At 36.6% G+C, this 57,671-nt stretch carries 58 protein-coding genes, 2 pseudogenes, 1 riboswitch and 1 other annotated feature (1 of these 62 running past the window's edge); of the genes and pseudogenes, 12 read left to right on the top strand and 48 right to left on the bottom strand.

Going from position 1 to position 57,671, the window contains the following annotated elements:
* Nucleotides 1-590 carry the 3' portion of a LysR family transcriptional regulator gene (locus AC3WSK_RS13515; protein ID WP_492413929.1) on the top strand. 286 nt of this gene lie to the left of the window's left edge, so 590 of the gene's 876 nt are visible here — the last part of the coding sequence; its start codon lies beyond the left edge, outside the window; the stop codon is at nt 588-590.
* 121 nt (nt 591-711) lie between these two features.
* Here AC3WSK_RS13515 and AC3WSK_RS13510 read toward each other — a convergent pair.
* The 25 genes and pseudogenes from AC3WSK_RS13510 to AC3WSK_RS13390 form a co-directional block, all read right to left on the bottom strand.
* Nucleotides 712-871, bottom strand: a pseudogene (locus AC3WSK_RS13510) (helix-turn-helix domain-containing protein).
* A gap of 10 nt (nt 872-881) precedes the next feature.
* Complete coding sequence (locus AC3WSK_RS13505; protein WP_492413931.1) at nt 882-1,367, bottom strand: DUF2975 domain-containing protein; 486 nt, start codon at nt 1,365-1,367, stop codon at nt 882-884.
* Nucleotides 1,368-1,665: 298 nt separating this feature from the next.
* Nucleotides 1,666-2,661 (bottom strand): sensor histidine kinase, encoded by a 996-nt coding sequence (locus AC3WSK_RS13500; RefSeq protein ID WP_492413933.1) that lies wholly within the window; start codon nt 2,659-2,661, stop codon nt 1,666-1,668.
* Nucleotides 2,658-3,329 carry a response regulator transcription factor gene (locus tag AC3WSK_RS13495; protein WP_079560922.1) on the bottom strand — a complete coding sequence of 224 codons (672 nt, stop codon included), beginning with the start codon at nt 3,327-3,329 and terminating at the stop codon, nt 2,658-2,660. Before AC3WSK_RS13495 ends, AC3WSK_RS13500 begins: the two co-directional genes overlap by 4 nt.
* The gene (locus tag AC3WSK_RS13490) at nt 3,326-4,318 is read right to left on the bottom strand and encodes an alpha/beta hydrolase (RefSeq protein WP_492413935.1); all 993 of its coding nucleotides are present in this window, start codon (nt 4,316-4,318) and stop codon (nt 3,326-3,328) included. The genes AC3WSK_RS13495 and AC3WSK_RS13490 overlap by 4 nt, the downstream gene beginning before the upstream one ends.
* A gap of 435 nt (nt 4,319-4,753) precedes the next feature.
* The gene (locus AC3WSK_RS13485; RefSeq protein WP_492413937.1) at nt 4,754-5,176 is read right to left on the bottom strand and encodes a DUF1801 domain-containing protein; all 423 of its coding nucleotides are present in this window, start codon (nt 5,174-5,176) and stop codon (nt 4,754-4,756) included.
* 123 nt (nt 5,177-5,299) lie between these two features.
* On the bottom strand, nt 5,300-7,111 hold the full coding sequence (locus tag AC3WSK_RS13480; RefSeq protein WP_492413939.1) for an ABC transporter ATP-binding protein: 1,812 nt from the start codon (nt 7,109-7,111) through the stop codon (nt 5,300-5,302).
* Nucleotides 7,108-8,841 carry an ABC transporter ATP-binding protein gene (locus AC3WSK_RS13475; protein ID WP_492413941.1) on the bottom strand — a complete coding sequence of 578 codons (1,734 nt, stop codon included), beginning with the start codon at nt 8,839-8,841 and terminating at the stop codon, nt 7,108-7,110. The genes AC3WSK_RS13480 and AC3WSK_RS13475 overlap by 4 nt, the downstream gene beginning before the upstream one ends.
* 257 nt (nt 8,842-9,098) lie before the next feature.
* Nucleotides 9,099-10,139, bottom strand: a complete 1,041-nt coding sequence (locus tag AC3WSK_RS13470) for a ribonucleotide-diphosphate reductase subunit beta (protein WP_079560916.1) — start codon at nt 10,137-10,139, stop codon at nt 9,099-9,101.
* A gap of 12 nt (nt 10,140-10,151) precedes the next feature.
* Nucleotides 10,152-12,365 carry a ribonucleoside-diphosphate reductase subunit alpha gene (locus AC3WSK_RS13465; RefSeq protein ID WP_492413944.1) on the bottom strand — a complete coding sequence of 738 codons (2,214 nt, stop codon included), beginning with the start codon at nt 12,363-12,365 and terminating at the stop codon, nt 10,152-10,154.
* A 162-nt stretch (nt 12,366-12,527) separates the two neighbouring features.
* Nucleotides 12,528-12,715, bottom strand: a riboswitch (cobalamin riboswitch).
* Between the two features lie 110 nt (nt 12,716-12,825).
* Nucleotides 12,826-13,509 (bottom strand): hypothetical protein, encoded by a 684-nt coding sequence (locus AC3WSK_RS13460; protein WP_492413946.1) that lies wholly within the window; start codon nt 13,507-13,509, stop codon nt 12,826-12,828.
* Nucleotides 13,506-14,000 (bottom strand): ECF transporter S component, encoded by a 495-nt coding sequence (locus AC3WSK_RS13455; RefSeq protein ID WP_492413948.1) that lies wholly within the window; start codon nt 13,998-14,000, stop codon nt 13,506-13,508. The genes AC3WSK_RS13460 and AC3WSK_RS13455 overlap by 4 nt, the downstream gene beginning before the upstream one ends.
* 333 nt (nt 14,001-14,333) lie before the next feature.
* The gene (locus AC3WSK_RS13450; protein WP_079560912.1) at nt 14,334-14,726 is read right to left on the bottom strand and encodes a bifunctional adenosylcobinamide kinase/adenosylcobinamide-phosphate guanylyltransferase; all 393 of its coding nucleotides are present in this window, start codon (nt 14,724-14,726) and stop codon (nt 14,334-14,336) included.
* Nucleotides 14,675-15,274: a histidine phosphatase family protein gene (locus AC3WSK_RS13445; RefSeq protein WP_492413949.1), complete on the bottom strand. Its 600-nt coding sequence runs from the start codon at nt 15,272-15,274 to the stop codon at nt 14,675-14,677. The genes AC3WSK_RS13450 and AC3WSK_RS13445 overlap by 52 nt, the downstream gene beginning before the upstream one ends.
* On the bottom strand, nt 15,247-16,023 hold the full coding sequence (gene cobS, locus AC3WSK_RS13440; RefSeq protein WP_079560910.1) for an adenosylcobinamide-GDP ribazoletransferase: 777 nt from the start codon (nt 16,021-16,023) through the stop codon (nt 15,247-15,249). Before cobS ends, AC3WSK_RS13445 begins: the two co-directional genes overlap by 28 nt.
* Before the next feature lie 40 nt (nt 16,024-16,063).
* A complete protein-coding gene (locus AC3WSK_RS13435; protein ID WP_079560909.1) occupies nt 16,064-16,639 on the bottom strand; it encodes a bifunctional adenosylcobinamide kinase/adenosylcobinamide-phosphate guanylyltransferase in 576 nt (191 codons plus the stop codon).
* 12 nt (nt 16,640-16,651) lie between these two features.
* On the bottom strand, nt 16,652-17,266 hold the full coding sequence (locus tag AC3WSK_RS13430) for a histidine phosphatase family protein (RefSeq protein ID WP_240518242.1): 615 nt from the start codon (nt 17,264-17,266) through the stop codon (nt 16,652-16,654).
* Nucleotides 17,267-17,489: 223 nt separating this feature from the next.
* A complete protein-coding gene (locus AC3WSK_RS13425; RefSeq protein WP_079560908.1) occupies nt 17,490-18,638 on the bottom strand; it encodes a pyridoxal phosphate-dependent aminotransferase in 1,149 nt (382 codons plus the stop codon).
* Nucleotides 18,625-19,581, bottom strand: a complete 957-nt coding sequence (gene cbiB / locus AC3WSK_RS13420; RefSeq protein WP_492413952.1) for an adenosylcobinamide-phosphate synthase CbiB — start codon at nt 19,579-19,581, stop codon at nt 18,625-18,627. Before cbiB ends, AC3WSK_RS13425 begins: the two co-directional genes overlap by 14 nt.
* A complete protein-coding gene (locus AC3WSK_RS13415; protein ID WP_079560906.1) occupies nt 19,578-20,261 on the bottom strand; it encodes an adenosylcobinamide amidohydrolase in 684 nt (227 codons plus the stop codon). The genes cbiB and AC3WSK_RS13415 overlap by 4 nt, the downstream gene beginning before the upstream one ends.
* A 226-nt stretch (nt 20,262-20,487) precedes the next feature.
* The gene (locus AC3WSK_RS13410) at nt 20,488-20,670 is read right to left on the bottom strand and encodes a hypothetical protein (RefSeq protein WP_079560905.1); all 183 of its coding nucleotides are present in this window, start codon (nt 20,668-20,670) and stop codon (nt 20,488-20,490) included.
* Nucleotides 20,671-20,893: 223 nt separating this feature from the next.
* Nucleotides 20,894-22,252 carry an aspartate kinase gene (locus AC3WSK_RS13405; RefSeq protein ID WP_079561153.1) on the bottom strand — a complete coding sequence of 453 codons (1,359 nt, stop codon included), beginning with the start codon at nt 22,250-22,252 and terminating at the stop codon, nt 20,894-20,896.
* Nucleotides 22,253-23,080: 828 nt separating this feature from the next.
* Nucleotides 23,081-24,418: a sodium-dependent transporter gene (locus AC3WSK_RS13400; RefSeq protein ID WP_079560904.1), complete on the bottom strand. Its 1,338-nt coding sequence runs from the start codon at nt 24,416-24,418 to the stop codon at nt 23,081-23,083.
* 432 nt (nt 24,419-24,850) lie between these two features.
* Nucleotides 24,851-25,072, bottom strand: a binding site (T-box leader).
* 359 nt (nt 25,073-25,431) lie between these two features.
* Nucleotides 25,432-25,833, bottom strand: coding sequence for a GNAT family N-acetyltransferase (locus tag AC3WSK_RS13395; RefSeq protein ID WP_492413956.1), 402 nt, complete (start codon nt 25,831-25,833; stop codon nt 25,432-25,434).
* Nucleotides 25,827-26,111 carry a hypothetical protein gene (locus tag AC3WSK_RS13390; protein ID WP_492413958.1) on the bottom strand — a complete coding sequence of 95 codons (285 nt, stop codon included), beginning with the start codon at nt 26,109-26,111 and terminating at the stop codon, nt 25,827-25,829. Before AC3WSK_RS13390 ends, AC3WSK_RS13395 begins: the two co-directional genes overlap by 7 nt.
* A gap of 353 nt (nt 26,112-26,464) precedes the next feature.
* On the opposite strand from AC3WSK_RS13390, the pseudogene AC3WSK_RS13385 reads away from it, so the two are divergent.
* Nucleotides 26,465-26,830, top strand: a pseudogene (locus tag AC3WSK_RS13385) (DUF2750 domain-containing protein); the annotation flags it as partial.
* A gap of 12 nt (nt 26,831-26,842) precedes the next feature.
* Nucleotides 26,843-27,409 (top strand): DUF4256 domain-containing protein, encoded by a 567-nt coding sequence (locus AC3WSK_RS13380; RefSeq protein WP_492413960.1) that lies wholly within the window; start codon nt 26,843-26,845, stop codon nt 27,407-27,409.
* A gap of 256 nt (nt 27,410-27,665) precedes the next feature.
* Here the strand turns inward: AC3WSK_RS13380 and AC3WSK_RS13375 are convergent, their stop codons facing one another.
* From AC3WSK_RS13375 to AC3WSK_RS13365, 3 genes are all read right to left on the bottom strand, one after another.
* On the bottom strand, nt 27,666-27,881 hold the full coding sequence (locus AC3WSK_RS13375; protein WP_492413962.1) for a helix-turn-helix domain-containing protein: 216 nt from the start codon (nt 27,879-27,881) through the stop codon (nt 27,666-27,668).
* Between the two features lie 10 nt (nt 27,882-27,891).
* A complete protein-coding gene (locus AC3WSK_RS13370; protein WP_492413964.1) occupies nt 27,892-28,368 on the bottom strand; it encodes a DUF2975 domain-containing protein in 477 nt (158 codons plus the stop codon).
* A 263-nt stretch (nt 28,369-28,631) separates the two neighbouring features.
* On the bottom strand, nt 28,632-29,456 hold the full coding sequence (locus tag AC3WSK_RS13365; RefSeq protein WP_492413966.1) for a DNA alkylation repair protein: 825 nt from the start codon (nt 29,454-29,456) through the stop codon (nt 28,632-28,634).
* A 256-nt stretch (nt 29,457-29,712) separates the two neighbouring features.
* Here AC3WSK_RS13365 and AC3WSK_RS13360 point away from each other — a divergent pair, with 256 nt between their 5' ends.
* Nucleotides 29,713-30,666 carry a TRM11 family SAM-dependent methyltransferase gene (locus AC3WSK_RS13360; protein WP_427484319.1) on the top strand — a complete coding sequence of 318 codons (954 nt, stop codon included), beginning with the start codon at nt 29,713-29,715 and terminating at the stop codon, nt 30,664-30,666.
* Nucleotides 30,667-31,276: 610 nt separating this feature from the next.
* Here AC3WSK_RS13360 and AC3WSK_RS13355 read toward each other — a convergent pair.
* Entirely contained in the window at nt 31,277-32,437 is a 1,161-nt protein-coding gene (locus tag AC3WSK_RS13355) for a cytochrome P450 (RefSeq protein WP_492413968.1), read from the bottom strand.
* Between the two features lie 1,247 nt (nt 32,438-33,684).
* Between AC3WSK_RS13355 and AC3WSK_RS13350 the strand changes: the two genes are divergently transcribed.
* Nucleotides 33,685-33,921, top strand: coding sequence for a hypothetical protein (locus tag AC3WSK_RS13350; RefSeq protein ID WP_492413970.1), 237 nt, complete (start codon nt 33,685-33,687; stop codon nt 33,919-33,921).
* Between the two features lie 38 nt (nt 33,922-33,959).
* On the opposite strand, the gene AC3WSK_RS13345 is transcribed toward AC3WSK_RS13350, so the two are convergent.
* The 11 genes from AC3WSK_RS13345 to AC3WSK_RS13295 form a co-directional block, all read right to left on the bottom strand.
* Nucleotides 33,960-34,076: a hypothetical protein gene (locus AC3WSK_RS13345; RefSeq protein ID WP_139376953.1), complete on the bottom strand. Its 117-nt coding sequence runs from the start codon at nt 34,074-34,076 to the stop codon at nt 33,960-33,962.
* A 294-nt stretch (nt 34,077-34,370) separates the two neighbouring features.
* A complete protein-coding gene (locus tag AC3WSK_RS13340; RefSeq protein ID WP_079560895.1) occupies nt 34,371-34,757 on the bottom strand; it encodes an SET domain-containing protein in 387 nt (128 codons plus the stop codon).
* Between the two features lie 82 nt (nt 34,758-34,839).
* Nucleotides 34,840-35,049, bottom strand: a complete 210-nt coding sequence (locus AC3WSK_RS13335) for a hypothetical protein (protein ID WP_197143105.1) — start codon at nt 35,047-35,049, stop codon at nt 34,840-34,842.
* A gap of 607 nt (nt 35,050-35,656) precedes the next feature.
* Nucleotides 35,657-35,974 carry a thioredoxin family protein gene (locus tag AC3WSK_RS13330; protein WP_079560893.1) on the bottom strand — a complete coding sequence of 106 codons (318 nt, stop codon included), beginning with the start codon at nt 35,972-35,974 and terminating at the stop codon, nt 35,657-35,659.
* 289 nt (nt 35,975-36,263) lie between these two features.
* Complete coding sequence (locus tag AC3WSK_RS13325) at nt 36,264-37,280, bottom strand: aminoglycoside phosphotransferase family protein (protein ID WP_492413974.1); 1,017 nt, start codon at nt 37,278-37,280, stop codon at nt 36,264-36,266.
* Nucleotides 37,277-38,344, bottom strand: a complete 1,068-nt coding sequence (gene rsgA, locus AC3WSK_RS13320) for a ribosome small subunit-dependent GTPase A (RefSeq protein ID WP_492413976.1) — start codon at nt 38,342-38,344, stop codon at nt 37,277-37,279. Before rsgA ends, AC3WSK_RS13325 begins: the two co-directional genes overlap by 4 nt.
* Nucleotides 38,345-38,877: 533 nt before the next feature.
* Complete coding sequence (locus AC3WSK_RS13315; protein WP_492413978.1) at nt 38,878-39,717, bottom strand: CPBP family intramembrane glutamic endopeptidase; 840 nt, start codon at nt 39,715-39,717, stop codon at nt 38,878-38,880.
* Nucleotides 39,718-39,853: 136 nt separating this feature from the next.
* Nucleotides 39,854-40,453 (bottom strand): NDxxF motif lipoprotein, encoded by a 600-nt coding sequence (locus tag AC3WSK_RS13310; RefSeq protein ID WP_427484325.1) that lies wholly within the window; start codon nt 40,451-40,453, stop codon nt 39,854-39,856.
* Between the two features lie 279 nt (nt 40,454-40,732).
* Nucleotides 40,733-41,527 (bottom strand): MerR family transcriptional regulator, encoded by a 795-nt coding sequence (locus tag AC3WSK_RS13305; RefSeq protein WP_492414012.1) that lies wholly within the window; start codon nt 41,525-41,527, stop codon nt 40,733-40,735.
* A 150-nt stretch (nt 41,528-41,677) separates the two neighbouring features.
* The gene (locus AC3WSK_RS13300) at nt 41,678-42,421 is read right to left on the bottom strand and encodes a GNAT family N-acetyltransferase (protein ID WP_427484326.1); all 744 of its coding nucleotides are present in this window, start codon (nt 42,419-42,421) and stop codon (nt 41,678-41,680) included.
* A gap of 235 nt (nt 42,422-42,656) precedes the next feature.
* Nucleotides 42,657-43,562: a LysR family transcriptional regulator gene (locus AC3WSK_RS13295; RefSeq protein WP_492413981.1), complete on the bottom strand. Its 906-nt coding sequence runs from the start codon at nt 43,560-43,562 to the stop codon at nt 42,657-42,659.
* 133 nt (nt 43,563-43,695) lie between these two features.
* On the opposite strand from AC3WSK_RS13295, the gene AC3WSK_RS13290 reads away from it, so the two are divergent.
* Both AC3WSK_RS13290 and AC3WSK_RS13285 read left to right on the top strand, forming a co-directional pair.
* On the top strand, nt 43,696-44,709 hold the full coding sequence (locus AC3WSK_RS13290) for an alpha/beta fold hydrolase (RefSeq protein WP_492413983.1): 1,014 nt from the start codon (nt 43,696-43,698) through the stop codon (nt 44,707-44,709).
* Nucleotides 44,710-45,101: 392 nt separating this feature from the next.
* On the top strand, nt 45,102-46,304 hold the full coding sequence (locus AC3WSK_RS13285) for a macrolide family glycosyltransferase (RefSeq protein WP_492413985.1): 1,203 nt from the start codon (nt 45,102-45,104) through the stop codon (nt 46,302-46,304).
* 160 nt (nt 46,305-46,464) lie between these two features.
* Here AC3WSK_RS13285 and AC3WSK_RS13280 read toward each other — a convergent pair whose 3' ends face one another.
* Nucleotides 46,465-46,914, bottom strand: a complete 450-nt coding sequence (locus AC3WSK_RS13280) for a VOC family protein (protein ID WP_492413987.1) — start codon at nt 46,912-46,914, stop codon at nt 46,465-46,467.
* Between the two features lie 115 nt (nt 46,915-47,029).
* Here AC3WSK_RS13280 and AC3WSK_RS13275 point away from each other — a divergent pair, with 115 nt between their 5' ends.
* Nucleotides 47,030-47,965, top strand: a complete 936-nt coding sequence (locus AC3WSK_RS13275) for a helix-turn-helix transcriptional regulator (protein ID WP_079560884.1) — start codon at nt 47,030-47,032, stop codon at nt 47,963-47,965.
* Between the two features lie 156 nt (nt 47,966-48,121).
* On the opposite strand, the gene AC3WSK_RS13270 is transcribed toward AC3WSK_RS13275, so the two are convergent.
* Nucleotides 48,122-49,783 (bottom strand): M28 family peptidase, encoded by a 1,662-nt coding sequence (locus tag AC3WSK_RS13270; RefSeq protein ID WP_492413989.1) that lies wholly within the window; start codon nt 49,781-49,783, stop codon nt 48,122-48,124.
* Between the two features lie 684 nt (nt 49,784-50,467).
* Between AC3WSK_RS13270 and AC3WSK_RS13265 the strand changes: the two genes are divergently transcribed.
* Together AC3WSK_RS13265 and AC3WSK_RS13260 are read left to right on the top strand one after the other, a co-directional pair.
* Nucleotides 50,468-51,556, top strand: a complete 1,089-nt coding sequence (locus AC3WSK_RS13265; protein WP_427484332.1) for a helix-turn-helix transcriptional regulator — start codon at nt 50,468-50,470, stop codon at nt 51,554-51,556.
* A 69-nt stretch (nt 51,557-51,625) separates the two neighbouring features.
* Entirely contained in the window at nt 51,626-51,742 is a 117-nt protein-coding gene (locus tag AC3WSK_RS13260; protein ID WP_481817176.1) for a CatA-like O-acetyltransferase, read from the top strand.
* A gap of 87 nt (nt 51,743-51,829) precedes the next feature.
* On the opposite strand, the gene AC3WSK_RS13255 is transcribed toward AC3WSK_RS13260, so the two are convergent.
* Nucleotides 51,830-52,924 (bottom strand): DUF418 domain-containing protein, encoded by a 1,095-nt coding sequence (locus AC3WSK_RS13255; RefSeq protein ID WP_492413991.1) that lies wholly within the window; start codon nt 52,922-52,924, stop codon nt 51,830-51,832.
* A 239-nt stretch (nt 52,925-53,163) separates the two neighbouring features.
* On the opposite strand from AC3WSK_RS13255, the gene AC3WSK_RS13250 reads away from it, so the two are divergent.
* Nucleotides 53,164-53,892: a helix-turn-helix domain-containing protein gene (locus AC3WSK_RS13250; RefSeq protein WP_427484335.1), complete on the top strand. Its 729-nt coding sequence runs from the start codon at nt 53,164-53,166 to the stop codon at nt 53,890-53,892.
* 196 nt (nt 53,893-54,088) lie between these two features.
* Here AC3WSK_RS13250 and AC3WSK_RS13245 read toward each other — a convergent pair whose 3' ends face one another.
* The 5 genes from AC3WSK_RS13245 to AC3WSK_RS13225 all read right to left on the bottom strand — a co-directional run bounded on the left by AC3WSK_RS13245 (nt 54,089) and on the right by AC3WSK_RS13225 (nt 57,092).
* Entirely contained in the window at nt 54,089-54,811 is a 723-nt protein-coding gene (locus AC3WSK_RS13245; RefSeq protein WP_079560879.1) for an SDR family NAD(P)-dependent oxidoreductase, read from the bottom strand.
* A gap of 38 nt (nt 54,812-54,849) precedes the next feature.
* Entirely contained in the window at nt 54,850-55,005 is a 156-nt protein-coding gene (locus tag AC3WSK_RS13240) for a DUF2087 domain-containing protein (protein WP_492414014.1), read from the bottom strand.
* A gap of 75 nt (nt 55,006-55,080) precedes the next feature.
* On the bottom strand, nt 55,081-55,947 hold the full coding sequence (locus AC3WSK_RS13235; protein WP_492413994.1) for a phosphotransferase: 867 nt from the start codon (nt 55,945-55,947) through the stop codon (nt 55,081-55,083).
* Nucleotides 55,948-56,094: 147 nt separating this feature from the next.
* Entirely contained in the window at nt 56,095-56,598 is a 504-nt protein-coding gene (locus tag AC3WSK_RS13230; RefSeq protein WP_492413996.1) for a CDI toxin immunity protein, read from the bottom strand.
* Nucleotides 56,599-56,717: 119 nt separating this feature from the next.
* Nucleotides 56,718-57,092: a DUF3888 domain-containing protein gene (locus AC3WSK_RS13225; protein WP_079560876.1), complete on the bottom strand. Its 375-nt coding sequence runs from the start codon at nt 57,090-57,092 to the stop codon at nt 56,718-56,720.
* 327 nt (nt 57,093-57,419) lie between these two features.
* Between AC3WSK_RS13225 and AC3WSK_RS13220 the strand changes: the two genes are divergently transcribed.
* On the top strand, nt 57,420-57,671 hold a 252-nt coding region (locus AC3WSK_RS13220; protein ID WP_492535043.1), incomplete at its 3' end, for an IS110 family transposase.

The raw sequence follows: 57,671 nt of genomic DNA, 5'->3' as shown, positions 1-57,671 counted from the left end.
CTCATACAACGATTAAAATTTATGGCGCATCCATTATGAATGCTTTACAGATCAATAATATTGCGTTAGATGTCGATTTCACTGTGGAATCAAGCACTTCCTTAAATGAAAAAATACATAATGCTGAAGTGGATTGTGCACTGACGAGTAATCCTATTAAACACTACCCTGATTTAAATTATGACAGGATTGCATCAGAAACATTCGAAGTCATTTCGAACAACTCACATATTATTAGTTTTGAGGAAGGTTCACCTATTACATTACTTGTGTTGAGCAGAGGCTGTATGTATACTCGTACAATGGTGGAATGGTTAAATAAGAATCAAGTGCCATTTACAATGAAAGAAATAAGATCGGTAAGTAGTATCCTTGATTTCCTACAAATAGACAATACGATTGCTGTGCTAAATACAAAACTGATTGACCTTTATAACTACTCCAACATTCACTATTATGATTTACCACAGCTAAACAAAATCATCGAAACTGTCTTTATTTACAAAAAGAACGAAAGTCAACAATCTTCTATTTTTCAATTAAAACATGTTATTGAATCCTTGCTAGAAGACCCTATCGAACGAAGCTAGTTCGTTTGATAGGGTCTAAAACAATTTATCGGAATCATTTCGAGATTTATCGGAATAACTTCAAGATTTACTTTTTTATTTTAAAAAGGCAAAAATCTTTTCTTTTTATATCACCTGGCTGTCAATCCGAAGTCTTACATATCGCTTCTAATGTTGAAAAACGAACCGCTTTCGCTTTCCCATTTTTCAAAATAGAAAGATTCCCCATAGTAATTCCAACCCTTTTCAAAAGCTCCGTTACGTTTTGCTAACATCACATCAATAGTAACATTAATTGCCATATCATCCATCTCAAACCGTCAAATCATTTTCTGATTTTATATTAATCGCTTCTTGTAGAAGCCGTTGGAGGATAGCAGCAAAAACAGCGATAATCAACGAAGCAAAAATGATGATGAATCCCAATATTCCAATAGGAGGGTCAATTTTCCTTGCTAACAAATGGAAGATTGGCATACCTAATACATATAAACCACTGATTATGATTGCACAGCACTTTATGTTCTTTAACGCCTTTACAGATAATTCCTTGAACACTGTCTTCTCGTCAATGTACTGTAAAAGATTAAAAGCCTGATAGAGTGCAAAGTAAAAAGACACAGCCGATCCATACATCACCATGAAAATGAGATATTTCATCGGGGAAATATTTGGATACAATTTTGATGCGAAATTCGCTATATGGGGTACTAAAAATATACATAAAGCAAGAACTGCCATTCCAGCCAGAAAAATAATACCCTTTAAGAAAGTTGTTGAACTTCGTTTAACCTTCATATTATGCACCTCACTTATTTAATAACATTATAAATTTAACATATAGTTTATCGTTTTGCGATAAATATCTATTGTTTTTAATTATATTATCATTGTTATTTATATATCCTTTTAATTTTAATATTCATTAGAATAAAAAAACTCGACCCATAACTAATGGATCGAGTTATAAATTTATTTCTATTTATTCGACTTTCATTTATATAGTTGAAAAGCAAAAATCTATTAGAAAATAGCCTTATTTATTGATCACCTAACTATTAAGATTTATCGCCAACCGCTCAATAAAATCAAAGAATCAAGAGATTTTTTGAGTCAAACAAAATTCGGTCCCTTCTTCGTTCGAGCAAAGTGAATAGTTGACTTGTAGAATTCTAGCGATGTCATCAATGATCTTCAATCCCAGGCCTTCGCTTATACGGCTTTGGTCAAAGCCAGTACCATTGTCTGTCATGAAAACCTTTTGATCTTTAATGGTGATCTCTAGCTTTGTAGCTTTTGAATGTTTCAATGTGTTCTGGAACACATTATCAAACATTCGTTGCAGCCATAGTGCATTACTCGTCCATGTTGCATCGCTATCCACTAGATGGTAGATTAATTCGATGTTTTGCATTCGATATAAATAGCTCCACTTTTTGATCATCGTTTCAAACAATAGCGTGAGTTGCACTTCTTCCTGGACGATATAAGAATTCTCCATTGTATCTAATGACTGCCAATTCAATTCATTTGTTAAGCTAGCGATATATTGAATTTGCTCATTCAAAGATTCCACTAATTTCGGTTGTTCCTTATAGGTATCCTCTAAATAAAATAATTGTAAACGCATCGCTGTTAATGGTGTATTAATGTCGTGTCTTAGCTTTTGTAGTAGCTCTTTTTGCAGCTCCTGCTGTTGTTGAAGCTCTAATTCCCGGTAAGTAGTTCGCTCAATTAGTATATTAACGGACTGAATTAGCTGTCCGATTTCATCCCCACTGCCAACAGCTAATGTACTCGGTGTTCGTTCATTGCTCGCTAAGTCACGAATCGTTTTGTTGAGCATATTAATTTTCGTTAGTAATGAATTGATCGATTTCGAAAATAAAAATGCTAGTAAACATAATGATAGGAAGAACACAATCAGCATCGTTGGATAGGCGAAAGATTCGTGGAACGGCGTGCCTTTATTTCTAGTTTTAAACGCGAAGTTATACATAATAGACATCGACACACTAATCCCTAACAAGACAATTGGAACACTAACGATGGCGGTGAATAATAAAAATCGATATTTTGTTTTTAATGTCATTTCTTTATGTAGGTATTTAATCGATACCCTTCTCCGTAAATATTTTGTAGGATGGTACCCGACGTATCATTCATTTTCGTTCTAATCTTTTTAATATGGACATTGATAATATTTTGATTGCGATCTTCAAGCGGCCATAAATAGTCAAAAAAATGATCCTTCGTTAACACCCTATCCTTGTTTTCATATAAATAAAAGAAGATTTTACGTTCAATCGCAGTTAATGCTATTTCATCATGTATATTATTTTTAAATAACTTACGATGCTCGCTATCAATTAATAGATGTTGGATCTGTGTAAATGTACCATACTGCTGCTCTAGCATTTTCTGCATTCTTAAAAGAAGCTCTCTCGGATCAAATGGCTTTGTCATATAATCTTCCCCAACGGTTAAGCCTTGCAGCTTGCTCTCAATATCATTGCGAGCAGATAAAAAAATAATGGGGATATTCAAGCCTAGGCTTTTAATGTTCTTTGTCAGCTGATAGCCATCTTCCCCTGGGAGCATAATGTCCATTATGACTAAATCGATTTGATGAACCATGTTCATCATTTCTCGACCATCTGTTTTCCATACAACGTCATAGCCTTCACGTTGTAGTATTTTTTGCATCAAATCGCCAATCATTGGGTCGTCTTCTACTATTAAAATCGTAAATCCTTTCATTCCCTCGACCTTTCTTTATTGTCAACTTTAGTCTTCATAAATTGTAAAGCAAGCTTATAAATCTCATCCGGTTTATATAAATAGATACTATGAGTGCCACTTAGTACTTTCACATCCGCTTTGTTAATTTGCTCGGCAAATTCCGCATATTTCTGGCTATGGTACTTCGTATATTGCGAACCTTTATTTTGTTCAGCAATCGCATCTATTAATAATATCGGTGTGTCTTTTGGTTTCGGAAGCTCTTCTGATTTCAAACTATTTTCGTACACTTGTAGTAACTCATTTTTCATATCATCATTAAAAGTTTTTTTATAGGATAGAGCTTTATAAATTTCTTTTTCTTTCTCAGTTAAAAACGATTGCTTCATTACTTCTGGATTATACACTTTCGAAGGGGTTAATCGATGTATGCCCAATTTCGTTAGCAAATTCATTCCTTTAACAGTCCAGTAGTCGACTGCCCCCATTTCATGCTCCACATATTGATTTGGCAAACCAATATCAAGCGCAATGATTCCTTTAATTTCTTCAGGATATTTTTGTGCCCAATAAATAGCTTCAATCCCCGAAATAGAATGCGGTACTAATATATAAGGAGGCTTATTTCCACTTTTCAAGAGCGCTTCTCTCGTTTGCGCTAAAATTGTATCAATATCTCGTTCGTCCTTCGAGACATCGCTATACCCATACCCCGCTCTTTCTATAACAGCAATCTTATGTTGTTGTGAAAATTTACTGTACAGCCCTTTCATTTCATAAATTGGGGCCGCAACCCCTGAACCTGCCATAAATACGTAAGTGTCTTGTCCATCACCCTCCGTGTAAACATTGATTTTTTGATGATCGACTTCAATAAGTGTTCCTTTATTGCCTAGAAGTTTGGATTCTTTACTTAACTGATATCGATGATAGCTGAATATCCCCACTAGTCCAATAAGGATGACTGCTATAAAGTAGATAACTATTTTCTTTAAAAGTTTTTTCATAAAAATTCTCCTTTCAGTTGATAATGAAAGGATAAACAATAAAAATAAATTTCTAATTAATTTTTTTCTTTTTCCATAACGTTGGGTTGATTTTCGTTCCGACTGGGCGCTTAGTTGTTGCTGTCGCATAGATTAAACATTTGCTGCCGCTACGTTAGCACTACGCTTTCGCACAGAGCAAAGCTTTCTGGGGGCGTCCGATGAGCCGCTTCACTCGCGGGGCTCGCCCCAGGGTCTCGGGCCAACACGAGGTTGGTCACGAAGGCGTTATCACAGGATGTGATGTTCTTAGCCTTCGTTCCTCTATTGCTAATCCCCAAGGAGTCGCCCAGTCTCCACTCCAATTAACAATTATATAAACTTTAACAAAAGTCATCCCCATTAAGCTAAAAAAAGCTGTCTATAAGTGTTCTACTCCACTTAGACAGCGCTTAATTATTGATTGGGATAAGTCTCTTGTAAAAAGGATACAGATCGTTGGATGAGCGACTTTAATATTTCCACATCAATATCCGCTAGTTTATTTATATAAACACAAGCTTTTCCTGTTGTATGTTTACCAAAAACCTTTAATAAATTGTCTCGCTCACTGTCACCTGGTGCAAAATATAAACTGATTTTAGCTTTTCGAGGTGAGAATCCAACTAAAGGTGCATCGCCTTCATGTCCAGATTTATATTTATAATGATATTTGCCAAATCCTATAATACTTGGCCCCCACATTTTCGCATCATACCCTGTAACTTCAGCAAATATATCCAATAGTCGGTAAGCATCTTCACGCTTTTTTGGATGATCCACGTTTTCAATAAATTCAATGACACTCTCATCCGTTTCTTTTGTTTTTAATTCGTACATTTTTAAGCCTCACCTTCTAAAGTTGAATTTTGATGCATCATAACATTTCCAAATGCTTTCCACAATAGTAAAACAAAGCTGTCTCATAAGTTTTTTCATACTTACGAGACAGCCCTCTTTCATTTATTCCACTTGCTCCAGTAAAAGTTTTTGCTGGAGATCACTATAAATGCCTTGTTTTTGCATAAGCTGCTGGTGATTGCCCTGCTCTACAATTTCACCTTGTTGAATAACAAGGATCTGATCGGCATTTTCAATTGTTTTTAAACGGTGCGCAATGACAAAGCTTGTGCGCCCCTGCATTAAATGCTGGAGACCTTTTTGAATATCCACCTCTGTTTGCGTATCCACACTGGATGTAGCTTCATCCAAAATTAAAATATCTGAATTTTCAAGAATTTCCCGGGCAATAGCTAGTAATTGACGTTGACCTTGACTTAAGTTTGCCCCGCCTGCCTGTACAGGTGTATCATATTGTGCTGGTAAATGTTTAATAAAATTATGGGCATTCGCGATTTTTGCCGCTTCTTCAACCTCTGCATCTGTAGCATCAAGTTTACCGAAACGAATATTTTCACGAATCGTTCCTGAAAATAAATACGTATCCTGTAAGACGACACCCACTCTTTGACGGATTGTTGCCATTTTATAATCTTCAATATTCTGACCATCAATCAAAATTTCACCTGCATCCACATCATAAAAACGAGTTAACAAATTGATAATCGTTGTTTTTCCTGATCCTGTTGGACCGACAAGAGCAATCGTTTCACCCTTCTTCGCTTGGAAGCTAATATTTTTCAGTACTGGCTTCTCTGGCAAATAGCTGAAGGAAACATTGCGAAATGCCACATCTCCTTTTAGGCTTTGGCATTCAATAGCATCCTTTTTATCTACTACTTCCGAAGATTCATCTAAAATTTCGAAAACTCGTTCTGCCCCTGCAATCGCCGACTGGAAAGTATTCAAAAGATTAGATAACTGATTCAACGGACGGAAAAATTGACGTGTATACGTGACAAATGCGGCAATAACTCCAACTGAAACGATCCCTTTTACCGATAAAAATGCCCCTGTACCAATAACAACAGTTAAACCTAAGTTATTCATAAAATTATTAATGGGCCCTAGTAGGCCTGAAGTAATTTCTGCTCGCTGTGCCGAGTTACGGAGATTTTCGTTCTGCTTATGGAACGTCTCAATCGTTTGCTGTTCTGTCCCAAAAAGCGTTACAACCTCTGCACCCGTAATCATTTCCTCAATATAACCGTTCAGCTTTCCTAAATCACGCTGACGAGCCGCATAGTTTTTACTACTACGTTTAACAATTTGCTTCGTCGTAAAAACAATTAAAGGAATAATAGTCAGCGTCACGATTGCTAGCTGCCAACTTAGAGAGAACATCGCAATACTAACACCGATTACCGTTAAGACCGACGATACGATTTGGGTCACGCTTTGTGCAAGTGCCGTATTTAAATTATCGATATCATTTGTTACACGGCTCATTAAATCACCAAGTGCTCGCTGATCGAAAAATCTCAGTGTTAACGTTTGTAGCTTTTTAAACAGTTCAAGACGTAATGTGCGAATTGTTTTCATCGCCACATGAATCATGACATATGTTTGTAGCCACGTAAAAATAGACGCAGCTGTATAAATAACTGCTAGCACAATACCAAGACGAATCGTACCGGCTATGTCCTTTTTCATAATGTATTCATCGACGATATGTCCGATTAAGTACGGTCCTGCTAAACTTAAAAATGTAGAAGCTATTACAAAGAATATTGAGAAATAAAGCCCTATTTTTTGCTGCTTCACATAATGCCACACACGATTGATCGTAGCCATTTGATTTTTAGCCTTTTCAGCTGGTCCAGCCATACGTGGTCCGCGTCCAAAATTGATTTGCTTTTGTTGACTTTGACTCATTGTTGAACACCAGCCTTTTGCTGTGAAGCGTAAATTGCTTGGTAGAATTTATTATTCTGTAATAATTGTTGATGTGTGCCTTGACCAACAATTTCGCCGTCATCTACTACTAAAATCAGGTCTGCCTGCTGAATAGAAGCAATTTTAGACGCTACGATAAACGTCGTTGTATCATTATATTGATTACTAATAGCTTGCTGGACATGTTTTTCAGAGGCACTATCAAGAGCAGATGTTGTATCATCCAACACTAAAATAGCAGGCTGTCTTACGAGTGCACGTGTTAACGCTAATCGCTGTTTTTGACCGCCAGAAAGATTGGTCGCCCCCTGTGAAAGTTCATGCGCTAAACCTTTATCCAGTCGACTCACAAATTCAGTAGCACATGCTGCATCTAGAGCTTGCTGTAATTCCACTGACGTTGCATCTTCCTTACCAAGACGGATATTATGGTCAATTGCACCTGAAAACAATAATGCTTTTTGAGAAGTAAAACCAATATGTCTGCGCAAAGTGGATAATGCATATTCCTTTAGAGGCTTTCCGTCCAAGAGGATTTCTCCACTCGTCGGATCAAATAAACGTGGTAATAGCTTCACTAGCGTTGATTTTCCACTACCTGTTTTTCCGATCAAACCTACTGTTTGCCCCGGCTTTACGGAAAATGTAATGTTTTTCAGGACATCTTCAGCCGATTCATAATAACGATAGCTCACATTTTGAAAGTCAATCGCCCCTTGAATTGGCTCTGTAAGTGGATTTTCCGCTTCCTTCACTGCTACTTCTTTATTTAAGACGTTCACGATTCGCTCCCCTGAAGGAATCGCACGTGCAATTTGCATCAATACCATACTAGAAGTCATCAATCCATTTAAGATAATCGTTAAATAGTTAATAAAAGCTAGAATTACTCCCACCTTTAAAGTACCGGCTTCTACCTTAATGGCCCCAAGCCAAAGTGCTGCTACAATCCCTAGATTGACAACGAACATCGTAAACGGCACGAGCACCCCAACAATTTGCTCGGCTGTAATAAAGCGCTTTGTTAGCGTATCATTTAAAGCACCAAATTGGTCAATCTGTTGCGTTTCACGACGGAACGCCTTCACAACACGAATCCCCGCTAAATTTTCCTGAAGCTTTGTATTAACACGATCAATCGCCTCCTGCACTCGACGATACAGGACACCCGAATACTTGGTGAAAAAGTACATCGCAATAATTAATAGCGGCACGATAATAAGGAGTATCGAAAATAACTCACGTGCCGTCACAAAAACAATAATAACGGCTCCAATAAATAATAAAGGACCGCGCACAAAAATACGCAACGTCATCATAAACGCGCGCTGAACACTTTCTACATCACTCGTTAAAATCGTAATAAGCTTCCCTGTTGTAAAAGTGTCACGTTCCTTTGCCGAATACGTCATCATTTTTTCATAAAGTGACTGACGAACATCCGATGCAAAATGGATTGCTGCCTTCGAACTATAATAGGAACAGCCTATCCCACCAACAAGTCCGAATACCGCACTGATCAGCATCCAGACGAACATTTTCAGCACATATGGATTATCCCCATTCGAAATACCCGTATCAATCATATGCTGCATAATCGTCGGCTGAAGTAAATCCATCGTTACCTCTAGTACCATTAATAATGGTGCAATTAAGGTAAAAAATTTATAGGGCCCTAAAAACCCTCCTAACTGTTTTATTGCCTGCATTCCTTCGACTCCGTTCCATTTAAATCACATTCTCTATAATTATAACTGAAAATCATTCTCAAGTGGTAATTAATTTTTCGGGTCTCGTAATATTTGGGACACGATTAATTTTTTATGTAGGTTTTGGTAACTGTAGTGCCGTTCTCATTGCAACCCGAGAGCGAATTCCCTCTCTACCTGAGTATATTCCACCTTGACTCGGATACCCTCAAAAAAATACACCGCAATGTTATTTCAACATTGCGGTGTATTTAGTATTACAAATCATCAAAGCCGTTATCTTCTACATTGACCTTCACATATTGGCGAGAACGTTGCTCGAAGAAATCTGTTTTTCCTAAGTCAACATCCTCATACGCTTTTACCCACTTTAATGGATTTTTGCGATAGCCTTCAAATGGACGCTCAACGCCAAGCTGATTACAGCGTACGTTCGCATAGAAGTGTACATAATCATGCACATCTTCTACATCGAGACCATCAATTTTATTGCCAATTACTTCATTAGCCCAATCGACTTCTAGCTGAACTGCTTCACGGAAGATTTCCTGTACACGAGCCGCTCGTTCTGGTGTATCGTATTCAGGATATTCCTCTAGTAGCTCCTGATAGATTTTCACAAATAAATCGACATGTAGCTGCTCATCGCGATTAATATAGTTAATCATCGTTGACGAGGCCACCATTTTTTGATTGCGTGCTAAATGATAGAAGAACGCGAAGCCAGAATAGAAGAATAAACCTTCTAAAATCACATCATAGACAATTGCTTCTAGCATATTTTCAACAGTTGGTTCCTCTGAAAATGCTTGGTAGCCCTTAATAACGAACTCATTACGTCGCTCTAACACTGGCTCTGTTCGCCAAAAGTCAAACGTACGATCCTGCTCGTCTTTGTTCACAATACTTGATAGCACGTAAGAATAAGAGTGATTATGAATTACCTCTTGTTGCGCTAAAATAATCATTAATGCATTTAAGCTTGAATCTGTTAAATAATCCGCTACTTTCCCCGCAAAATCAGTTTGCACACTGTCTAATAGTGCTAGTAAGCCAATGATTTTTAAAAAGGATTCCTGTTCATCTGCTGATAGCTGTGGAAACTGCTTAACATCATTGCTCATATTAATTTCAAACGGAGTCCAGAAGTTACCTAGCATTTTTTTATATTTAGGATAAGCCCAGCTAAAACGCACATCGTCCCAGTTTAAAATGTTAGAAGAACGTCCGTTCACAATACCTGTTGAACGGTTTGGTGCTTCTTTATCCATAATTTGTCGTTTTGTAATAGTTGTCATTGTTACTTCCCCCTAGCTCGCGCAAGACTCACATTCTAGCAATTCTACAGATGTTGAGCGTACATAATATGTCGTTTTCACACCGCTCGCCCATGCATTCATATGCAATGCTAGTAATTCTTTTGCCTTAATCGTATTTTGAACGTATAAATTAAGTGAAATGCCTTGGTCGATATGACGTGCTCGTGCAGCATTTTGCTTGATTGTCCAATTTTGATCGATGAAATAAGCAGATTTATAATACCAAGTCGTCACAGGTGATAGATCTGGTACTGTTACTGGAATTTTGTAATCCTTCTTCTCTTCTGAATAACTCTTTTGGAAAATAGGATCGATCGTAGCCGTACTACCCGCTAAAATAGATGTTGATGAGTTCGGTGCAACCGCCATGACGTAGCCGTTACGCATTCCTTTTTCAGCAACCGTCGCGCGTAACTCATTCCATTTATGACTGTCGTAGCCACGTTTGTCAAAATACGCACCAGTATTCCAATCCGAGCCTTCAAATAATGGGTAGGCCCCTTTTTCACATGCTAAATTGTTAGAAGCGCGAATTGTTAAATACGCAATTTCCTCATATAGCTTGTCCGCAAATTCTACAGCTTCCTCAGACTCCCATTGAATTTCTTTCAAAGCTAATAAATGATGCCAGCCAAATGTTCCAAGTCCAATGCCACGGTAGCGTAAGTTCGTACGCTCTGCTTGTTTAACTGGAATTGTATTTAAAGCAATAACATTATCTAACATACGTACTTGAACCGGGATTAATCGTTCTAAAACACCAGCCGGTACAGCTCTGCCTAGATTGATAGATGATAAGTTACATACAACGAAATCGCCAGGTTTGCGACGTGTTACGATGACATCATCTTCTAGAGTAATAGACTCGAACTCAGTCGCTGACATATTTTGGAAAATCTCTGTGCACAGGTTCGAACTATAAATCATTCCCTCATGCTTATTCGGATTCATACGATTTACTTCATCTCGATAGAACATAAACGGTACGCCAGTTTCAAGCTGCGAGCGCATAATACGCTTCATAATATCAATCGCTGGCACGACTTCACGACTTAATAATGGATTCGCAATACATTCTGCATATTTAGTACGGAAAGTGCCATCACCCTTTTTCTCATCGTAGAAATCCTCTAGTGAAAAGCCCATAACTTCTCGTACTTCATGTGGGTCAAATAAATGCCATTCTCCACGTTCTTCAACCGTTTCCATAAATAAATCCGGTAAGCATAGCCCTGTGAAAATATCATGGGCACGTAAACGCTCATCACCATTGTTTAAGCGTAAATCTAAAAACGTAAAGACGTCTTTATGCCAAACATCTAAATAAACAGCAATAGCTCCTTGTCGTTGACCTAGCTGATCGACTGAAACCGCCGTATTATTAAGCTGTTTAATCCATGGTAAAACACCACTAGATGCACCTTTAAAGCCTTTAATGGATGAGCCTCGGCTACGAATTTTGCCCATGTAAACACCAATACCACCACCGTATTTCGATAATGTAGCGACATCTGTATTTGTGTCATAAATACTTTGTAAACTATCATCTACTGTATCGATAAAGCAGCTAGATAGCTGGCCATGTGTTTTACCTGCATTCGATAATGTAGGTGTTGCCACAGTCATATATAAATTACTCATTGCCCAGTAAGATTCACGTACTTTTTCTAAACGATTTTCTGTTTCATCTTGCATAAGGGTCATCGCAATGACCATCCATCGTTCCTGTGGTAGCTCTACTGGTGTTTTTGTGTAATCACGGACTACATAGCGGTCCATTAATGTTTTTAAGCCAATATACGTAAACAATTCATCTCGACTTGATTCTAAATAGGAAGCGAGTTCTTGAAGATCCTGCTCACTATATTTTGTTGTTAAACTTTCATGATACAAACCAGCTTCTGTATAGCGTGCTAATTGTTCTGGGAAACCTTTATAAACATCTTGCACTGAAACGCCACGGCGCATTGCAAATTGATCATACAGTTTTTCTAAATAAATTTGAGCTGCGACAAATGTCCAGTATGGCTCCTCTTCATCAATCAGGCTAAGCGTTTGTAAAATCATCGCATCCGCCCATGCTTCAAATGTTGCATTGTCGTTTTTTCGTAGCCATCGATCCGATAATCTTACAAAACTTTCGATTTCTTCCTCCGTATAACTTTTCTTGAGCTTAGCAATTTGCTGTTCGATTTGAATTGTCATGTATACATTCTCTCCCTTTCTTTCTCCACCAACACAAAAAGCGATCACGCAACATTTATCGGTTACGTGATCGCAGTAAAATCGGAAATGGAAATGAAGGACATGCACACTAAGAAGTGGACAAATCTCTCGCCTCCACTTCTCAATCCCCGAAGAATGTGTTGCTGTCTTGAACAAATCGGCAGGTCTCCTGGCTCATGCTTCCTCCAAATGATGGCCTTCCCGTTCTTTACAGTGGCCTATTCATCATTTGTCAGCACTTACAGTTGCGGGGACAGCTTCGGCCTAAGATGACTCTTTTCCGAATTCCCTTTTAAACCATATTTGGTACCGCTCGTCCAAAATACTATATATTGTGTTTTAACTCCTAAACAAATCTAACATATAGTGTTTATAGTTGCAATAGGCGTTTTGCCCCTTGAATTTTTTTAAGTGTTACTTTTTCTCGAAGCAAGCCCGATTACAATGCAGTTTTACGTAGTTTTTCAAAATTTCTAGGAAAATATTTTTGTACTTGCTGCTCTTTTTCTGGATCAATTCCTAGCAAAACTACTGCACATGGACCAGCCGATTTCTCAACATCTAATGAATTTTTGACCTGTTGCTCGCCAAAAAGTCGGGTAAATTCTGCTTGTAGACCTTTTGATCCAACTGGCCATACTTGCTGCACGATTCCCTCTTTCCACGCTTGAAAAATAGGGTCCAGCTGTGCGACATCTTCAGGCTGTGCAAGGATTTCATTGCCTACAAGCGGCAGACCATATGTGTACCAACTTAGCTGCTCATGCTTTGTAGCTGTCCGTTTCTGCTGCTCCCCAAGCATCGTTATTGACAAACCTGATTGTAAAGTTGGCATATTGGTCTCTGAACTACCGTCTATTTGCGGACAAAAAAGACCAGCCTCATCAAAAACCTGCTGAATGCCTGCAACATAACGAGACCATGCAGCATCCCCTGAAAAATTAGCAAGTAAAATATGCCTTGGTAAAGCATTTGCAGCAAGCTGCTCTAAAAATGTAACACGTGCAGTAAAATATGCCGTAAGCTGATCTGGAGCAGAGACAACATCTTGTAGCTTTTCGCCAATTGCAGCGGAATTATCGGTTGTCGCAATGAGCTCGCCTATTTTTATTGCATTTCTCAATGTACTCGACCTTCCTTACGCACAAATACCTTCGACAGAACTGGCATCGCCACCGCAACGATCACTAGATTAACAAGTGTTGCCAATGGAAGACTAGTCAATGACGTCCAATAAAATGCCGGACTAATAATAAAGTAAAATGGTATAGGTGCCACGACACCATTTAAAATAAGTGCCACAGGCCATTTCCAGAAATGCATTCCTTTTTTATGCATAACCCCAAAGATCCATACAACGATAAACATTTCCACAGCGATAATTATATGTAGTGGTCCAAAAGGGAAGCCAGTAGTTAAGGCTGAAATAAAATGCCCAATGACTCCTGCAGCACCAGCTAATACTGGCGATAAAAATACAACGCTCAAAAATGCCGGTGCAGAGTCAAGCGCAGCAGTTGTAATAAATGTTGGAATTTTAATGACTGCACCTACTGCACAAATTGCCGCTACCATGGCAGTGAGCGTTAATTTCATTAATTTTTGTCGATCCATCCCATTTCCTCTTTCCGTGAAATTTTTTCATTATAGCGTGTGGGGTTGATTTCCGTTGCGGCTGTGCGCTTTGTAGCTGCCGCTTCGCTTTCGCACAGAGCAGAGCTTCCTGGGGGCGTCCGATGAGCCGCTTCGCTGCAGGGTCTCGGGCGAACAGAACGTTCGAAGGCGTTATCACAGGACGTGATGCTATTAGCCTTCGTTCCTTTATATCGCTATTCCCCAAGGAGTCGTCCAGCCGTAACGAAGATCAACTTATATACAAAGTATGCGTCTTTGCAAATGTCATCCCCACTTTTATGAAGAGCCATCTAAATTCTGCAAGACACTAAATCATTTAATTTGTTCCCCAATACCGTACCAAATGCGTACGACTTGTTCGGCTTCAGCAAATAATGCCTGGTACAAACGCCCACATGTATCACGCAACAATCGTGCCTGTTTTTCCATCGGCACAACGCCACGTCCCATATCGGTCACTATTATATACAAGGAACAATTTTCTTCAAGCGACTTTAGTCTTGTTAAAATAGTTCTGACAAGAGGTTCATCATCCTCAAGATTTTGTATTACGAGCCACTTTTCTATGTTTTTTATAACTAGTACATCACAAGTAGGAGCGCCATCAGGTAGAGTACCATCCACTAGCTCAACGTTTTGACCTGCAAGTAATTTCATGACATAGTCGGTTTTTCCACTATAGGCTCCTCCGATAAAGACATGCATCTTGCTCCCTCCTCCCAAGCCTTTCTTAAAAACGTTAAAGAAAACATTTTATCATGCGGTGTTTGATAAGACCAAAAAGGTTGCTCAGTTGGAGCAAAGGCTACGAGAAGCGCTCGAATAACCCCACCATGGACAACGAGATGATACACATCTCCCCCTTTTGGTAATGCAGTGAACCCTTCCAAAACACGCGCACAAAACATATCAAAGCCTTCTCCCCTTGGAGGTGGAGACTGTACAGGATCATCTAACCATGCACAATATCGATGATCGGATTGTAAGTCCTCATATGTGAGCCCTTCAAATTCACCGAAATTCGACTCTCGAAATCTCTGATCAGACACGTAAGTTGCATTCGGAAAATAACGGTCAGCTGTTTCCCTACAGCGTAGTAAATCACTACCATACACCTTCGTGACCTCTTGATCTACAATAGGGAGTAAAGATGCATCAGCTAATGAAGAATCTGTCCAGCCGATATAACGCTTCTCTAAATTTTCCTTTGTTGGTGCATGTCTCATTAAGTGCACAGTAACAACGTCACCCACAGTACAACCTCCATTCCTTCAATTGATGCACCGAGTAAATCCCCAGAAACACCGCCAAAGTTACGCACTGTAAATTGCCGAAAAACTAAAAAGGCAATCGCTAATACAGCCATTAACACGAACGGAACAATTGTGAATCCCGTTATAAACAACAAGCTACTGTATGCTACAACTAATGTTAAAAGCATAAAGCAGATTAGTAAACCCGGCTTAATATGTGTTTTAAAAAAGTAGGCAAGCCCCTTTTCCTTTGAGCAATTAAGCGACATAAAATAAAAGCTCATACCAACTCGTGTACATAACGGAATAAATACAAGCATCCACAGAGCAAACTTTTGCTGTACGAATAATTCGTGAAGTATGACAAATTTACCAAGCACTAAAAATAGCACTGATAGCACACCAAATGCGCCAACACGTGGATCATCTAAAATTTCAAGTCGCTTCTCTCGATCTCGATAGGAAAAATAAGCATCCCCCATATCAATAAAACCATCTAAATGTAATCCACCAGTAAATAAGGCAAATAATCCGATAATCACAAAGGCAAGTAAGACCTCGCTACTTGCCGTCCATTCCGTTAAACCATAGATCACCGCAGCCACTGCGGTACCCATGAGTGCCCCTATCCATGGCAAAAAGGCGAACATCCCTGTAATCGTTGCCTTCGTTAAAGGAATTTCTTTATGTACTGGCAAAACCGTAAAAAATTGAAACGCAAGTTGTATGCTATGCCAGATATTTTTCATCGTCTTGCCTACCTTCTTTTTATTTTCAAATCGTCATTCATTATTTCCATTTCTTTACGACACCATAATTGATTTCATACGCCTCATTTGCTTTAGACACGAACCATTGATGTAATTCCCCAAGCATTTGCCGGTATAACTCTACTTCCTCGTTCGTATACGGTGGCTCATCAAATAATTCGTTTGAGACGATAAAAAACGTCACCCTTTTCTCAAGTAACGTCTCTACCGCCTCTTTTAAAACCTCAAGTTTCTTTTCTAAACATCCAGGTTGTTCCACACAGGGAGTTCCCGCGTCAAAACCTTCATAAAACGCATTTGTTAACCACGTCGTAATACAGTCCCATAACACGACATCTCCATCAGTCAGTTTATGCAAAGTATCTGCGATTTCATAAGGTGCTTCTATCGTCAGCCACTCGATATTTTGTGCTTGTCTGTCTGCCTGATGGCGAATGATCCGCTTCTCCATTTCACGATCCAACGCTACGCCGGAAGCAATATAAATAAGTCGCTGTGCTTGCATAAACTCTGTTTGATAGTGAGTAACAGCCGCTTTTTCAGCAAAGTGGGATTTACCACTGCGTACTCCCCCAGTAATGAAAATCAGTGGCAATGGTTTCCCCTCCTATTGTAAATGTTGAATGTTACCGATCTCTTGAACGAGCCATTGTTGATCGACTTTTTCAATAATCGTTACACTTGTACCATTAATAAATGGCTCTGCCCACAGCTGATCGACACTTCGCCCCAAAATAGCGTTAATGATACATTTAATCGTTACAGCATGGGATACAATTAAAACATGATTCTCGGGATATTTTTCTGCTATTTTCTTTAACGTAAATATCGCTCGTTCTGTTACCGTACCGAAGCTTTCCGTATGCGTTGCGACGAATTGTCCAGGATAATCAGTATATAATTCATAATCCGGAAAAGAAATCACGATGTCCTCGACTGTTTTTCCTTGCCAATCTCCTAAAAAAATCTCCCTTAAATTATCCTCATCATAGATTGGAAGCTGTCGATCAGCTAGAAGGATTTGCATCGTTTCCTTCGCACGACCACTTGAACTGCTATATGCCGCTGTAAAATTAATATTTTTCAAATGATCTCGAAGTTTTTCTGCATGTAAAATACCATTTTTGGATAACGGCGAATCTAGCCATCCTTGTAATCGTTGCTCTTTATTCCACATCGTTTCGCCATGTCTTACTAAATAAAAAGTCGTCAGCTTTCTCACCCCTTATTTGCAATCAATTATGCCCCGGCATAATTGCGTCCGGAATCAGTTTTGTGCTAGCACAAAGGATTCCTTTCCGATTCTGTGACATCCGCCGGAGGCTTTGGACCAACGTGATGTTGGTCACTCAGTCGTTACCACCACAGGACGTGGCGCTTTGACTGAGTTCCTCTATTTCAGCAAATGTTTTTTGTACCGAAAGCGTAGCGACAGGTACAAGTGTTTAGATACCCGTTGAAAAGTAGCTTAAATCTGTATTCATATTACCATCTATAGAGGTGGAAGACTTCTGCTGAAGGAAGTTAAACCACGCCTGCAAACAATTCTGTAAATACGTCATGGCTACAATATCTTTAATCCCAATCCGGAACCATTCGCCATTTAAGCCCATAAAGTTTTTTGTATGACGCAGTACGACACCCTTTGATAAACAATATGTAAAAAATGTATCTGCTTGCTGATTTTTCGGTAATGCAAAACATACATAATTCGTTACACTATTTGTCACCTGGCAACCATGTTCCTGTAAATACCTTTGTAGCGATTGTCGTTGATTTTTAGCATAGGCAATGGCTTGCTCACAATATGCGCGTTCATCTAAACAACCTGTCCCGATAACGAGGGCAAAGGCATTCAAGTTCCAATGAGGTAGAATATCCTTTAGCTCAGTAACAACTACTGGGCTCGCCACTAAATAGCCTAGGCGCAATCCTGGAATCGCATACATTTTTGTCATCGAACGAACGACAATCAAATGAGGATTTTCTGCCACATACTGAATTAATGAATAAGCCTCATCTACCCAGTCAATAAATGCCTCATCAATGACAAGCTCGCAATTGACCTTTGCACCGTGAGAAATTAATTCGAGAAGCTCCTCTTTCTTTGGAAGCACCCCTGTTGGATTGTTCGGTGTACAAATATATAAAGCATCCGCGCTCACCATTTCACGCTTCAGATGCTCCATTGGCAATGTATAGTGAACAATATCCTCTACAATAATCGGCACAATTTCAGCGCCTGCAGCTGTTAATGTTCGTTCATATTCTGAAAAAGTTGGATGCACGATAATAACACGCTTATTGGCGTAGCGTCTAACTAAAACACTAAATAGCTCAGATGCACCATTACCTAGTAATATAGAATCTTTCTGAACAGCATGAAAAGCTGCCACCTTTGATAAAAACGGCTCACCGTCCGGATCTGGATAACGTTGAATGAGCGGATAAAATGTCCGCCAACGTGCCTCAACAAACGGTGGTGGCCCTGCCGAATTCACATTTTCGCTAAAATCATACACCTCTTCGGGCATATTAAGTCCTAGCTGATGATAAACATTTTGCGGATTTGCTCCGTGATTAGGTAATTGCAAAAATTAACACCTCCACTGATATCATTACTAGCGTAAAGAGCAAGGTAGCGATGCGCATATGTATCACTGACGTTGCAATATGCTCTTTTGTTAATGGTACTAATTTCTCGCCCATTATCGCTCGATTAGAAACGACACCCTTATATGTATTTTTTCCACCAAGTTGTACACCCAATTGTACAGCTGTAGCTGCTTCTAAATAGCCACTGTTAGGACTTGGATGCTTTTTGGCATCTTGTGCCCACCGTTTTAAGCGCTTCCCGAGAGATACATTCGTTTCATTTTTCGTCCCTAGCACCATAAGTAAACCTGTTAATCGACTTGGAATAAAATTAAGTACATCATCTAGCTTTGCAGCAAACATACCAAAATCTTTATATTGTTCGTTTTTATAGCCAATCATAGAGTCTAACGTATTAACAGCTTTATAGCCCCATAACCCTATAGCGCCAAATAAAAAGGCATAAAATAATGGAGCTGTTACGCCATCACTCGTATTTTCTGAGACCGTTTCCACAACACCACGAACAATTTCATCCTCGCCAAGTTTCTCCGTATCACGGCCTACTATCCAGGAAAGCCTCACACGAGCTTCAGCAAAATCGCCTTTGACGAGAGGTTCATAGACAGCCATCGCCGCTTCCTTCAAGCTACGCTGTGCTAGTCCAATTCCAATAAGCAAGCCCTCAACTACTATGCCAAATAGTAGGCTAACCTTATAGCTTAGTAGCATAATGGCCGTCACAACAAACATCGTTGTACCAACTACAGCGAGCGCCATCACCATGCCACGGAATTTTCTCATTCTTCCTTTATTCCATAACTCAGTTTGCGATTGAATGAGCTTTCCAATCCAGCGTACTGGATGAGGCATTTTAGGAGGATCACCCACTATTATGTCAAAAACAAGCCCAATGATACAGGCAATCACCAGTGCCATCATAACGGATTCTCCTCCTTATCTTTTTTATATTTCTGAATGGCCTCGCGCATCGTTTCATAAACACCGTGGCCAATGACTTTTCCAAGCATCGTAATCGGCCCAGCATATTGATGGTAGTCACCTTCCTCTGTAGAAGCAATCAACAAGCTATCCGTTGAAGTACCTGTAGCTTGTGTACCCGTTGTTGGATCTGTGATGCCTTCATCAATAAGTGCCTTAACCTTTGCCTCTGTCGTAGAAATCATCGCTTGAAATAATGCTTCATCCGACAATCTCCCATTTATTAGTACCCACGTATTAATAGTCCCCGCATGATACTGCTCCTGACGATGAAAAGCACGCGTAATATCAACGGCATTGCCAAGACCAGCAGTAATCATGATGACTAGATGAATTCCTTCATATGTAAACTCACGGACAGTTGCATACCGAGCATAGACTGCCGTCATCATCGCCACCGTATTGTCAATGGGAAAGCCCTCAGACTGTAAAAACCGTTGCAATTCTAGCTGTGGTTTTCGCTCATCATACGTATAGGGCACTGAACGATTCATCAAATGCGTATAAAAGCCAAAGCCCGGATTATGTACGGCAGAGGAAACGACCTTCATCGGTGAGTCTGTTTGGACGGCAACATAATGGTCAGAAATATGAATATCGCCCCTGCGAAGAACTGACATGATCTCGCCTCCTATTCAATGCGTTGGACATTGTTTACGAAAATAAAAAAACAAATTCTTACAAAGAAGAATTTGTACTGTTGATCTTAAATTAATCATCTTTCCCCAATTTAAAACTTTTGAATTTTCGCACAGCATCGCAACTTCATAATACTCGAATTATTTATTTTTTTGAAATTGTATCATAAATTCACAGGTTGCCACAATTCAATTTCGCAATATTTCGTCATTGTCTTTGTTTTAAAGTTTTAAAACGAACGACGGATCCCGCAATAATAAATATCCAACCAATACCGATATAGACAATTTTCATTGTTTTAGTCGAGGACGGTAAAATATCCATGATCGTCAAACAAACAAATAGTATGCCAATCATTGATAGAAGCATACCAATCGATAATTTTTTCAAAAGAAAAACCTCCAATCTGTGTACGCCCTCGATTTTACCGTATTCTCGTCAAAAAGAAAACACTAATCCGTTTCAAGGATTAGCGTTTATAACCGCATTAACGAGCAGTATTTTTTCTGTACCACCTCTACCCATTCATTAAGCGAAGGCTAACTGCCCGTGAACACTAATTAATAAGTGGGGATGAAGAACTCCCCACTTTTAAAAGTTTCACTATATATCCTTACACTCTCACATGTGCAAAAAATTCCTCATAAAGTGCTTGTAAAATTTGGTTTTCAAACTCTTGTTGCACTCCGAATACTAGACTAACTTCAGATGAACCTTGATTAATCATTTCTATATTTGCACCTGTTTTAGAAATCGCAGTTGCAGCACGTGCCGCTAAACCTGTATTATTACGCATGCCTTCACCTACGATAACAATCATCGAGAAGCCATGACGCATTTGCACATCATCTGCATGTAACTCATTTTTCACACGAGAAAGAATTCGTTCTTCATTTTCTAGTGTAATTTGGTTTGAACGCATAATGACAGAAATATCGTCTAAACCAGACGGTGTATGTTCATAAGAAATATTTTCATCTTCCAAAATTTGAAGAAGCTTACGTCCAAAGCCTACTTCACGATTCATCAAATATTTTGACACATATAAAGTTGAAAAGCCACTGTCTGCCGAGATACCTGTAACTGGACGTCCTGTAACAGAGCGTCTTGGTACGATACGAGTACCTGGGGCTGATGGATTATTTGTATTTTTTATGTTAACGGGCACCCCAATCTTGTAAACAGGCATTAACGCTTCATCATGAAAAACCGAAAAGCCTGCATAGGATAATTCGCGCATTTCGCGATACGTAATTTCTTTAATTTCCACTGGATCATTCACAACTTTCGGATTCGCGGAGAACACACAGTCCACATCCGTAAAGTTTTCATAAAGCTCTGCTTCAACAGCAGCTGCTAAAATAGAGCCTGTAATATCAGAACCACCGCGATCAAATGTACGCAGTATGCCGGCTTTAGTGTAACCGAAGAAACCAGGGAATACAATAATTTCCTTGGTATTTTTTAGTGGCGCTAAATTGGCATAAGCCTCTGGTAATGCATACGTGCGTTCAGGTAAATCATTGACGACCAAACCTTCTTTTGGACTTACATAGCGTGCCGGCATACCGATGGAATTAAAATAAGCTGCGATTAGCTTCGCGTTATTGTCTTCCCCTGCCGCTTTGATGCTATCGATAAATAATTCCTCATTCGATTTATCACCCTGTACACGTTCACGTAAATCTTCAGCGATCACATCACAAATTGTATAATCTAACTCCAAACCATCCGCAATCGCCATAAAGCGATTTACAACGATTTGCAATTCTTTCTCAATTTCTTCATTTTTTAATGCTGCCATTGCTAAGTTAATTAATAAATCAGTTACCTTTATATCGTCACCAGAACGCTTCCCTGGTGCAGAAACGGCTACGATTTTACGTGCCGGATTAGATTTTACAATGTTTGCTACTTTTTGAATTTGTTCTGCACTTGCTACAGATGTTCCACCAAATTTACATACGATCATAACCATCAAATCCTAACTTTTTAAATTAAATGTATTCCTCCAAAAAACAATTGATTGTACACAGTGTACAAATTATCATTCCCCACGTCAATACAATTTAAAAAATTCACGCAATTAATCGACGGAAAATGGACAATTTTCACACTGTTTGATTTATTATACGGATTTCGTATGAAATAGTTAAGGTTTTTGCAAAACTTTTTCGTAAAATTCCAATATTCGTACAAATATTTGTCTGAACTAGCTGAATTCATCTAATTTATAGAATTTTTAATGGTGTATCTGACATGTCAAAACGAACCACGTCTTTTCGAATTTATATGGATATCAAGATGAACAATTTTAATTGTATAAAGTTGTATCACTTCAACAGCAGGATGTTGATTTATTACAACGACAGGTCGAAACTCTTCGCATATGACTTACCCATTTAGAGACATTATTTTCAATCGTCGTAATAAAATCAAGTGACGAAATGTACCTCAATCAAGAACTCTTTTATACTTACTTATATTTAACATTTGTAATAAAGTATTTTGCAGCAAACTTGATTGAATTGTAGTGACTTTCTTCTATATTAATTGAAGAAAACGCTTTCTCCATTATGATATGCTGAAAAAATTGTGATGTTTGTGCTATTAATGAATGATGTCAAGCTATTCTTTTTTTTGTTTTTTTATCTGTTTTAAACAGGGATTGCTTTGATTTGCGAATGTTTGTGCTTTTCTGTGGAGGGCTGTATTCGTAGGAATCGGAGCAGTTCTTTAGGTGACCTAATTTTATAATGAAAAGGCCCTAACATAACGATATGCTAGGGCCTTCTGTATGTTAAATCACGCCAATTACATTTAAAAATACGATAATAATTGCAATCGGTGCTATATAGCGAAGTAAGAATAACCATAATACAAATAATTTATAGCCTTTATTTTTACTTACACCCAGTTCATTCATTAATACATCTTTCTTCATTTTAAACGGTACGAAGATCGCAACTAATAATACACCGAGCGGCATTAGAATATTACTTACTGAATAATCTGCTAAATCAAAGATTGTTTTTCCAAATAGCGTCACATCACTTAGTACGCCATATGATAAAGCCGATGGAATCCCTACAACAAAGATTAGTAATCCTACAATCAATGCCATTTTTTCGCGTTTCCCTTTACCTTTTGTCGTTAAAGAAGCCACGCTAATTTCCAACATGGAAATGGCTGATGTAATCGTTGCAAAGAAAAATAGTAACAAGAAAATAATGAAGAACACTTTTCCAAATGCCATTTTACTGAAAATTGCTGGCAAGACAATAAATAATAGACCCGGTCCTTGAGACGGTTCCATTCCAAATGCGAATACTACCGGGAAAATAGCAAGCCCTGCAAGCAATGTAATAACAAGCGTTAAACCGACAATAGAAAATGCTGAACGTGGTAAACTTTCTTCTTTCGGTAAGTATGAGCTATACGTTACCATTACGCCTACGCCGACAGATAATGAGAAGAACGATTGCCCCATCGCATATAAAATAATTTCAGATGTAACATTTGAGAAATCTGGCTGTAAGAAGAAACGAACCCCTTCTCCTGCTCCATCTAGTGTAAGAGCACGAATAATTAATACAAAGAATAAAACAAATAGTGCTGGCATGAAATACTTATTCACTTTTTCAACACCGTTTTGTACACCTTTACTTACGATAAAAATAGTCATAAGAATAAATAATAGCTGTGATCCAACTGCTAAAAATGGATTAGCAATGATTTCAGTAAAAGTTGCTTCGTAAGAGCCATTGCCTTCCCACAGTCTACCTGTAATCGCATTCCATAAATATAATAAAATCCATCCTCCAACAACACTGTAGAATGATAGCAATATGAAACAAGTGACAATCCCTAATTTACCTACCCACGGCCATTGCGTTTTTGGAGCAATAGTTCTATATGCTTCAACAGCCTCTTTTTGTGTACTTCTTCCAATAACAAATTCCGCCAATAATAACGGTAAACCAATTAGTAAGGTAAAACCGATGAAAATAAGGAAGAACGCACCGCCACCTCCAATACCGGCCATATATGGGAACTTCCAAATCGCACCAAGACCTATCGCTGAGCCCGCTGCAGCTAAAATGAAACCTAATTTCGATGTCCATTGCTGTGAATTCATCTCTTTATCTCCTCTCTACTTCTATTTCTTTGTTTATAACAATTCGGTTTTTATTTATATTGGTTTAGCGTGACTCCTTTCTCTTTCAACCACTTCCTTCAAAGCTAGCGATGATAAAAATATCGCGGTACCAACCTATTCAAAAAAAAGGTCCCTACGAAAATACGTAGGGACGATTTAATATCGCGGTACCACCCTAGTTATGAAGTTACAACAGGAATAATGCCTTAATAAAAAACGCCCCTACGCAGATACGTAGGGACGATTTAATATCGCGGTACCACCCTAGTTATGAAGTTATAACAAGAATAAATCCTTAATAAAAAACGCCCCTACGCAAATACGTAGGGACGATTTAATATCGCGGTACCACCCTAGTTATGAAAATACAACAAGAATAAGACCTAAATAAAAAACGTCCCTACGTAAGTACGTAGGGACGATATATATCGCGGTACCACCCTAGTTGTGAAAAATTCTTCACCACTTTATTTGATAACGGTATTCACTACCGTCTTCCACTTCCTCACAACATGTGATTTATGAAAGATGCTCCAGGTCGAAATTCATGATCATCTATATACTGATTCGCACCAACCATCAGCTCTCTGAAATAGGGAGATTTTCACTACTTAATCCTATCATTGCCCAAATATTAATTTTCCGAATTGATACTATCATTTTTATCACACATAAAAAAAAGAGTCAATAATTTTTTGAATTTTTATGTATTATCCTCTTATTTTTTGCTATAAAAATTCAAAATATGACTTTTGAATGAATTGTGTTTAAAGTTTTATATTTTAAAGTTAAACTATTTGATCATTAATCCTATAAACCAACAAAGGTATTTTTACTACCTTTATCGGGAAAATCGCATGGAAATATAGAGCAATACGACCATTAATACATCATGGAGAAATCCAGGACATAGCGCCGTTATACTCAAAGTAATCACCCCACCAAAATAGCCCAATCACCGTGAGTATTGATAACATTTTTTCCTAGAGATCCTATTCTACTAAGGATTCTGTTATTTTCCCATTTAGATTTTTAATCGCCAACATTGAATTATCCTGAATGATTCCTGTATCTACGAAACCAAATGAAGCGTATAATGTTTTAGCTATGACATTACTTGTTCGATAAAAGAGGGTCACATATTCTGCTTCCCCATATGGCATATTTTCAATATCCATCAACATTTTTTCAAAGGCAAGTCTGCCATATCCTTTCCCCTGGTAACTCTTATCAATCATAATATGCCAAATAAAATAGCTCTTCTTCCCGTAAAAAACTTCATTTTCAAATGATTCATGATCCAACGTATCATAAATATACATCAAAAATCCAATCGCAACTCCATCGGCATAAATGGCAATGGGAGTCGCTGGTATCCCGTCTGCGTTCAACATATGAGCGTCTGCAAAGCTTCTGAGGTTAGTAGTTTGTACAAAGTCTTTCTGGTTTCTCCAACTTCAAGTGCTATTACCTCATCAATGTTATCCCCGGTTATTTTTCGAAATTCAATCACTTTTTTATCTCCTCCCCTAAGACAAACCACTTTCTCTTCATTTGCTTTCTCTTGGTTGATATCGTCGTTATATTTGAACTTAATCTTTCCACTCCCCTTGTAACTTATGATAAAACCCCTTTTTATCTTTATTCTACCATAAATTTCAAGTTCTTCCACTCTGACTATAACTCTACCTAATCATTTCTTTGGTTTTCTTGTTTTCCATTTAACACTAGAAACTACTTTCCTTCACAAACGCACATTCACGTCCCTTTACAACCACCATCAATAACCAATTCTGTACCTGTCAGAAAGAGTAATTCGTGAGATGACATTTAACAACATTTAGAAAAATAATATATAGTAATTTTATATTTTTTTTGATATCTTTTTTAGGATGATACTTTAAAGGAATGGCCTATATGAAACTAATTAAACGATTTATTTTAAAGCGTCCTGCAGAAAAGCGACTTGCCTATTTTTATGGGATGGTAGCAACGGATGAATAAGTATGATTACTACGTGACGAAAATGGCGACATGTTATTATTCGAAGACGAAGACGGCTATCCATTTGTACTTCCTGTTTGGCCAACCCGAAGCTTTGCTGAAATGATGGCTGCTAATTTAGACGAGACATTTGAAGCATTCAACCTACCACTTTCGATTTTTCTAAACGATTTAATTGTTGATATTGAAAATGACAGTGGTGCCATATCGATTTTCCCAAACGAAAACGATACAATTATTCAAACTAGGGATGAAATAAAGGAAATGATTCGTATTTTATATCAAGCCGAATACTTCATGTTAAATGGAGAACTCTATCATAAGAGAAATAGAATTTTTATTGAACTACCTGAGCAGTTCTGTCCAATTATGAGTAATAACAATTAGGAGGAAACTAATATGACAAATGAAAATAAAGAGTTGTTACTAGAACAACGTGAGGAACTACTCAGAACTTTGAAAGCGCGTTTTGAGAAAAATATGAACCGCCATAAAGATTTTGAATGGACTGAAGTACAAGCTAAGCTCGAAGCTAATACTGAAAAACTGTGGTCACTTAATGAAATGGAAGGAACGGGCGGTGAACCGGATGTTGTTGGCCATGATGAAAAGACGGGCGAATACATTTTTTATGATTGTTCAGCGGAAAGCCCTAAAGGTCGCAGAAGTGTTTGTTACGACCGTGAAGCACTGGAGTCAAGGAAAAAGCACAAACCAGAAAATAGCGTTATTGATATGGCGACTGCCATGGGCATTGAACTTTTAACGGAAGAACAATACCGAGAGCTGCAGAAACTTGACATTTTCGATATGAAAACGTCGAGCTGGGTGCAAACACCTGCTAATATTAGAAAGCTCGGCGGGGCCATCTTTTGCGATTATCGCTACGACACTGTTTTTGTGTACCACAATGGTGCAGATTCTTACTATGCCGCAAGGGGCTTCCGCGGCTCGCTAAGAGTCTAAATTTTTGTTCTCATAACATTAGGACTAACCAAAATTGGTGAGTCCTAATGTTTCTCTGCTTATTGGGGAAATGAAGGTCAAGTTTGGACACGAAACATGGATTCATATTTAAGTGCTATTTCGTATTGGTATCCCCCTATTTAATAACCAATACGAAATCAATTTTTTCTTCAAAACTATTTAACCTTTACGAGATAAAGAAAAGGTTTCTAGCTCATTACGCCCTCATTTGTAAAGAATTTGTTGGCTATTGTTCTTAAACGTCTTTGTCACTTGTGTATTCTAAAATATCTCCAGGCTGACATTCTAAAGCCTTACAAATCGCCTCTAAAGTTGAGAATCGAATCGCTTTTGCCTTTCCATTCTTCAATATAGAAAGATTAGCCATTGTTATTCCAACTCTCTCCGAAAGTTCTGTCACACTCATTTTCCTTTTGGCCAACATCACATCAATATTGATTATTATTGACAAATTGAACACCTCAAATCATTAAATCATTTTCTAATTTTAGATCGATGGCTTCTTTTAAAAGCTTTTGAAGAACAGCAGAAAAGACTGCGATTATCATTGAAGCGAAGATAGGGACCATTCCGATAATTATGAGACCTGGAGCATCATCTGTCTCTGCTGCAAGATAAACAAATGGCATCATTACCACATATAAGGCACTAATTGTGAGTGCACAGTATTTTATTTTCTTTAAAGCTCTTACAGAAATATTAGAGAACGCTTTGTTCTTATCAATGTAGCTTAGAAGTAGGTAAGCCTGATATAACGCCATGAAATACGGTATTACTGATACATACATAATAATTATACCAGGATATAGTATATACCAGTAATCTGGATTTGCTAGATTATTAGCTAACCAAGATAAGCCAAATATACCCAAAGCAAGAACAGGAGCTCCCATAAGAAAAACAGCTATTTTTAAAAAGAGTGTTGAACCTCGTTTCATAAAAAGCACCTCGCTTATTTAATGTACGTTTGATTTTAAAACACTAATTATCGTTTTTCAATAAAAAAATATCAAAATTCATTATTTCTTTATTGAAAACGCATCATTTAATCCTCAACTCTGCTCCTGTAAGTAATTAACTACAATAAAAAGGGAGTTCAATCCATTTTGGATTAGCTCCCTTAATCAATAAATATTATTCATGATGTGTGGCTATTGTTTAAAGGATGGTTTGTTGGCTTTACCGTCGTTGAACATCATCCTTATGTTTTTACGATTGTTCTTTGAGCCTTTTTAATGACTCTCTCAGTCGCTTTAGTTGGAGATGCTTTTTGCCATTCTTCACAAAGGTTTTCTACCCACTCTGGTTGAGTTTTACTAGCATCATTTAACCAGTTGCCAACAGAATCTTGAACATACTTTGACGGATCTGATTTAAGTAACTGTAGAATAGGAAGTGCGATTTGCGGCTCTTCTTTTAATCTTTCAATATGCTTTGTCCATACCCCGCGAGGACGGATTGATTCTAAACTAAACCTACGAATGTTTTCATCTTCACTTTTCGCCCATTCCGTTAACAAATCGACACTACTCTCAATATTAGCTGAAAGATTCTCCCTAATTGACATCCAGGCAATTTCACGGACACCAAAATGATGATCTGCTGCGAAAGAACGGATATACAATAATTGCTCTTCTAAAGAATGATCGTTGTTTTTATTCATAAACGCTGCCCAACATCGGACACTATCAGATACATGAGTGGAACATATTTTGATTAGCTCCTCTTTTTTTGTCTCACTTTCACCCATCATGACTGTATCTAATAAACTCCCTATTAAACGTATAGCCTTCATGCCCGTTTCTACTTTTTGCTTCTCTATCTCCGTTAGTATAAATTCTAATTTTTCCTCTAGCCCAATTGACGGTAGCACATTTTTTACTAAAGTAATATGGTGAACAGCTTGCCATTCCGTTAAATTAACACTCTCTATTTTCCCTTGATTCAACAACATTAAAACTTCACTCGGGATATCGCTAGCCTTTCTAGCTCCCTTTCTATTTAAAACGTCTTCTTTTACAATCATTTAACACCCTCCTGTTGTTGTGGTTATTAAATCCGACCTACTCAAAATAAATGTCTATTTTTATATTATTTTTTCTTACAAATTATTTCCACTATTCTCTCTAATTAATTATGCCTCGTCATAATTGCGAATCAATATTGATATTGAGTGGCTTGATAGAGACACCTATGATACGATTACCAAATAACAACTTCATTTGTTTTTTATGAACATTAGTGAAATCAAGTGAACAACAACTTAAAAGGATGATAATCAATTGAGTAACGAACAAAATAACAGTAAATTTATATACACATATGTACATCATGTTGATGAATACGATCTGTGCAGAATGGAGATGCGTTCATTTTTTAATCTTGATTCCCAATCAAACTATATAATAAGCCCTATTAAAATTGATCCAAGCCGTAGCCCATTTATGCAGGACAGACTTGAAGTACTATTTGAAGATAACAGTATAGAAAACATCAAGACATTGGTGAAGGATTTAAAAGTAAAGGAAGCAACTTATAAAGTTGTTTGTTTAAATAGTATGGATATAGGTGAAGAGAAGAAAATTCATCTGCCAGAGCGTCGATTAATAGAACGCGAAGTAGGATTATGCATCGATGGCGAACCAGAACTAAATGAGCCTGAAGTTGTATTTGGTCTTATTTTAATAGATGGAAGATGGTATTTTGGAAAGCATATGAAGAGTGAATCCATTTGGCATAATCATTTACACAAGCCACACAGTTATTCAACGGCACTTAGTACTAGAGTAGCTCGTACTGTTGCAAATATCGCAGTTCCTCAGCCTCAAAATATTCGTGCGATTGATCCTTGTTGTGGTATAGGGACAGTAGTAATTGAAGCCCTTTCTATGGGAATTAATATTGAAGGGCGCGATATAAATTACAATGTTTGTCAAGGTTCCAGAAAAAACATCACTTATTTTGGATTAACAGGCAACATTACATTAGGTCCAATCTCCGAGGTTAAGGAACATTATGATGTCGCGATAATTGATTTACCTTATAACTTATTTACGCATATTTCAACCGAGGATCAATTTAATATTCTACAACATGCTCGACGCATTGCCGATAAAGTAGTTGTCGTTACAATTGAAACAATTGATGACTTGATAGAAGACGCAGGTTTTGTTATATCTGATCGTTGTGTTGCTAAAAAACAATCGTTTTTACGTCAAATTTTATTATGTGAGTAAAAACCATTATATCCGCTAGCTTGGAAATAATATGCCCATTAGCTTCCAATCATCTCTAACAATAAAACAGCTACATAAAGCAGACAACTATCTAGATTTCTGTTTTCCGCCTGTCGAATTAGTTATATTCTTGTGAATCTGCGTGTTATAATTAGTATTGAAGATGTATATAAAATATATAAGACGCATCGCTTCAAAGGCGATTTGCAAATTGATCAAGTAAACCGACTCACATGCTTGGGAGGCAAGGGCGGTTTACTTTTTTTGTGTAAAAGTAAACGACAATGCAATTACTGAAACTATAAGCGATGAAAAACTTATAGCAAACACATTCCTCACTCCAAAATTCAAATAAGAATTACTCGATATCGATATTATCATGCGCTTTTTAAACTGTTCCCTCATTCATTTTAATTACAGTGTTTCATCGAATAACTAAAATATATTACTACCCCAAAGATTATCCATATACTTTGTCAAAGCCATTTTTATATACAAATAGACCGAGCATAGAAGATGAATGCCCGGTCTGACTACATGCTTCATATAAGTGATTGTAAATAATACTATCACTACTTTTAATAAAATAACCATTCAGTGTATAAGAGAATTAATTAAATGAAACAGGTAATACATCTATACAACGTACAGTAGCCGTATTGCGTCGCTTAGGTTCCGATACCAGTTCTAAACGTCTATGCGATTCGAGTAAACATACTATTAATTGTTGAATTGCTAGTTTACCAAACAAAGTCCCTACACAAGAATGCGGACCCCAACCGAAACCAAGATTTGGTTTTGCAGAACGATTAAGAATAATTCTATCTGGGTCGGGATATACTTCAGGATCTCTATTAGCAGCAGCAAGTAAAGTTAAAACAATCTCACCAGGCTTAATGATAGTATCCCCAATTTTAGTTTCCTCAACTGCAAAACGACTTGTTCCAGTTGCTGGTCCATCATATCTAATTAATTCATCAACTCCAGAGTCAAGTAACTCTTGATTTTTAAATTGATCAAGAATATCTGGGTGTTCTAACAGTACAAGTAGAGCATTACCAAAAGATGCATATAACGTACCAAAGCTTGCAGTAAACATTGTGCCTGTAGTATTACGCACATAATGTTCTGGTACATTAGCTTTCTGACTATTTTTTCTTATATAAGATAAAATTCCAGGCTGTTCTTCTGCTGCCAGCCATCCTTCAACAAGTTCGTTGAGTTTTTTTCTTGCTGAATTACCGAGTTCCGCATTCTCTGGTACTAATCCGGAGTCCATCTGATAAGCAATAGCATCAGATATTTCTACAATAGATTCTAAGTCTGGTTCTTCTATGCCTAGCAAAATACACGTTAAACTTAATGAAAGCGGAGCTGAAACTTCTTTCATAAAATCAAATTCTTTATTAGACGCTTGTTTTTTGTAAATATCCTCAATTAAATCATGAACTCTGCGTTTAATACTTTCAATATCCTGAGAATTAAAAGCTTTTATCATTAGATTACGTAACGGCATATTCGCGGGCGGATCTAAAGTTTGAAGGTTATTTTTTATATCAGGAATTTCAACACCAATACGTCGCAAATCCCTAGCAAACAATTCATGATTACGAAGAACTTCTCTACAATCTTCATATCTGGTTAGAACCCAAGATTTCATACCTTCATGCCAGAAAACCGGGGAATTTTCACGAAGTTGATGGTAGATCGGATATGGGTTATTTAATGTTTCCGGATCCAAGGGATTATACTGTAATTCTGTTTTTGTCATAGCGGTTCCTCCTACATTTTTATGGTAATATCAGTAAATTTTTTGTAATGTAAGTGTAACTTATATATACAAAAAATGGAAGTATATTTTCTGAATTAATATTATTTTGGGAATTATTAAATATTGTATTTGAAAATTTGTAAATATCATTTTCGTAATTATATACTTCTTCAAATTGGGTATTTTTAAATCTAGCATATAGAGGACGAATAACAGTTGAATTTTTTAATTAAAAATGAATCGTAATCTTTAAAGCTCTAAAAGCATTTATCATATTATCACCTGTTTTAACATTATAAAAAGACAGGGAATAGCCCTGTCTTTTTGTAATCATAATTGTTAGCATGTACAACCGTAATAATTAATAAGTTGAATTACATTTTTCTTTACTAAGTATTAATAATTCCATTGCATATAAATTACCTCCTTTCAATGTATTTTTAATCTGCTTTTAATAATTCCATTGCATATAAATCACCCTCCTTTCAGTGTATTTTTTAGGCTACTTTTAATAATTCCATTGCATATAAATCACCTCCTTTCAGTGTATTTTTTAGGCTTCCTTTAGGTTTGTTATTTAATAATCCTATATTCAAGATGTGATTTATCAGCTGTTACTTCACCTTTGGCTAAAAGCATCAAGTAAGAATATTTACACAAAAAACCTATTTATCACATCGTTTGTTTAAAGGATTGGAAACTTAAATTTCGAAAAGGTACAATTAAAAAGTTTAAAAGAAGTAATTCACAATCTAACATCCTATTAATTCTTTATTTTCTATAATATTACATATTACACACTTATCTTGAAACTCCTTCTATTTTTGGAAATTTTTTTATTTTTTAAATCTTTAATTGATATAGAGGTTTAAAGACAAATTAGATTGTAGTATTGCATAGCAGGACGGAATAAATTAAAAACTTATTAATGGTTTGCGAATTTGAAATTGCAGAAAGATTGATTTTATCTTCATTTCATCATTAAATATTTCATAAAATTACCAAAGCTAATACTGACAGGATTTGAAAACAAAGGATTAAGGCAAAATTAAAAGGCATGAGTCCGATACATATCGAACCCATACCCTAAACGCTGCCTAATGAAATAACCGTACCTAACTTTTAGGGGTCACTTCATTCTCATAAAAAAGCATGCTTTTTGTTATTTTTCTATTCAATTTAAACCCTCTGGCATGTAATATTAGGGATTACTGTTTCTCCATGTAATAATTTTTATTAGGGATTATATGACTGAAGATCAAAAAGCAATGATTGCAATGGTAAAACACGCAGATTACGAGAGAAAAGATGAGCTATTAGCAATTCTTATGAACTCTTTAATAAAGTTTGATAAAAAATGTGACTCTGCTAATAAACCAAACTACCATCAAGAATTCATTCATTTACAAGAACCCATTCCCATGAGGAAAAATGCTGAAGCGTTAGAACCTGTCTTAGAGCATTCTCAGATTTGTAAGTCATAAGAAAGCCATTTTGAGGACTTCCTCCCCTTCAACTTCATTCATTGCCCATTGGTTAAATATACTCCAACATTCCCCTTTTGAACCGGCACATAATTGATTAAAGGTTTTGGAGTAAGGACGACACCTGCAGTATGAGTTGACTTATTACGGACCAATCCTTCTAATCAGCAACATGAGAAGAAAAGTAAATGACAAGGCAATTACTGAAACTATAAGTGTGGAGTAACTTATAGCAACCATAATTGCTTCAAAAATAGTCATTGGTATCAACTCTCCTTACTCTTCAATAGTTTGAAGAAAATATGTGGAAATTTGGATTACCAATCGCCCAAAAATCTCTTTCTAGTTACCCTCTTATTAAAGTATAACTCCTTACCTGACTGGCTAATAAACTCAATAACTTCAAAATAAAAGCGTCAATCCTTCTCGGATTAACGCCCTGATTTATTTTAATCTTCTTTTTCCTGATCAAACCACAGTAGCTCTTTATCATCAACGTCGCCATTATAATTGATTAGAATTTCATCTCCGGCTTTAATGTCCGTATAAGCAAAGAAGTCAAAAGTTTGGTTTTTAAAATTAATCTCATAAGTTGCATTAGGTTCATAAGAATGGTTAAACAACATACCGTAACCAAGCAGGATAGCAGTTCGACCGATCCCATACTCAAAAGCGTAGTCAGCGAGTAATGTTTGCTCAATGTATTCATGTTGTTCATTTGGGTAAGAAATGACAGGGGCTTCGTGCAAAAGCTGTCCTTTTTTGATATCACACGTTGCAAATACCCCTCTATTGAATTCTCCATCACTTAATGGAGATGTTTTGATCTCTATCATGTTTGTTCTCCTACTCACTTTTAAAATATTCTTTGCAGCTGTAAACATTAGCTAGTTCATTTAAACACTTCGTTTATATTGATTAGCGTGATTCTTTTGGCGGTTGGCAAACGTCACATTTACGTTGATGTTTATTTTTAAACTTTGTAAATGTTTTTTCAAACTTGCTACCACACGCACATTTTAATAATAACTTTTGAGAAAAACCGTGATATTCAGTCGTTAGCAACTTACTTTCCGAATTAGTCTCAACAAATTCTTTAATTTTTTCAATCGTCCATTTTTTATTCAATCTTTTACACCTCTATATTTTATCTCTATGCGGAGGCTCTCATGGCATCCGTTCAGTTATAAGGAACGTCTTAATTACCTTAAGTTACTCATTATAACACGAGCTGGTATATAATCAAAACTGATTAAAAAATTCATATTTGACTAACAAACATTTATGTATATCCCCCTGTTTTTTTTACGGTACTTTTAATGATACAAGCGCCATCTTCCCGGAATTCGAAAAGACTTCATACACGCTATTGGAATACACATTTACTCCACCATTATTCCTTTTGGAAGTTTATAACATATATACTACCACTCATTTTAATTAAAATTATTATGGTATTCCTGATTATGTGAAACCTATTTTTGTTTATGAATATATAATATTTTTCGGAGTATATTGATTACATCCATCTACTATACTGCCACGTTTTCGATTATATTTTCTACGATAATGTTCGTTGCAATTAGTTTCTCATTATATTTAGAAATCAAGTCAAACAAGCAAGAAGAGTAATCTATTTTGCTTGTCTGGCTTGATGATTATTATCGTAAAACATTCACCACGTTAATTTTTATTTTTAGATGTTCATCCAAAAGTTGTACTTCTGTTTAACAAATCATACTCCAATCATTTGCTTTAGTTGTTCAAATGGCACATATCCAATAATTGGTTCACGTAATTTATTATGAATAATCAATCGAGAATGAGGAATTCCCATTACCTTATATTCTGCTGCAATATCTGGGCTTTTTTCAACATTCACCCGTATAATTTTCACCTTACCACTGAATTTTTCATTCAGTTCTTTAAGCACCCCTTTGAACATTTTACATGGGCCACACCACTCAGCCCAAAAATTTATTAACACGATCTTTTTAGTTTTTAAGTGTTCTCTTAATTCTTCCTTTGTTGTTACTTGAACAATTGACATCATTCGTTTCCTCCTTTGTGAAAATAAAAATCTTGAAGTTATAATATGCTTATTATTATGATTAGACCCTACTCTTTCCCTTTAACACACAATAAAGCCCTTTAATAGGATCAATGTCCACGTCCCGTAAGTTCTACCCCTGGCTACTGATAGATTAAATCTAAATAAAAAAAGTTCAACCAGAAAAATCTGATTGAACTATATAATACGAATACCTCCGTAAATTGAATTACATCTCAATTCACAGACTTTCATCCAGTTGTATACATCTAATACACAATAGTTATATTTTCTACATATTTCTCATCTCATAGATTTTTTGCAAAGTACTAAGGTGCATTGATTTATCTTCGGGAGACGTAGCGAATTTATACCACTCCACAAGCCTGTACCCGAACATAACAAGGATTAGTTCATAGATACAATGATCGGATACATTGGACATATCCGCATATTCCGAAAAACCTCTGTAATATGCTGGAATGCATTTTTGGTAGTATTCAATCATATGACTGACGTCCGCTTCATCAGTTATTAAACTCGCGATATCCTCACCCATGTGCCCCCATCCGGCGGTATCCCAATCGATAAGTACAATTTTACTGTCCGAATAGAATATGTTTGCCACCCAAAAATCTCTGTGGCAAAGCACTATTGGTAGCTTTTCAATTCGACTGAATATTTCGTCCGCATTGTTATCTATGTCTATGAGCATTTTACATAGATGCTTCGGGATTTCACAGTCATCTGAGCGTATATAATCATACAAAACATTCCATGACCGATAATGCAGATAGTAGTTCTTCGTATACTCAACCTTGCTTAAATTGGGCAAATTATGCAATACATTTGGTCGTTCAGTATACAACCTGCCTTGAAATCTCCCCAATTCTTCGGCTATACGTTCATACATTTCCACGGTTAGATCTAAGCCTGACACACCATCAATATATTCCATCCACAGTTGAATCTCATCGCCATTTATTTCGGTGTGATAACACTCCGGCCAACGGAACGAATCGAAGAAAACCTTTTTGAAATCCGATGCATAGAGGTCGTATTCCCTATGCCATGAATCCGGATCACTGTAACGCTCAAATTTTTTCTGTGTTTTCCAAATCATCTTATACGGCAGACTTTCACCTTCAGAGGTTTCAGCTATACCTGTTACAAGGCGAACACCCCCTATTGTCCCACCTTGCAACTCTTTAAGTTGATAATCTGCGCGGATTATCGTCTTGCCTAGCATTTTACTCAAAACAAGCGCCAGTATTTCGGGCTTTACAACCTGTTCATCACATTTGTTCATTTCTTGTATCCTCCCTTTTTACCCTTTTGTCGCATGGCAATAGACTTTTGCATCGCCCGTTTATCGATGAGATACCTCGATTTATCATCTACAAACCTGTTTTCTCGCATCTGCACAAGGTAACGCTCCCATTGCTCTGGTGCCAATGATCCATCAGCAAGGGCAGCAAGAACAGCGCAGCCCGGCTCCGTCTGATGGCGGCAGTCATTAAAACGACACTGTTTGAATAATTCCTCCACATCGTTAAATCCTGCACTGATCCTATCGTCCGCACCGAACAGCCCAAGTTCACGCATACCAGGCGTATCAATAACCATCGCACCGGACGGAAGCATAAAAAGCTGACGATGCGCTGTTGTGTGCCGGCCCCGACTGCCTGCCTCTCGGATAGCCTTGACAGTCATCACTTCCTGATTCATTAAGGCGTTTAGCAACGAGGATTTTCCCACACCGGACATGCCGAGTAATACAACGGTTTTTCCTGGTCGCAAATATTCACTCAACTCGTCTAAACAACTCCCTGTATGGCTGGAAACTGCGTGTACTGGGACATCAGGAGCGGCTTTTTGAACTTCAGCTAACGGTACGCTGAAATCCGGCACAAGGTCAGCTTTTGTTAAGATTACGACTTGCTGGCTGCTGCTCTGTCGTGCTTGTGTCAGATAGCGCATGATGCGGCTGACTTTGAAATCCCAGTTTAGGGATGACACGATAAATACGTAATCAAAATTCGTTGCTACGACTTGCTCCAGTATAGTTTTGACATATCCTGCTGCATGTCCCGAATAGTCAGCGCGGGAAAATTTCGAGCGGCGAGGCAGCAAATTGGCAATGCGTGAAGCACCATTTTCGTTGAATTGCAGAAATACAAAATCGCCAACGCATGGAAAATTCTCCCGAGTCACCGCAGTATGATAGAAAGTGCCCTTCAATACAGCCGTCACTTCTCCTTGTTCGGTGATGACGGTATATTGGTCTCGCTGTAGTTCCGTAACCCTTCCAGGTATTAAACCTATCGGCGGTGTTTCGACTGCGATATAGCCGTATTGTTTCAAATCAATCAATGAACCGCCCCTCTCCAAAAAATTAAAATTGTTTTTGGGCATAAAAATACCGCGAACAAGCAGCCTCCTAAGAAGCTGCTGTTTCGCGGAGAATAGCCAGAAGTCGACTATAATTAAAAAGGAATACGACTTTCATCGTATCCCGCTAACAGCAGTATTCACGAAAGGTTACTGTTTACGGCATAGCAAAAAAACACGGGTGATATTCCCGCTTGCTCTTATGCCAAGCTATAATAAAAGATTGGCATTCACTATGCTCGATATTCGGTTAAGTTAAAACCACCAATATGATATAAGTTGTCATTAATAACATCCCCTTTCATAGGAAAAACTTGGAATATAATTCACTTCTACAGTGTGCCATAACCCTTCACTAGAAATCAACAGAAAATTTCGATTTTATAGAATTTTGTCGGTCAGCTACCTCCCCAACTCAATGCCACAACTACCGCATATAACATGCGAAAAGCCACCTTCGTTCTCGATTTGAAGGTGGCCACTCGTGCCGAAGTTACTCGGGAATCCCACCGCTATTAGTCACCTTGTCCCTTTAGGGGTTGGAGTCTAAAGTTTGTCTCTTTCTGTCCATACAGTACATTCTTTGGATTAATAATGATGAAAAAAACCGCTACAACAAAATATAAAATGGCGTTATACATGATTAAATCTAGTAAGTTTCCGTTTATTAGCCCTATAAAAAAATTAAATAATTGATGGATTATGATTGGGATGACTAGATTCTTATTTAAGTTATAAAATGCTGTCATGACGATTTTTATGGAAATGAGTGCGATCATAAAAAATAGAATATATTTGATTAAATCTAGTCCCATAAGCCCTGATGTAAACCATATTGGTAGATGCCACATCCCCCACCAAAACCCTATAATAATTGAAGCCATTAAAGGGGTATACCTCTTTTGAAGCTCAATTTGAGCAAAACCTCTCCATCCAAGTTCTTCTCCTAGTGGCCCTGCAAAAAGGTTTCTAAAAAAGAAATAAATCAGCATCCACGAAGATGAGATAGTAATAATAGAGTCTACTTCACTATTTTTCGATACGAGAAACAATATGATCAAAAATATCAATGCTTGAATCATAACCACGGTTAGAATCACAGAAAATTTAAGTTTACTGTTAAATTTATCTTTTACAAATCGAATTATACTCTGTCCAGGATAGATTTTTTTGAATAATAGTACAAAAGCAAACGTTGAGGACCAAGCTGATACACAGAGCATGACATCAAAAATCCATTTAGGGAGTTCCATCATGCTGATGACTCCTACAATACAAAAAAGTGGCAAAAAAATGATATTGGTTAGTAGAATAAAACTGGCTACTGGTTTTTTTAGTTTCTTTTCTTTATTCATGCATATTCCCCGCTTCAAACTAGAATATCTTTAGCTTAAACCTAGGGGTTGCTCACAGGTCAATACTTTTACCACCAAATAATTCGACGAAAAAAATACCCTTCAAAAACAATGAAGGGTAAAAAATATATTCTTTCTATTCATCAAAATATGTAGTTTTTATATTTTTCTCGTCTAAAAACTTTTCAATTTTTAATTGCTGCCTTCCATTCGCTTTAGAAAAATGCTCTGAAGCAAAATCTGATATCTCTGTCAAACTACCATTTTCAACCGCTCCAACAATTTCCTCTTCAAATTGAGTTAAAGTTTCCCTGATGGATGAAACAAATTCGTAAATTGTCTTTGAAGGTTCTTTATAATCTTCAGGGATCGTATTATTACTTAAAAAATCATTGAAATTCGCATCATTCTTTTTTCCTTCATCCATTAATTTTTTTAATTTTTCCCGATCTGATTCATTCGCAACCTCATATTTATAAACGATTGTTTGCATTTCTTTATCGATTACATGACTATAATCCATATACTTTTTTATACTTGCTTTCATTTCATCTTCACTAATAGTTTCATTCTTTTTAGTAGAAACAAATAGATCGTCTGGAATTTTAACAGGTACATTGCTAGCGGTATTTTCCTTACTTTCTTTATTGCTTTCTTTAGGCATTGTATCGTGTGAACAAGCATACATGACCACAATTGTGAATGCCATTACTACATATAAAGTAAATCTTTTCATTATAATCTCCTTTTCAATTCATTAAATATTTCTAGTATTGTAAAGCTATTATTGCCAGCACCCTTATTCGAACATCTCGAATCGTCTATAAATGAATTAATATAAAAAAGCCTTGCTTCGCTTCATAGTGTACTAGTTGAATAGTACACTATGACTGCCAAGTTTTCAAGTATTAAATTCAAAAAAAAGGAAGAACCCCTAAATAAATGGCTCTTCCTACTTGAAATTAAGTTTAATAACGTTCGCCTCTTTAGCAAATGGGCGGAAATACAATAAGGATCACTTGATCGGTGCATAAATCTCTAAAAACACCCGTTCCAGTCCATCTTGATAAGTGGTCAGTAATAGATTTATATAAACTTGCCCCAATAGTTCATACCCTTCTTCTATTGCAAACTTTCTTAAATTCGCTTCCACGTGTTGATCAATATTTTCCCCACCAGTTGACCATCTTCCATCTTCAATAATTGTATAAATACATGTTGGATGAGATAGAATTTTGCCTTCAATTTCTTCATCTAGGCCTTCCACTTTTCTTACAATTATAAACTTATCTTCTAAAATACCTTCTTCGTTGAATTGGATGACTCTTCTTAAAGATGTAAGTGTAACTGCTTTTTTTAAGCTGTCTGCATTCTTTTTTAAAGCGTCATATTCTTCATACGCAGTAAAATGTTCAATCTCTCCCTTTAGTGCTAAAGGTTTCATTTCCTTAACTATGTATTCTCCTAAAAATTGTTTGATTTTCTTACAATCTTCTTTTACTATTTGAATCTTTTTCAATAGCAGTTTTTTATATTCTATTTCCAGTAAAACCTCTTGTTCTTTTTCTTCTAATAATGACTGAATTCCATCGATACTCTTACTCTTTCTTAATTCCTGGATTTTTTTAATTTCAATATCAATTTCTCGATAGAAATTTACTGTTGTAATGTCATAAATATCAAAATGACTATATTTTCTATACCCATTCTCAATATTTTGCTTTGGCTTTACTAAATCTTTTTCCTCATAAAATTTCAAGGTATCTCTAGATACACCTAAAAAATTAGCTACTTGCCCAATTGTGTACATTTTCCCATCCTTTAACATTCTATATACGTTATGACCTAAAACATACGATACTACAACTTCTATAATCAATAAACCTATTTTTCCCATCACAGAAAAAATAGGTTTAACTATCAACTGGTCTACTCCAAGGAAATTCCTGTAGATTCTATCCTACTGCGACTTTCCGACAGTACAATCAGGAGAAATGACATCCCACTTTCCAAACAGCGTCAAACCAGCGGCTTTAGCTAGAAACGTTGAAGCCTCGTTATCTAGCTGGCATCTGTACTGTGTTTCGTAACCCTGCTCAAAGGCGTACTTACTAATTGAACGCACTACTTTGCGAGCATGACCTTTTCCTCTAAAAGATCTCAAAGTCAGTACGCCGAGGTCTGCAATTTGCGCTCCTTCTTTCCAAGGATACATGCTGGCAGCACAAACTAATCGGTCATGCTCAAAAGAACCGTACACGGCCCAATGATTCAACTCCACATAAGCATCATCCAAGTCTTGTTCCGACGCGGAGGACTCGAACTCAGAGAATACTGCATCATCTTGCTCTGTTAATTGGCGCAATGTGCCTTCCAAACTTTCTTGCTGCAAAACGTTCTTTTCGGCCACTGAAAAATAAAAAATATAATCTGCACCATGTAGCATGACTCCCGCTTCCACTAATTTCCTATGGAAGACATGACCAGTCAGTTTTTGTTCTTTAGAAAGGGCTAATTTATCAGCCATTTCAGGCGTCAAGACTGCCCAAAACTGGCCGTCAGTCGTTTCCAGCGTCATGAGCCGACTGTCTTCGCTTAGATCAGGGTTGATAGTAATCGTAAAGTTTTCATCATTATAGATAATGTCTCCGTATAAAAATTGCGACTTCCAATAGTCAGTTATCGTCTGTGAAAATAAAGGCATACTTATCCCCCCTCTATAATTTTAATTATATACAAAAATACCATATTCCCCCTACACCTTTCTAATCTTTTTGGTTTTCTCCCCTCCCTTTCATAGTGCCTTCACATGCCCACTTCCGAAAAAAGGCCGATTCAGTGTTTTAAATGAACCTCTGAATTCGACCTTTCCTACTTCTATCCGATTTATCTATGGTGGCAGAGAAATAAATCGTTTACACCCGTACATTAGGGATATTTCATTTGCTATTATCTAGACTCATTTTTAATACGCTTCTTGCCAATTCGATAAAGGCTCTTATCGATGGTGACATCCATTTTTCTTGATGCCACAGCATTTGAGTAGCAAATCGTATTTCCGATAAATCCCAAGGTAAAGCAATCAGTTCTCCCCGCTCCACCTCTCCCTTTATAGCAATTTCCGGTAGTAAGGCAATGCCAAGCCCAACCATAGCGCATTGTTTAATGGCCTCTGCACTATTAAACTCTAGTTCAGTTAAGCTGTCGGCACCCTTTCTCAGTAACGTTCGATAGAAGAAAGTCCGATAAGAGCAACCTTTTTCACTTAATAAAATTTGCTCTCTATTAAAGTCTTCAATGCTTAATGTAGACCGTGTAGCTAATGGATGGTCGGGTGAAACTACCATAAGAAATAGTTCGTCCATTAAAAGCTCTGTATGAAGATCTGTAGATTTGACAGGTTCATGCAGCATAAAGACCACATCAACATTACCTTCTCTCAGACTCTGTTTCAAATTATCACTAGACAAGGGTCTAAATAAAAGACGAACGTGCGGATATTGTTCACGAAAAAGCCGGAGCAAAGCGGGTAAGCGATATGTACAGAGCACTTCGTCTGCACCGATTATCACCGTACCAGTTATTTCTCCGCTCTGACTTGAGACATACCGAGCTTCCTCAACATCATTTAAAATTTTGTTAGCATAGGGCAACAACTGGTGCCCCGCATCTGTTAATACAACACTCTTGCCCAAGCGATCCAATAGTTTTACACCCAATTCTTCCTCTAAAGCCTTGATTTGCATGGTTACAGTAGACGGAACATAGTTCAAAACTTCGGCAGTGCGGCTAAAACTGCATGTGGAAGCAAGCGTCCAAAATGTTTTAAGCTGGCGGATTTCCATTGATAACACCTCTTAAGTTCAAAAAAATTGAATGTTACAATCAAAAACGTTTCGTTGATTTGATGGTAGCAGTGTCGTAGAGTAAAAATCAAGCTTCAACACCAAATCTTGTATAACAAAGGAGATTCGACTCATGAAAGATTACGAAATTTATTCACTGGGAGATGTCATACTGCAATCGGGTCAAAAGCTACCTCAAGCCTTTCTTGCCTATAAAACCTATGGAACTTTAAATTCTGCAAAGTCCAATGTAATTGTCTATCCTACTTGGTTTGCTGGCCAACACACCGATAATGAGTGGCTTATTGGTCCCGGTAAAGCACTCGACCCTGACAAATATTTTATTATTGTGCCTAATATGCTTGGAAATGGTCTATCTTCCTCCCCAAGCAATACACCAGCCCCTTTTGACAGAGCGAATTTTCCGCTCATAACGATTTATGACAATGTCCGACTACAACATCAGCTCGTAACCAAGAAATTTGGTATTTCAAAAATTGCTCTAGTCGTTGGCTGGTCACTGGGGGCACTGCAAACCTTTCAATGGGGAACTAGTTATCCTGAGATGGTCGACCGTATTGCACCGTTTGGCGGAACAGCAAAAACGAGACCACATGCTCAAGTTGTTTTTGAGGGACTTATCGCAGCATTGCAAGTGGACTCCAATTGGAAGGAAGGCTTCTATGATAGTCAGCCTGTAGCAGGACTTGCCGCGATGGGACGCGCCTATGCTCCATGGGGGTTTTCTCAGGCTTATTATTTAGAGCAACTCTATCAGGAAGAGGGATACTCGACATTAAAAGCATATTTGGAAGACTATTGGGATCAAGTATTCCTTTCTTTTGATGCCAACGATTTGATCGCTATGCTCCGTACAGGAATCACCGGAGATATTAGCGCTAACACCGAAGACAACAGAAATTTTGAACAGGCATTAAACAAGATCACTGCTCATGCTCTTGTTATGCCAGGATCGACTGATCTGTTCTTCCCTCCTGAGGATAATGAATATGAAGTGAAACATATGCCTAATGCTATTTATCAGCGAATCGAATCCAAATGGGGACATTGCTTTGGAATCGGACAAAACGAACAAGATTCCCTTGTGATAGACAACTATCTGAATCAATTTTTGCAGTTGGGATGAGTAACTTTACGTATTCTAGTAACAGAGAAGTAGATAACGCCCTCCATAATTTGTTCGCTTACCATAATAAAGTGAAACTTTAAACAGTGCGGGATTTACTTCTTCCCCCACTAATTATTAGTCTTCACCAATTGGGCTTTTACTGGCAGTTCATCTTCCACCTATCTTCTTTGCTTTCGCCAAATTGTAAGGTAGGAATCTTGTACCTGACGCTTCGTTTTCGGTACAAATAAAATACTGCCTTTAATGCATAGGCTAATCATCTAAAAAGATACACAATCAAACTTGCTAAAAGAACTCACTGTGTTTTACCATGGTTAAGCAATGATAAGGGACAGCATCTCTTACTCTTACACCATCTTGAATATACCTTTACCTAAGGAGTGGTAAAATTGGCACGTGTTTTATTTATTAACGCTGGATCAGAAGGACATATCAATCCAACGATTGGCGTTGTGCAGGAGCTCATTTCGCGAGGAGAAGAGGTCGTGTTCTTTACGATAGAAGCTTTTCGAGAGCGTATTGAGAAGACAGGAGCGACTGTGCGCACATTTGATGGGCAAAAATTTATTAAAGCCTTTATCTCAGGCGGAAGAAATCATTTGCTCGAAAGGGTCAATGGACTTTTACTTACTGCAGATATCGTCATCCCTAGCGTACTTGAACAGATTAAAGGAGAACATTTTGATTACATCATCCATGATTCTATGTTTGGCTGCGGGCATTTACTTGCTAAAATCTTGAAGCTGCCAGCAATCAATTCATGTACATCTTTTGCAGAGACCAAACTATCATTCGATCAAACAATAGAACATCTTTCACAAAATGTCCCGACTGAAGTTTTAACAAGAATAAATGCTGATTTTCTAAACCTGACAACAAAAATCAAAGAAACATATGGTGTTGAAATCAGTTCACCTTATGAAGTTTTTTGTAATCCTGCACCGCTTACAATCGTTTATACAACTAGAGAATTTCAACCTACTGGAGAAGCTTTTGACCAAACATATAAATTTGTAGGCCCATCTATTTCTTCACGATTATCGCAAGAAGACTTCGACCTTACTGCATTCGAAGGAAAAAGCCTTATCTACATTTCACTCGGTACTGTTTTAAATCAAGCCATTGATTTCTATAAGCTATGTTTGAAGGCATTCGGGAATACTGAGCATACCGTTGTCATGTCGATTGGGGAACAAACCCCACTTGATGCATTAGGAGAAATCCCTGAAAACTTCATAGTGAAAAATTATGTTCCACAAACCGAATTGCTACAATACACTAAATTATTTATTACACATGGCGGCATGAATAGCACCAACGAAGCTCTCTATAACGGGGTTCCGCTAATCGTGATCCCACTAAGTGCGGATCAGCCGATCATCGCTAAGCAAGTGACTAACATCGGAGCAGGTATTCAAATACAAATGGAAAGTTTGACAGCTAATCAACTAAATGAAGCTGCCAATCATGTGTTAAACACCCCTTCCATCCATAAAGCTGTTGCAAACATTAAAGAATGCTTCCAACAATCAGGTGGGTATCACAAAGCTGTTGATGAGATTTTCAAGTTTAAAATTCAATATGATATTTAATAATTGCCATTATCGGTGGCTTTTTTTATAGCGCGGCCTCTTCAATTCCAATGAAATATTAGAAAAGGATCGATTTAAGCAAGATAAAAAGCTGGGTAAACTTCCCCAGCTTTTTGCACGTCTTTTACTAAGCGAGCAACGACGAACCAAATACTATTTGTTACTGTAATCGATAATCATACATTAATTGTATTTGGATACCAAACGGGTCTTCAAGTATACCGTATGCTTTACTAAAAACATTACTCGATAGCGGAACAATGATTCTCACTCTCCCATCTGTCGTCAAACTCTTGTAAAAATGTTCGATTTCTTCTAAGTCCGCACTTTGAATACACAATGAAGTGTTGTTTCCCACTACATATTTTTCTGATCCATCCATTGTATCTTCTGCCAACATGACCTTTGTTTTTCCGATTGTTAAAACGGAATGAGTAATATAATCTTTATTCTCTTCAGTAAGCTGCAGCGAGCTGTCACGTTTAGCCATGTCTTCAAAAGTAACAAGTAACAATTCCTCTGCGTTAAAATGCTTTTTGTAAAAATCGACCGCTTCTTTAGCTCTTCCGTTCATCGATAAAAAAATAGCTACTTCTAGTGTTGTACTCATAGTATCAATCTCCTATATAAAATAATTTTAGGTAAATATCTTTTCAATTGATATTACCTTGACCTTATTTTAAGATGTAAAGGTATCAAAACATGACACCTTTAAGGGGGTTCCCATGAAGAAATCAGAAAGATTAAATGACATGATTAGATACTTGAACAGTCGGGAGTACTTTAATTTAAGTGATCTAATGGCTAAATACAATATTTCCAAAAGTACAGCTCTGCGTGATATTAGTTCATTAGAACAATTGGGTATGCCCATTTTTGCAGAGCATGGCAGGCATGGACGTTATGGGATCTTAAAAAATAGATTGTTATCCCCTATTATTTTTACAATTGATGAAATATATGCTCTGTACTTCGCCATGCTGACGTTAGAATCTTATCAATCTACCCCATTCCATTTAAGTGTTCATAAACTGAATGAAAAGTTTGAAAACTGTCTATCAAACAATCAAATACAACAAATTCACAAAATGAAAAAAGTTCTGCAATTTGAAGTAAATCAGCATACTAATGTTAGCCATTTTTTAGATAAAATTTTAAAAAGCATTCTTAATGAAAGTAGCTGTAAAATACAATATTTAAAAAATAACGAGCAAAAAAGTTACAACGTTCAATTTTTCAAAATTTCCGCTAAGTTTGGTCAATGGTATGCTACTGGAATAGAGTTCGATACGCATAAATATAGAGTTTTCAGATGCGATAAAATAACCTTCATAGAAGAAGAACTTAATTCTCAATTTTCTTTTGATGAGCTTATTTGTCGGTCACTAGAAATTTATCAATCTGAGAAGAGCATTGACTTTGAGGTAGAAATTTTAGCACAAGCAAAGGATATTTTTTATAAAGAACATTATCCTTCTATGAAAATAGAAATTGGTGATAAAACAGTTGTGAAGGGCTTTTATAATCCCGGCGAAGAGGAATTTATCGCTAACTATTTTATGAGGTACGGTCATAGTGTTAAATCAGTGAAGCCTGAATCATTAAAACAAATCATTCAGGATAAAGTAGAAAGCCTCTTTAGTCACTATCAAAAATTATAATTCAATATGTAGATTTAAAAATGTAATTTGTATGTTGTATAGCTCAGTATCTACTTTACTTTATCATTCATTTTTCCTGAATTAATCATTTTGCTCACACTAAGAAAAGGAGAAAAACGAATTCGCTTTTCTCCTCTTTTTTATTAAAAAACCTTTCTATTCATCATCATCAATTGCCATTAACCAATTCACAATTGCTACTATTGGGAATGTAATGATTGCCGTTAAAATAGCTATTATAGGTGCGATACTAATTGTTAGTGCAACATATATCAGATACATAATTGGCGCAAGTAATAGAATACATGGAACTGTCCAGCCTGCAACTGCTACATAATGATACAAAGCCTTCGCCCACTTCACTTTTAATATGATCGGTAAAATCAACAGCAAACTAATGATCCCTGGAATCATAAATGCGTAACTAATACCTTTGTACGTAAAACTTGTGATCACAGCTAATACAATCCATAAAACTTGCGTACTCATTGCAAAATTCGTAGAACCATATTTTTTTGAAATCCACTTCGCAAAAAAGAAACAAAACACAATAGCGAGTAGGACCATCAACGTAAGAATCGTCGAATCATAAGTACCAAACATAATCAGGTTATCTTCAAGTATTTCTCCGTAAAATACACTTGTTGAAAGACGAATTAGAAGGAAATAGAAGATGAAAATAGTAACTAGACTACCCATCATCGCTAATAAACTAAAAACAAATCCCTTAATCTGTGTCACTCGCTTTTTAAAGCTCAAAAAGAATGTTGCTGCTGTTAAGACAAGTAAAACAATCATCAATGGCATGACTAATTTTTCGGAATACACGACTAATGTTTTTTTCATTAATGGGAAGTAAATTGCATTACTATCACTTTCCTCTAAAGCTTGAAACTCTTTTGCATCCATCATCATATACTTTTTCACTAAAGGAAAAGCATAGCTACCAAAGTGACGAAGTGTTGCCGCATCAATATTTTCCACACGATCTATCTCTGCATGATATGCCTGTACTCCATCCATATTTGCAAAATTATAGCCTGATTTTTTTGTCACTTTTAATTCCGTAAAATCTGTATCGTTCGGCATCTTTTTATACATTTCAGAAGCAAATGAGTAAGCAACGGGGTATGGTACGATTTCTTTATACAATTGCACTAAATTCAAATTATTTGAACTCGTTTCAAACATAATCGGTACTCCCGTATTGCCTCTTGCTTCGAAGTTTAACATAACGCTTACTTTATCTAATACATCCCCACGATCTTTAAAAGCACTCGCCCCAAGTAAACCTTGCTCCTCACCGTCTGTTAGAACAAAATAAATTGTATTTTTAGGTGCCGGCATTTGTTTTAATGCTCTGGCTGTTTCCATAATTGTAACTACACCATAACCATCATCTGACGCTCCAGGAGTTTCAGTTTCAGAATCATAATGAGCTGTTAATAAAACTGCATTATCATCACCGGATGTCCCTTGGATCTTTGCAATAATATTTTCAACATGTTCAGCACCTATTTCTGCAGCTTTCTTTTCATCTCTAATATCCTTCACTGGCTTCGTTTGAATTTCAACAGGAATATCGAGATTTTGAAAGTGTTTGACAATATAATCCCTTACCCTTTTATTCGCAGGAGATCCTATTGGATGTGGTTCCTTTGCTACTTCTTTTAAATACTCAAGCGCTTGTTCCGATGAAAAATCCTTTTCTGTTTTCCCCATTTCTTCTTGAGAAGGACTTAAAAATTGACTAAAACTTATAAAGAGCGTTAACAATCCTAGTAATATCGCAAAAATAAACAATTTTCTTTTTTTCATCTATTCTCTCCTTCTTAAAATTGAATTTCAAAGCTAATTAGATACATTGTATGTTTCAAATTCAATTTACTTTCTTTTCATACGTGTATACTCTAATAAGCAATTGGTTCACCTATAAACCTAACGGAACGGTCAATAATTTTAATTTAAAAAGGATGACGGCTGCCAGATTGGCTCCTTTCATTACGGAAAGAACAAATTAAAATGACCGAAATCTATATTCAATCACTTTTAGACAAGAAATAATTCAAAGGAAAATTTACAAAACATATCACACATCAAAACACGCGTTGTGTATGATAAAAAACGTCACTCAGAGTGGAAAAAAACCTTTGTTAATGCATACACAATAATTTTTATTCTGTTGCCGACAAGATGACGAATCTATTAATATTTATATTGTTAATTTCGTTCTTTATTTATAGAACTCATCACAACACGTTGGAGATACTTTAAAACGTATATCATTTATATAAGTTGATTGGAGCGCTAGCGAAACGGCAATTGTTTTAACTGTGTGAAAACGTTGCGGCAGCAACAATGCGCCCAATCAGAACCGAAATCAACCCACATTACGGTGATAAACACTTATCGCTGAAGCCAGTTCGTCTCACTCAAAAAACACAACGAATATCAAAACCCATTTCAATTCTTCACTATACTTAACTATAGGAGTGATGCATGATGAACAACATGATTCAGGAGATGATTGATTGGATTGAAGCACATCTGTTTGAGGGGTTTTCCCTGATGAAACTAAGTGAAGCAATGGGCTATTCTTCTTATTACTGTTCCTTTAAATTTCATCAAATCACTGGCATTAGCATTAAACGCTATATGACCCTTAGAAAAACCTATCTTTCTTCAATCAGTCTTAGTGAAACAGATGAAAGGATCATTGAAATAGCGATTAAACATGGCTATTCATCGCAAGAAGCATTTTCCCGAGCTTTCAAGGAAATATTCGGCGTTACCCCTAATGCCTTTCGTTTATGCCCTGAACCATTGCAATCTTATGTAAAACTCACTATGAATGAAGCGAGGAGTTATTATATGGATATTTCAAAAAAATTAAGAATTGAAGATTTACAAAAACATGTGGATGAACATTTTGATCATGAAGTATTAAACATTTTAAATGGTCAATATATGTACGAAGAATTCAGTTCTCAACAATTAATGGGAAAAAGCGATTACGCACCATTTAATGAGGCGATGTGTGTACACGACACCGTTACAACCATTTTTAGCGACTCCTTCAAACAGGTTCGAGCAGCTGGACATCAAGTCTCACTTGAGCATTACGAAGCCATTACAGTTGCCCCACTTGAAAAGACCTTGTTTTCAAAAAAATATCAATGTATCGTTCTTTGGTTTGGTGAAGACATGTTTTGTCAGATGAACTTAATAACCGTGTTAGCGTATTTAGAACAAACCGCATTCAAAGGAACGATTTACTATCATGCGGTAAGAGAGCAAACATATGATGTGCAAGAAACCGACATAACATTAGGTAGCTATTACGATCTATATGAAGCAGTGTTAATGGAGCACCGTATGCCAGATGTAGAGTTGATGCCTGTTATGTATCAAGGAATCAAATTGTATTTAGAACTATTGAAAAACGATAACGACATCACAAAATATATCCAAACACATCAACATCTACCTCACGATGAAATTGTACGAAACTTACTAAAACTCTTCCCTCAATATGGTTTAGGGGATTCTCAATATTTAGAATTAATTAAAGCAACGCAAATCAAAGATTGAGCATGCTTACCTCCCTCCCCTTTAGAGTGGTGAAGAGTTGCAACCCAAACTCTTCATCGCTCATTTAGCGTGTTGACTGTTTCTATACAAATGTACCACGATGTGTGTGATGGTTATCATGCAGGTTTATTCATCAATTACCTTCAGAATTTTGCCGATGAATCATATGATTGTTTATTGGATTGAATATCTAAAACCTGCTTCTTTTGTAGAAAGCGTCCCCGCTTGTTAGAGGAACGCTTTCTAATCTTCCCTTTTAATCTACTTCCCCTACTAATCTGTCATTTTTCTCATCACCCATTCAATCGGCCCTCTTTTAAATCTATTTCTCCATAAAACAGAAAAGAAAATACTCGCTACAAAAAACAATAGTGTAAATACTAATGAAAATGCTAAAGTTTGTTTTTCTAAACTATTGAATAAAGCCAATATGCCCACACCGATGAATACATGGCTTACATAATGCGTTAGTGTTAATTGTCCTGTTTGAATAAGTGCTTTTATCACCCATTGTCCAGTAAACTTTTCTACGATATAAATAGAAGCAACGATGACAATAATCGCAGAAGCTGAATTTGATAAGATATATAAAATGTTTGGTGGAATTGGTCCTGTTTGAAACAAAAATTCAGCACTATTTTCATCTAACACCAATAGCGATAGTCGTATTAATATTTTTGAAAGTACCTCTATTGCTATTAGTAGAATTATAGAAATAAACAACATCTTGTTTCTTACAGCTTTCTTCGATAAATCAAGTCTGCCAAGGATCATTCCAAGCAAAAAGAAACAGATCCAAGGGAATACTGGATGATATCCATTAAACAAAAGATTTCTTAGAAAACCTTCGATCGTCCAAAAATCAAGATATTCCATAAACGATTGTTCTGGATGCCATCCTTTCAAATAATTCATTGTCACTTGTAAGGCTTGCGAGGTGATTAAAAAAAGAGTAGATAGGATGATCATTACCTTTGTAGAAGCTACGATAAGGAAGGATGCAATCAGCATATAAACACCATAATAGTGGAGAATATCTCCAGTCCAATCAGCAACATATAAAAGCAAACCAAGAATAAAGAGAAAAGCCGAACGTTTCCAGAATTTCTTCCTAATCTCTTTAATAGAAGTAAGCTCACCGCCATTTCTAGTTTTTCTTGTCATCAACGCAACTCCGATACCGGCCAACGTAACAAAAGTAGCAGACGCCCTTCCTTCGAAAAGTCCAGTAAACCATATAAGACAATCCGGTCCTCTCCCTGCAGCTCCCATAATAATTTTAAAGTTGACGATAAGCATCCCAAACATAGCCAAGGCTCGAGCGAAATCTAGCCCTTCAATCCGTTTAGATTGTAACGGTTCGGTCATAAATGTTCCTCCTTCTGTTAATACACCATCACTATAAACTATAGGGTTGACCTAATGTCAAACCAACTTTTGTTTGTCCACCACTTCATTCATTTGCCCCAAAAAATCCGTTAGCTTTATCGCATGGAATTAATCTTTCTTTCATTCTCATTGATAACTGTTTGAGGTTTTATCTTAGGTTTATTGGTTGACATTAGGCTAGCCCTAGAGTTTATATTTATCTAGAGAAGAGGGATATTATGGATGAAACAATTACAATAAATCAATTGGCTAAAATATTTGATATCAGTCATCATCAAATTCGATATTACGAAGAAAAGGGGCTCTTATTTCCATCCTACACGGATCATAATAGGTATCGAAAATATTCTCTGAAGGAAATTTATCAACTTGCGCAAATATTAATGTTAAGAAACTTAAATCTTTCAATCGCACAAATTAAAGAGGTTTTAACTTCGTATGATAAAAATGATTATTTAAAGTTATTAAACGAAAAATCAACAGCACTTTCCGACGAAATAAACAAACTACAAAAAATAAAAAAGGTAATTGATCACCATTATGAAAATATTACAAACCAAAAAGAAAATTCAATAAAATACTTAAAAAATAAACATTTAGAAAAAATAATCACTTTAAAAACAAATGAAACTTTATCCGCCAAAGATATGTTTAAGTTTCAATTATCAAAGCAATTTTTTTATAATGATATTATTTATGTTTTTGAAGAAGATGAATATCATATATGTATAGAAACAGAACGGAAAGCTGACTTTATCATGAATGAAGGTAAATATAGTTCAATATTTATTTTTGGTGAATCTGATGAAGAATTTGAGGAACAAATAGTATCCATTATCGACAAGAAAAATACCCCTATCTATGTATTGGAGCTCTCAAGCGGCATTTTTACTAATAGTAATGTTCTTGAGTTAGAAGTTTTAATTCCCGAAAAAAATGAGGGTTAAATTGATTAGAATAGTAACTACACGATAGAGAATGTTATATTTGTTCATTCCAGCATATAAAAGCAAAGGAGTTCGAAAGCTGTTATGGCAGTAGGCTAGGAGTTTTGCTCGAACTAAACAACTTTACGGGCTCCATCATTCACAATGATAAAGGCTCACATGTTGACCAGAATCGTTCAACATGTGAGCCGTTTTTTTATACATTCATATCTGTAATAGCAGGAATATTTATTTCCTTTACACATGAAACTGGTGATAAATTAATCACACATTGGACAATGGCTACAATATCTTGTACAGGAATACGTGTACCTTCATACAACTTAATTGCTTTTTCAGCTCCTTCTTCAAAAGGTACTTCAGCTGCCATTTCTCCTGGATTAATACACGTTACAGTGATCTTATCTTTTCTCAAATGCTCGCGTAAAGCATTTGTAATACCTCGCAAGCCAAATTTAGATGTAACAAACGAAACTTGCGCATTATTCGTATGATCTAAACCTGCTGTCGATCCTATTAAAATTATTTTTCCATTTTCGGCCTGTCTTAAATTAGGTAATAGCGCCTGAATATATGTAATTGTGGAAGTTAAATTAATATTAATTAAATTTGCTATATCCCCAATCTCATCGCTATCAAACGTATAGTCATCTTCAAAACCACGCTTTTCCCAAACGCCAACATTATAAATTAATACATCAATAGCAACGCCTTGTAAAGTTTCTTTTAAAGCAGGAATATGTTGTTGACTAGATAAATCAATAGCCAGCCATTTACGATTTACGCCATCATTTATATCTAAACTACTTGGTCGTGTTCGAGACACCACCCATACTGTATCCCCTTTTGATGGTAACCCCTTTACAAATGCGTCACCTAATCCTTGGCTTGCTCCAAATATAATAAAGTTCTTACTCATCCAATCACCCTTTCTATATGACTACAACGTAAGTATAGTTAATATAAAAACCAGTGACAACTAATGTGATTTATGGAAATATTAAGATACCTAAAATTATTTACGCTTGTTGATTTTAAAATTTCATTGATTTCTTTTTCGTTATATTTACGCCCTACCTCAAACTTCGGTACAATGTATTGCAGTAAAATAATTTTTCGTTTTGAATAATGTTACTTCAAAACATTGGCTTTTCTTTCATTTTTCATAAGCTTTTGTCACGGTAAGTACTAAGGAAGATAATTCCTCCATTCCTCCCATGCTTCCATATAACCATTAAGATCGTGCGGATGAACTTTTATACACACGCCAATACGTGTATATAATTGAAAAACAACTTCATTCAAAAGTCGTTCTTTCGTAAAAGTTGCATTTCCGTCCCACAACGAAAACGATGAAAAAAGTGTATGTAAGTCTAAACTATCTGGCGAAGAACAAAACGCATAGGTGAAATCGTAAAGTTTTGGTCCGATTAAAGGTGATGGGTCAATAACGCCTTTTAACTGATTATAAGAATATACAAAATTATGAACACCCGTATCACCGTGAAGGTAATACTTCTCCTCTTGCTCGTGATAAGTATTTAATATATTTACCAATAACTCTACTCTTTTATGATCCTCGCTCGGTAATAGCTTACCTATATTCATTTTGGAAGACTCAAAACTACTATGATTAAAGTCTGACCAGGAGATTCTATGAATCCCGTTTACTCTTCCCCAAGGAATGTCTTTGTCCACCTTTTCATAATGATTAAATAACTCTTTCGTTAAAATGTTCATCCATTCTACTTTCGATCCTCGATTATAGTGAGTTTCTCCGGGTATAAAAGAGTACACAATAAATTCTTTTTTATGATCCGTGTAAAGAACATCCGGCAACAATTTCACTTTTTTATATGCAAGCAGGAATTCCTCAGTGGCAGATATTATCATAGGATCGTCGATCTTTATCACGTAGATTGGCATATTTTTGCACAGGATCGTGTATAAAATGCCCTCAGTTGTACCACTTTTTAACCTCTTCACTTCTAAATTATCATTTATGACTAAGCCTTTATTAATGAGTAAATCCATGATTTCATTTATTTTTTCCATTTTTCAATCCTCTTCAGACGTTTTAGTTAACTAGCTTAATAAGTTCGCTATCTTTTTCAACAATCCTGCTCATCAATAAGAAAAGTTGCCTTTGACTTGGGTAGCTTTTACTCTTGAATCGTTAAGTTAAAAAAATTCTTTGTTCACCTATACCCACCCGATATTAACAGTATCATCATGAAAGAATTCAATTACATATTTCTGAGTTAGGCAATAAATATATAAGTCACTTCCTAACCAGACAATCTCCTCAATATTACTTAATAATTCATTAGTCAATTTAGTTTTTATACATGGATGACTATCGTATCCCCAAAAGATATATATATGAATTGATGTATCTAATCCTTTAGAAATTAAAAGTGACGGAATACTTGTTATTTCTTGGTCAACCACTTCGATTTGGTTAATATTAACATTTTTCCAGTCAATTCGATTCCAAAATGTAAATGGGAAATTTGCAGAAAAATCTTCTACAATTAAATCACTTTTATTAGAATCTTGTATTTCAAATACTTCCGATTCGCCGAACACTTCTTGAAGCAAAGCCTTTACTTCATTCTCTTTTTCAATTCTTTCTTGGATAATTTCTTTTTGTCTTCGTACCTCTAAAATTTCCTTTAATCTCTTCTGTCTCTCTTCTCTGTTCACCCAAATGTTAAACTCCTTATCATATTGTTATTGAACCTAAACACAATTTAAAAAAGCGTTTCATTTTATTATTGAAACGCACCCAGTTAGTTGAATAGGATAGAAAGCTTTAAAAGGACTTACTTTTGAACTTCTTTTACTGAAACCCCTTCTGTTGTTACAAGAAAGGTTAATGTAATAGGACCTTCAGGTGGGTTAAAAGGACCTGTATACGTATCATATTTTACTTTCACTGTAAAATCATACTGAGAATATCCACCAGTTAGTCGTTTAATTTCTAATATTTCTGCATCCCAAAGTGCATAACTACGACTTGGATATTCCTTATTAATCACGTTCCTTGCATATGGGTCTAATAATACCAATAATACATCATAAAAATCGGAATGTATTTCTTCAGCACTGACATTCTCTGCTATCTGTGGTCTTTTCCAAGTTAAAACAGATGTTAAACTAATTAATAACAATAAAAATATTACTGATATCTTTTTCATCTAATCACCTACCTTTTTAAAAGGTAGTATTCACTTTAGGTAAAACAATATTCTTGTTCAACTAAACTGCGCTGTTAGATCAATAAAAACATACTAAGATTAGTAGTGCAGACCAAGGCATTGGTTCGTACTACTATTTTTTTATATAGTAGAGGTGAAGAATAGGTCGGGCAGCTCTTTGGATCTTGAATCCGTAAAAAAAACTGACCTACTTCACAACCTTATTTGAATCAGGTTTAAGTATGTTGGATCCTTTGAGATCGTGTATAAGAAATGGGAATCAATAAGGCTAATGTGAAGACTTCAAAACACATAGGGAGGGAGAACATGAAACATGTCATCGCCTTTGATATTAGTATGGGAAAGAGTTATATGGTTGTCTATAACGCGCTGAAAAAATGTCAGTTGGAAAAGGAAATTGCGCACAATCGTCCGGGATTTATGGACCTTAAAAAGTTAATTGATGACTTAATTGAAGGATATGATGAGCAACCTCATATCGTATTTGAATCTACAGGAGTCTATTCAAGAACACTGGAACGTTTCATGCAAGAGAACAACTATAGTTATTGCCTATTA

It is taken from the genome of Lysinibacillus sp. EB271-A1-10B (genome assembly GCF_058791335.1).
The sequence above is the reverse complement of the archived record's forward strand: the minus strand, read 5'-3'. Positions and strand labels throughout refer to the sequence as shown.

What these genes read in the sequence shown, in the direction of transcription:
- AC3WSK_RS13505 (WP_492413931.1), bottom strand. Translation starts at nt 1,367, where the DNA reads ATGAAGGTTAAACGAAGTTCAACAACTTTCTTAAAGGGTATTATTTTT.
- AC3WSK_RS13500 (WP_492413933.1), bottom strand. Translation starts at nt 2,661, where the DNA reads ATGACATTAAAAACAAAATATCGATTTTTATTATTCACCGCCATCGTT.
- AC3WSK_RS13495 (WP_079560922.1), bottom strand. Translation starts at nt 3,329, where the DNA reads ATGAAAGGATTTACGATTTTAATAGTAGAAGACGACCCAATGATTGGC.
- AC3WSK_RS13490 (WP_492413935.1), bottom strand. Translation starts at nt 4,318, where the DNA reads ATGAAAAAACTTTTAAAGAAAATAGTTATCTACTTTATAGCAGTCATC.
- AC3WSK_RS13485 (WP_492413937.1), bottom strand. Translation starts at nt 5,176, where the DNA reads ATGTACGAATTAAAAACAAAAGAAACGGATGAGAGTGTCATTGAATTT.
- AC3WSK_RS13480 (WP_492413939.1), bottom strand. Translation starts at nt 7,111, where the DNA reads ATGAGTCAAAGTCAACAAAAGCAAATCAATTTTGGACGCGGACCACGT.
- AC3WSK_RS13475 (WP_492413941.1), bottom strand. Translation starts at nt 8,841, where the DNA reads ATGCAGGCAATAAAACAGTTAGGAGGGTTTTTAGGGCCCTATAAATTT.
- AC3WSK_RS13470 (WP_079560916.1), bottom strand. Translation starts at nt 10,139, where the DNA reads ATGACAACTATTACAAAACGACAAATTATGGATAAAGAAGCACCAAAC.
- AC3WSK_RS13465 (WP_492413944.1), bottom strand. Translation starts at nt 12,365, where the DNA reads ATGACAATTCAAATCGAACAGCAAATTGCTAAGCTCAAGAAAAGTTAT.
- AC3WSK_RS13455 (WP_492413948.1), bottom strand. Translation starts at nt 14,000, where the DNA reads ATGGATCGACAAAAATTAATGAAATTAACGCTCACTGCCATGGTAGCG.
- AC3WSK_RS13450 (WP_079560912.1), bottom strand. Translation starts at nt 14,726, where the DNA reads ATGCATGTCTTTATCGGAGGAGCCTATAGTGGAAAAACCGACTATGTC.
- cobS (WP_079560910.1), bottom strand. Translation starts at nt 16,023, where the DNA reads ATGAAAAATATCTGGCATAGCATACAACTTGCGTTTCAATTTTTTACG.
- cbiB (WP_492413952.1), bottom strand. Translation starts at nt 19,581, where the DNA reads ATGATGGCACTGGTGATTGCCTGTATCATTGGGCTTGTTTTTGACATA.
- AC3WSK_RS13415 (WP_079560906.1), bottom strand. Translation starts at nt 20,261, where the DNA reads ATGTCAGTTCTTCGCAGGGGCGATATTCATATTTCTGACCATTATGTT.
- AC3WSK_RS13405 (WP_079561153.1), bottom strand. Translation starts at nt 22,252, where the DNA reads ATGATCGTATGTAAATTTGGTGGAACATCTGTAGCAAGTGCAGAACAA.
- AC3WSK_RS13400 (WP_079560904.1), bottom strand. Translation starts at nt 24,418, where the DNA reads ATGAATTCACAGCAATGGACATCGAAATTAGGTTTCATTTTAGCTGCA.
- AC3WSK_RS13395 (WP_492413956.1), bottom strand. Translation starts at nt 25,833, where the DNA reads ATGTTGAACGCAGACGGGATACCAGCGACTCCCATTGCCATTTATGCC.
- AC3WSK_RS13380 (WP_492413960.1), top strand. Translation starts at nt 26,843, where the DNA reads ATGACAAATGAAAATAAAGAGTTGTTACTAGAACAACGTGAGGAACTA.
- AC3WSK_RS13370 (WP_492413964.1), bottom strand. Translation starts at nt 28,368, where the DNA reads ATGAAACGAGGTTCAACACTCTTTTTAAAAATAGCTGTTTTTCTTATG.
- AC3WSK_RS13365 (WP_492413966.1), bottom strand. Translation starts at nt 29,456, where the DNA reads ATGATTGTAAAAGAAGACGTTTTAAATAGAAAGGGAGCTAGAAAGGCT.
- AC3WSK_RS13355 (WP_492413968.1), bottom strand. Translation starts at nt 32,437, where the DNA reads ATGACAAAAACAGAATTACAGTATAATCCCTTGGATCCGGAAACATTA.
- AC3WSK_RS13350 (WP_492413970.1), top strand. Translation starts at nt 33,685, where the DNA reads ATGACTGAAGATCAAAAAGCAATGATTGCAATGGTAAAACACGCAGAT.
- AC3WSK_RS13340 (WP_079560895.1), bottom strand. Translation starts at nt 34,757, where the DNA reads ATGATAGAGATCAAAACATCTCCATTAAGTGATGGAGAATTCAATAGA.
- AC3WSK_RS13330 (WP_079560893.1), bottom strand. Translation starts at nt 35,974, where the DNA reads ATGATGTCAATTGTTCAAGTAACAACAAAGGAAGAATTAAGAGAACAC.
- AC3WSK_RS13325 (WP_492413974.1), bottom strand. Translation starts at nt 37,280, where the DNA reads ATGAACAAATGTGATGAACAGGTTGTAAAGCCCGAAATACTGGCGCTT.
- AC3WSK_RS13315 (WP_492413978.1), bottom strand. Translation starts at nt 39,717, where the DNA reads ATGAATAAAGAAAAGAAACTAAAAAAACCAGTAGCCAGTTTTATTCTA.
- AC3WSK_RS13310 (WP_427484325.1), bottom strand. Translation starts at nt 40,453, where the DNA reads ATGAAAAGATTTACTTTATATGTAGTAATGGCATTCACAATTGTGGTC.
- AC3WSK_RS13305 (WP_492414012.1), bottom strand. Translation starts at nt 41,527, where the DNA reads ATGTACACAATTGGGCAAGTAGCTAATTTTTTAGGTGTATCTAGAGAT.
- AC3WSK_RS13300 (WP_427484326.1), bottom strand. Translation starts at nt 42,421, where the DNA reads ATGCCTTTATTTTCACAGACGATAACTGACTATTGGAAGTCGCAATTT.
- AC3WSK_RS13295 (WP_492413981.1), bottom strand. Translation starts at nt 43,562, where the DNA reads ATGGAAATCCGCCAGCTTAAAACATTTTGGACGCTTGCTTCCACATGC.
- AC3WSK_RS13290 (WP_492413983.1), top strand. Translation starts at nt 43,696, where the DNA reads ATGAAAGATTACGAAATTTATTCACTGGGAGATGTCATACTGCAATCG.
- AC3WSK_RS13280 (WP_492413987.1), bottom strand. Translation starts at nt 46,914, where the DNA reads ATGAGTACAACACTAGAAGTAGCTATTTTTTTATCGATGAACGGAAGA.
- AC3WSK_RS13275 (WP_079560884.1), top strand. Translation starts at nt 47,030, where the DNA reads ATGAAGAAATCAGAAAGATTAAATGACATGATTAGATACTTGAACAGT.
- AC3WSK_RS13270 (WP_492413989.1), bottom strand. Translation starts at nt 49,783, where the DNA reads ATGAAAAAAAGAAAATTGTTTATTTTTGCGATATTACTAGGATTGTTA.
- AC3WSK_RS13265 (WP_427484332.1), top strand. Translation starts at nt 50,468, where the DNA reads ATGAACAACATGATTCAGGAGATGATTGATTGGATTGAAGCACATCTG.
- AC3WSK_RS13255 (WP_492413991.1), bottom strand. Translation starts at nt 52,924, where the DNA reads ATGACCGAACCGTTACAATCTAAACGGATTGAAGGGCTAGATTTCGCT.
- AC3WSK_RS13250 (WP_427484335.1), top strand. Translation starts at nt 53,164, where the DNA reads ATGGATGAAACAATTACAATAAATCAATTGGCTAAAATATTTGATATC.
- AC3WSK_RS13245 (WP_079560879.1), bottom strand. Translation starts at nt 54,811, where the DNA reads ATGAGTAAGAACTTTATTATATTTGGAGCAAGCCAAGGATTAGGTGAC.
- AC3WSK_RS13235 (WP_492413994.1), bottom strand. Translation starts at nt 55,947, where the DNA reads ATGGAAAAAATAAATGAAATCATGGATTTACTCATTAATAAAGGCTTA.
- AC3WSK_RS13225 (WP_079560876.1), bottom strand. Translation starts at nt 57,092, where the DNA reads ATGAAAAAGATATCAGTAATATTTTTATTGTTATTAATTAGTTTAACA.